A 53,322-nucleotide genomic window follows, 5' to 3' on the forward strand; every position below is an offset into this window, starting at 1 on the left:
CCCCATGCCGCTATCTTCTGTATAAAGGCTGTAGCCACCAACATCAATCATCTCTCCAGTTTTGATAAAAGTGCTAGAGTCGATATATTGAGAGTAGGTTTGATAAATAAAACCACTCGACACAAGGATTACCATACCGATACATAAATAAATGAAAAAAAACCTCATTCGTAAAGTCCTTTTAGCTCATGATGTTAGCTTTAATTGATTGCAGTCTGTCCTATACCTGATGGAAATTCAATCTATTATGTACAGAATTTTGTTCGCTGAATATGCATAGTCTATAGCGCTTTTTCTTTTACTTTCTGATGTCCGCTATTGACCGATGGCAGAGATCCGGCGTCACAAAACTGACCGTCTGCTCTTTGTCTGAAGCTGCCTTTGAAATAACGAATAGGAAAGTATGATATTTTTTTCTGTAAACCTACACGTTGCTCAGTGATTAAAAAAATCATTTAGATAAAGAGGTGCGGCAACCATTGCTATACATGAATAAATGTAAACCTGCTAATAAGGTCAGTGATCCCAAACGTAATACCGTGGTATTATTTGTAACGTGTTAAAAAAATGAAGTTGACTATGTTTGAACCAAAACGATTAGCAAGACTTAAATGGGCATGTCGAAGAGGTATGCTAGAGCTTGATGTACTTTTACTTCCTTTTGTGGAACAAGCGTTTGATTCATTAGACTATGAACAGCAAGAAACGTTTGAACGCTTGCTCACCAGTGACGATCCTGATTTGTTTGCATGGATAATGGGTCATCAGAAGTGTGACGATCCTGCGCTTGCTGATATGGTGGCTACCGTAGTCAACCGTGTCAAAGTATAGAATAGAAATAGCGACGAACGCCCACAGAAAACGTTACGCAATGTTAGGTTTCGTGGGCGTCATTCTTCTCAGTTTAGCGGTGTTACCAGAGCAACTCTGGTTAATAATTTCCCCGTGGCATGCATTTCCCCTCATCGCGTTTGTTTTAGGCAGTTTTTATTACGCATATGGTTACAAAACTTTTCGCCATAATGATGTATTTACCTTAACCTCAAATGCTAAACTGCGCCCCCTCATTGTTTGCGGCAAAGATATTGATGCTCCCGACATGCAAATCCATGGAAGTTCGTTAATGTTTCCTTGGGGAATAGCGCTGAATGTAGCGTGCGTAAAGCATCATTTATGGTCAAGAAGGTCTATGCATTATCGCTGGGTGTTAAAGAGTGAATGCACCAATGCTGACTACCGGCGGCTATGCAGAGCGGTTATTTTTGCTCAGAAACAGATTTAATAAAGGAAAAGATAGAATGTTGCGCGAGTACGCCAAAGCATTAACAAAACGTGTTGATACGCGAGCACTGATGCAGTTTAAACCTCCCACGTTACCTTCTCGAATCTATACAAAAACACTGTGTATTGATAACGCACATTACGGTAAATACTGTGAGGAAGTAAAGTGGGGACGCGTTGACACGCTGCACCCGCTTTATCTTCAAATGCTGTCGTTGCCGCTGCAGATGCAGTGCCTTCTTGATAAGAAAAGCCCGTTTCCACTGTTAGGTCTGATACATGCCGCAAACAATATTATCATTCATGATGATATTGATATCAGTGAGCCTCTAGAGTGCCGCGTGAAGTTTTCCGACGTAAGACCGCATAGTAAAGGGTGGGATGTCGATATCGAGCTTACTGCTTTGCAAGGTGGGAGTTGTGTTTACACGGCTGTTAGTACTTACCTTGTAAAGGTAAAAGCAGTGCACGTTGCACCGCGCGCTCCTGTGATCAGTAATGAATTCGTCTGTGACGGAAGTGACAGTGCACTCATCGATACGCTAAGTATAACTAACGATACAGGACGAAAGTACGCCAAAATCTCAGGCGATTACAATCCCATTCATTTGTATGGACTTACGGCCAAATTATTTGGTTTTAAGAAGCCAATCGCACATGGTATGTGGACGCTGGCAAACGCAGTGTCAAGCTTAGCGAATGCCACGGATAAGTCATTCTATCGTATTGACTGTCGTTTTAAACGGCCCGTTTTTCTACCCGCTAATGTTGATGTGATAACCGAGTGCTTCACCGAGGAAAACGTAAAACTTTCCATTGTCGGTCAGAAAAACAAAGAGCCGCATGTCGAGTGTTCCATCAGTTTTTAATATAAACACACATTAAAGGCTGCATTATCTTTAGATAACGCAGCCCTAAATAGAATAGCGGTTAAATGAGACTGCCTGCGACAACCCGATTACGTTGCTCTTCTGGTGTCAGTATTGTTGGGCCGGCATTTTCAAGCTGATTAGGATGGTCAAGATTGAAATGTAAGCCCCGACTTTCCTTACGTTGCATGGCACACCGAACAATCAGTTCAGCAACGGTTACAAGGTTTCTCAATTCAAGCAAATTATTACTCACTCGGAAATGAGCATAGTATTCGGCAATTTCTTGCTCGAGCAAGTTTATCCTTCGCATAGCTCGCTCTAGACGCTTATCGGTTCTAACAATGCCAACGTAATCCCACATAAATAAACGCAATTCGTGCCAATTATGCTGAATAATAACTTCTTCATCAGAGTTAGATACTTGGCTTTCATCCCAAGGCGGAATTGGCTCTTCTAACGCGATGTTATTTAAGTTGGCAACAATATCATCCGCCGCCGCCCCAGCGAAAACAATACACTCTAACAGTGAATTAGATGCCATCCGGTTTGCACCGTGCAGGCCGGTGTAGGCGACTTCACCGATGGCATAGACATTATGTAAGTCTGTTTTTGCGTTAAAGTCTGTCATTACACCGCCGCAGCTGTAATGCGCTGCGGGAACTACAGGGATAGGCTCACGGGTAATATCAATACCTAGCGAACGACACTTTCTGTAGATATTAGGAAAGTGCTTAACAATAAAGTCTGCAGGTTTGTGGCTGATATCTAAATACATGCAATCGGCGCCCAGGCGCTTCATTTCGAAATCGATAGCGCGCGCAACAACATCTCGTGGTGCCAGATCGCCACGTTCGTCAAATTTATGCATGAACCGGGTGCCATCAGCATGGCACAGGTTTGCACCCTCGCCACGAAGCGCTTCGGTTATCAGAAAGTTTCTTGCCTGTGGATGGTACAGACAAGTAGGGTGGAACTGATTGAATTCCATATTCGCCACACGACATCCCGCGCGCCAAGCCATGGCAATACCATCTCCACTGGAAACATCAGGGTTAGACGTATATTGGTATACTTTACTGCCGCCGCCGGTGGCAAGCGCAATGAAGGGGGCACGAATAACTTCTACATGCTCTTGCTGCCTATTCCAGACATATGCTCCCACACAGTGGCCTTCCTTTTCTTTTGAAGCAATAAGGTCAATGGCGTTATAGCGCTCAAATACGTGGATGTTAGGGTGTGATGACACTGCATCATTCAGTGTGATTTGAAGCGCTTCACCGGTGGCATCTGCCGCATGCAGAATACGTCTGTGGCTGTGTCCACCCTCTCGGGTGAGATGGAAACGCTCTTCTCCACTTTCGGTTTTTTCAGTGTCGAACGGAACGCCGTAGCCGATTAGCCAATTTAATGCTGCTTTGGCTCGCTCGGTGGTAAACCGTACTGCTGGCTCATCACACAATCCGCCGCCGGCATTCAATGTATCTTTTACATGTGCATCTATCGAATCTTGTTCATCGAACACTGCCGCAATGCCGCCCTGCGCGTATCGCGTAGAACCTTCATTTCTATCGCTTTTGCTAAGTACAATAACTTGGCAGTGATCGGCGAGCTTTAACGCAAGGCTTAACCCTGCTGCGCCACTGCCTACAATGAGAACATCACAACGATGTTCTATTGCGTTAGATGTTGAAGTAAGTGAAGATGAAACAGATTTCATGTATTTTACACAAATTAATATAAACAATCGTTCGGCAAGTCTAAAGGATGGGGGGTAAAACACAATGATTCAAAAGTGTTACGCCTCGCTTTTTTAATATTTTTAATACTTGAATAGAACTTTTTGTTTTAGAACACGTCTATATCTGTGCTTGTTAGAGCTTATGGGTATGTGAAGTAGGGAGTACAAGCTCGAATGAGCGAGCAGATTACCGACCAACAATTGGTTGAAAAAGTACAGCACGGCGACAAGAATGCGTTCAACTTACTGGTAACACGTTATCAGCATAAAGTGATGCACTTGGTCTCGCGTTATGTGAAAAATACGGGTGATGTCGCGGATGTTACTCAAGACGCTTTTATAAAAGCATATCGGGCGTTACCGAATTTTAGAGGCGATAGTGCATTTTACACATGGCTGTATCGCATCGCTGTGAATAGTGCGAAGAATTATCTCGTTGCTCAGGGGCGTAAACCGCCAGCAAGTGATGTAGATGCTGAGGACGCAGACTACTACGAAGGAAGTGATGCATTACGAGAGCAAACTACGCCAGAGCGTAGTTTGTTGTCAGACGAAATTGAAGAAACGTTATTTAAAGTAGTAGAAAAGTTACCTGACGACTTGCGTATGGCCATTACCCTGCGTGAGATTGAGGGGCTAAGTTACGAAGAGATTGCAAATGTAATGTCTTGCCCTGTGGGTACGGTTAGGTCTCGTATTTTCAGAGCGCGAGAGGCGATTGATAAGGTTATTCAGCCTTTGTTAGAAAATTAATTTCAAATACGATGAACTTTCTTAGTATTGAGATGACTAACAGCTGTGTTAAGGTATAAAAATGATCGTTGAAGATCAGGAATCAAATTTTATGACGCAACAGCAAGAAAAAATGTCCGCATTCATGGATGGTGAATTAGACGGCGACGCAATCATTGATGCGATCAAAAAGGATGAGGAACTTCAAGCTAAATGGCAGCGCTACCATGTGGTTCGCAGTGCAATGCGAAAAGAAGCAAGCGTAGCGCCTCAGCTTGATATTACAGCCCGTGTTGCTGCTGCGCTTGATAATGAGCCTGCCATTGTGGCGCCTAAGCGCTCACGCTGGCGTGCTCTCCCAGGTGTTAGCAATGTTATTCCATTTGCTAAGCAGGGCGGACAGTTTGCGATGGCAGCCTCTGTCGCGGTGGCGGTTATTCTTGGTGTGCAGCACTTCAATCAGCCGGTTCCTTCAGAGCCCTTTTCGACATTTTCTACAGGAAATCCGCAGGGTGGTCTAGCACCGGTTAGCCTTGAGCAAACACGTACGCTTCCTCGTAATGATATGAACGAAGTGTTGGAGAAAAAGCGCAAGATAAATGCGCTTATTGCAGACCATGAGCAACAAGTTAAATTGAAGCAGGTTGACGGTTCTGAACAAGATAAAAAAGAGGCTGCTGAGAACGAGCGCCCCTAAATAAGTGGATTTTGATGAAAGTTATCACTGTTAAAAACGTACCAGCCATCGCGCTGGTACGTTTGTTTTTACCCTCACTAAAACGCATGCGTAATGTGAAAAGTTGCGCATGCGCAATGTTGTTTGCTTTATGCTCAACAGCCAGTATAGCCCAAGACGTTGACGCAGGGTCGCCTGAATTATCAACGCCGGCGGTGACTGGTGTTACGGGAATGTCAGCAGAATCTGCATCACCTGATGCTTCAGTCACTAGTGAGCCGCCGCCGAGTGAGGTGATGTCGACATCACAATGGCTTGCTCGCCTCAGTAATGTAGTACGAACAACCAATTTTGAACTCAGTTTTGTGCAAAGTAGAGCAGGCAGTGAAACAACTCCCTTTTTGTGGCGTCATGGCATTTTAGAAGACGGTACACAAGTTGAACAATTGAATTTACAAAACGGCCCTGGAAGAGAGCAAATAAGGGTAAACGATGTTGTGAGCGTGTTTGAGCCCGACGTTTCTCCTTACAGCTTTCGCTCTCAGTTTGTTAACGGGCCTATTCCTAGTGAATTACTATACTCGCCTGAAAATTTGAAGGCGGCTTATGAATTTATATCGGTAGGACGTGCACGTATTGCGGGAAGGCCAGCACAGCAAATTAGGATCATTAGCCGGGATAATACCCGCTTTAGCTACCAACTGTGGCTTGATGAAGCAACCGGCATGCTGCTTAAGCTTAATATGTTAGACGTAAAAGGCGTCGTGTTAGAGCAAATCCAGGTTACGTCATTGAATGTGACACCCGAGCCAAACGAGTACTTTTCACGTATTAACAATGCACTGTTACCCGGGCCCATGGTGCTTACCCGAAAGCAAGCAAGGGAACACCAATGGGATGTTGGTTACTTGCCGGTGGGAATGAAAGAAGTCAGGCATGATACGCGTAGGCTGGCGCTTACAGGTCAGGTCGTTGAGTACAAGATGTTCAGCGACGGCTTAGTTGATATTTCGGTGTACGTTCAACGAGCTCAGGATGCGGTGGGCGAGGACATGGTATTACGTAACGATTTGAGTACGTTTTTAACGCTTACTGACGGCAAAGCGCAAGTAACCGTGGTGGGGGAAATTCCTTTGCAAACGGCAAATGCAATTGCAACATCGTTAAAGGCACTAGAACAGACAAATGATTAAAGAGACTGCAACGGTTGTGGCAATTGATGGAGACACCATTGTTGTTGAGGCGGCCATAAAATCTACATGCAACAGCTGTCAGTCACAAAGTGACTGTGGGACAGGCGTTATTTCTCGTGCGCTAGCGCCAAAAACGCAACAGTTAGCGCTCACTTCTCCCATGCCGGTTCGTATTGGTCAGCAAGTAACAGTAGGTATTCCTGAAGAGGGTATACTTACAGCATCAGCCTGGCTTTATTTACTTCCTCTTGTGGTTTTTATACTAGGGTTTTCGGTATCCAGCTATGTAATGCCATTATTATCGTTGACGCATGAACTTTGGGCGGTGCTTCCGTCCTCGCTGCTTACGCTAATTGCCTATCGCACCATTGCCTCAAGACTAGCCACACTGGATAAGAGTAAGTTTCAGCCCGTACTTTTAATCGGGCCAACTGCACCTTAGCGCAAGATAAAGACTATGAGATAAACGGAGTACCTATCAGCGCAGTAACGCTGATTTTACCGTTAATCTTATTATTTAATGGTGTAGTCGAAGATAACCCGCTAGGTAATTCGCTTTTCCTTTAAGAAATGGGTAAAATCCGCACGCGCCACGCAAACCTAAAAGTTGGTTTGTCAGTATTTTTTGGTTTAATGAATTTTTCTGCAGGTAATTCCCAGCATTATGCAACAATCGCACATTCGTAACTTCAGTATAATCGCCCACATCGACCACGGTAAATCAACGTTGTCTGACCGCTTAATCCAGCATTGTGGAGGGCTATCCGATCGCGAAATGGCCGAGCAAGTTCTTGACTCAATGGACTTAGAGAAAGAACGTGGAATTACCATTAAAGCGCAAAGCGTGACGTTACACTACAACGCACAAGATGGCGAAACGTATCAGCTTAACTTTATCGATACGCCAGGACACGTTGACTTCACTTACGAAGTATCTCGCTCGCTAGCGGCCTGTGAAGGAGCATTGTTAGTGGTCGACGCAGGGCAAGGTGTAGAAGCGCAAACGCTAGCGAACTGCTATACAGCCATTGAAATGGATATGGAAGTCGTTCCTATATTGAACAAAATCGATTTACCGCAAGCCGACCCAGATCGCGTTGCGGAAGAAATTGAAGACATCGTTGGTATCGACGCAATAGACGCCGTTCGCTGCTCAGCAAAAACGGGTATTGGCATTGACGAAGTTCTCGAAGTTATCGTGAACAAAATTCCCCCTCCAGGCGGAGACAGAGAAGCACCATTAAAAGCGCTTATTATCGACTCTTGGTTTGATAACTACCAGGGTGTTGTGTCGTTAGTTCGTATCATGGAAGGGCAGCTTTCAAAGAAAGACAAAATTCAGATTATGTCCAACGGGCAAACACACCAAGTAGATAAAATTGGGGTGTTCACACCGAAAGCGCTAGATACAGGCGTGCTTCGCGCAGGTGAAGTGGGCTTTATCATTGCTGGTATTAAAGATATTCAGGGCGCACCTGTGGGCGATACAATAACGCTTGCAAGAGACCCTGCTACCGACATGTTACCTGGCTTTAAAAAGGTTAAACCTCAAGTTTATGCCGGTATCTTCCCAATAAGTTCAGACGACTATGAAGATTTCCGAGATGCTCTGGCAAAACTAAGCCTTAACGATGCGTCATTGTTTTATGAACCAGAGAGCTCTGCAGCCCTTGGTTTTGGTTTCCGCATTGGCTTCCTCGGTATGCTTCACATGGAGATAATCCAAGAGCGGTTAGAACGTGAATATGATCTAGGGCTCATTACTACTGCTCCAACGGTAATATATGAAGTAGAAACGACGAAAGGCGAAGTCATGACCGTCGATAGTCCGGCAAAATTGCCGCCGGTCAACGATATTGCCGAAATGCGCGAGCCCTTGGTAGAAGCAAATATATTGGTACCACAAGAGTTCCTAGGTAACGTTATTACGCTGTGTGTTGAGAAACGCGGTATGCAAACCAACATGACCTACCATGGTAAGCAAGTAGCGGTAACCTACGAATTACCTATGGCGGAAGTAGTACTTGATTTCTTCGATAGACTTAAATCAACAAGTCGTGGCTTCGCATCGTTAGATTACAACTTCAAGCGTTTCCAAGCGTCAGACATGGTTCGTGTTGATATTCTTATTAATGGTGAACGTGTTGATGCACTAGCAGTCATTACGCATAGAGAGAACTCGCAAAGCCGCGGTAGAGAATTGGTCGAAAAGCTTCGCGAACTCATTCCTCGTCAAATGTTCGATATCGCAATTCAAGCTGCTATCGGCAACCATATTGTAGCAAGAAGTACCGTTAAGCAATTACGTAAAAACGTTATTGCAAAATGCTACGGTGGTGACGTGAGCCGTAAGAAAAAGCTACTTCAAAAGCAAAAAGAAGGGAAGAAGCGAATGAAACAAGTGGGTAACGTTGAATTGCCTCAAGACGCATTCCTCGCAATATTGAAGGTAGGTAAGTAATGGCGAACTACTTCTCACTGATTTTAGTAGCGCTTACGCTTGTCACGGGCTTAGTTTGGCTGTTTGATAGTCTATTTTTTGCGAAGAAACGCAAAGCAAGATTGCAGGCTGAAGTCGACGCGTCGGGTGCATCGTATGGCGAAGATCCGCAGTTACCTTATTTGGTTGATACGTCTCAGCAGATATTTCCTGTTATTGCGTTTGTATTAGTATTGCGCTCTTTTATTTATGAGCCATTTCAAATACCTTCGGGCTCAATGATGCCAACATTATTAGTCGGTGACTTTATACTCGTTGAGAAGTTCTCTTACGGTATTAAAGACCCCGTTTTTAGAAGTAAGTTGGTAGAAACCGGTGCACCAGAGCGCGGTGATGTTGTGGTGTTTAAATACCCAGAAGATACGTCTGTTGATTACATCAAGCGCGTGATAGGCATGCCAGGCGATACCGTTGTTTATCAAAATAAACAGGTTTACATTAAACCAAAATGTGCTGATGCCACTAAAAATTGTGGCAAATTGAAAGCCGTTCCTCTTACTTTTAAAGAGCGTGGCGAGTTTGTTCAAGACATGGCAAAGCTGATGCGTTACACCGAAGATTTGGACGGAAAACAGCACGATATTCTTCGTCATCCAATGCGAGAGATTTCTCCGGCCAACTTTTACACCCAACCGGGCACAAGAAGTAATGAGTGGATTGTGCCTGAAGGCCAATATTTCGTACTGGGCGATAACCGTGACAATAGTAGAGACAGCCGCTTTTGGGGCTTTGTACCTGATGAAAACCTAGTGGGTAAGGCGGTTGCTATATGGATATCGTTTGAATTCGAACGTAACGCTTCTGATATGCTTCCAACATGGATACCTACTGGAGTTCGCTTTGAGCGTGCAGGTGGCATTCGTTAATGCTAGGTATCGACAAATATCGTCGCCTTTATAAGGCGATAGGTTATACATTTTCTAATACAGAGTTGCTTGAGCAGGCGCTCACGCATAGAAGTGCGGCTAAGCAACACAATGAACGTCTTGAGTTTTTGGGCGATGCTATCTTAGGCATGATCGTAGGCGAAACCCTCTATAAACGCTTTCCACAGGAACCTGAGGGTAAGTTAACTCGCATGCGTTCAACATTAGTAAAGGGTGACACCTTGGCTGAGTTGGCACGAGAAACAAGCATGGGAGAATTGCTAAAACTTGGGCCGGGTGAGTTGAAAAGTGGTGGCCATAGGCGAAGCTCAATACTCGCAGACGTGGTTGAAGCAGTATTAGGTGCAATTTACTTAGATTCAGGCATGGACGCGGTGCGCGGCGTTATTGATAGGCTTTGGGCCTCTCGGATTGAGAAGCTTGACCCTAATGCGCATCCTAAAGACAGTAAAACCCGACTGCAGGAATTTCTTCAAGGCAAAAAGCTTCCGCTCCCCACCTATGAAGTCATTGCCATCAGCGGAAAAGACCACGCTCAAACCTTTGAAGTAAGTTGTACGGTGGACAACTTATCAGTACCTGTCAATGCGACAGGGAATAGCCGCAGAAAAGCGGAACAAGAAGCCGCACGCCTTACTCTGGAGAAGCTTGAAGATAATGGAAGCAAATAATTTAACGCGCTGTGGCCTAATCGCCATAGTGGGCAGACCGAATGTTGGCAAATCAACATTACTTAACCGATTACTAGGCCAAAAGGTATCCATTACCTCTCGTAAACCTCAAACCACGCGACACCGTATTCTTGGAATAGATACAGAAGGCGATTACCAAGCGATATATGTCGATACGCCAGGGCTACACCAAGACGAAAAGCGCGCAATAAATCGTTATATGAATCGTGCAGCATCAAGTTCACTCGGAGAAGTAGGGCTAGTGCTATTCGTTGTTGAGGGTGATCGTTGGAATAGCGACGATGAAATGGTGTTGTCTAAGGTAAAAAATTCAGGCCTGCCTTGCTACCTTATCGTTAATAAAATGGATAAGGTAGAAAATAAAGAAGGGTTTATTGACCATCTTAAGACGTTGGCGGAAAAACACCAATTCGAACATGTTATCCCCATCAGCGCTAAGCAGGGCAAAATGGTCGACGATATTCGAAGCCTTGTGGCAGCGTCGTTGCCGGAAAATCCATTTTTCTTTCCTGAAGAGTACGTTACAGACCGTTCAAGTCGCTTTATGGCGGCTGAAATTATCCGGGAAAAGCTAATGCGATTTACCGGAGATGAACTTCCTTACTCGACTACCGTAGAAATAGAGCAATTTAAGCTCGCGGAAAACGGTATATACCGTATCAGCGGGTTAATTTTGGTAGAAAGAGAAACCCAAAAGCGCATGATCATTGGTAAAGGTGGCAAACACCTAAAAACCATTGGTGAGCAGGCGCGAAGAGATATGGAAAACTTGTTTGACAACAAAGTGTTTCTTGAGCTTTGGGTTAAGGTTAAGCAGGGGTGGGCTGATGATGAAAGAGCACTGCGTTCGCTAGGATATGGTGACGAGAATAGCTTTTAGTCATTGCTACGTTTAGTGTTTTGTTTAAGAGGTAGATATGGCCATTTCAGATTTACGCAGGCAATATTCTAAAGGCTCGTTAGACGCTGATGCGCTAACAGATACGCCTTTCGATTTGTTCAACGCATGGTTAAAAGACGCTATTGATGCCGATATTCCTGACCCCACAGCAATGACGGTTGCCACGGTTGATGCCACAGGCCAACCATCGCAACGCATAGTTCTGTTAAAAGAAGTTAACGATGGTGGCTTTGTGTTCTTTACGAACCTTGGTAGTCGTAAAGCGAAAGAGTTAAGCGAAAACCCTAAAGTAAGCTGTCATTTTCCATGGTTCTTTATGGAGAGACAGGTGCGGGTGTGTGGGGTTGCTGAAAAGCTATCATTAAAAGAAAATGCGCAGTATTTTTTCTCCCGTCCAAAAGATAGTCAGCTTGCAGCATTTGCATCGAAACAAAGCCAGCCAATAAACAGCAAAGCGTTATTGCTTACTCAATTTCAGCAAATGAAAGACAAATTCGCTAACAAAGCATTACCAACCCCTGATTTTTGGGGCGGTTTTCGTATTGTTCCACACCAGATAGAATTTTGGCAGGGAGGCGAAGACAGACTACATGATAGGTTTGAATATAACCTTCAAGATAACGGTACGTGGTCAACACAGCGCCTTATGCCTTAGCGCTGATGTGTGTTTCGGCCAAATGAAACCTAGCAGCGTTTACACAACAAAGAGTAATAAACGGTGATAGATAGCCACTGTCACCTAGATTTGCCCGCATTTGAGTCTGATTGGCAAGCGGTGGTGTCTCGCGCTGCACGGTCAGGCGTTACGCGTCTTCTTATTCCAGGCACCACTAGCGCTTCTTTTAAGCAGCAGTTTGCTATTCAATCACAATGCAGTGATACGCTTCCAATTGATGTGGCGCTAGGGCTGCACCCTTATTTTCTTAATATCGAAACTACGCCGCTTAGCGCGCAACTATCAATTCTCGAGCAGTATGTGGCCAGCCATCGACACCAGATTGTCGCTCTTGGGGAAATAGGTCTCGATGGTCATATTTCGTTAGACTTTACGCTTCAATTGCGCGCGTTTGAACAACAGTTATTGATGGCTATGCAGTTTTCGCTACCCGTAATTTTACATCATAGAAAAAGCCATCATCATATTTTCTCTTCGCTCAAAAAAGTAGGGTATGCAGGCCATGGTGTTATTCATGCATTCTCTGGCAGCATAGAGGTGGCAATGCAGTATATTGAGAGGGGATTTTATATTGGTGTTGGCGGAACCATTACTTACGAAAGGGCGCATAAAACGAGAGAGACGGTACGTTATCTTTACAAGCACCACCCTTGTTCATTACTACTAGAAACAGATTCACCGGATATGCCGATGATGGGGCGACAGGGGAAGCGCAACGAACCCGCGAACATCAGCGACGTTGTGGATGTACTCGCTCACTTGGTGGGGAGTAGTAAAGCGGCGATTATTGACACTACGAACGAAAACTACCATCACTGCTTTTTGCGGTAAAGTGCTTACTGTCCGGTTTTACTTTTTATCCAAGGCCGAAACTTATAAAAGCCTCGAGTAAGGTAAATTCCTATAATCAGCGCTAACGTAACAAATAACCCAAGCAATACAAATTGTTTTTTTCGAAGTCCATTGGGTTTTGCAATGAGGGTTGCGGTATCAATATAGGTATGTAAATACCCAATGTGCTCACCATCGCTATAAATATTATTGACATGTGTTGTCGGAGGAAGCGAGAGGCTTTTTGTTAGTGTGGCGATACTGCTTACACGAGGAAGGGGGGCAAGGTACTTACCCTTAATGTCAAATACTGCCATCCCAATAATCGCGGGGTCGTCGGTAGCAATAGTTAACATGCTCTCTAACGCTGCTCTATTTTCATTCTTCACGCTTTCGGCAATAAGTTCAGCGTATTGCTTAGAAATACTATTTCGAGGTTCAAGGGTATGGTTCTTTACCCACAGTTGATTGTATTGTTGAATAAAAACAAATATGCCAATACACAATACTAGTCCTAGGCTCATCATAACGGTATGGACGAGACGTTTTATCGCAGTGTAAAACGAATGTGATTCCAGTATGCTGTCTTTAGGTTTTTGCGTAGTTGTAGGCATTCATGCTCTCGCTGTGTGACGTTAAAGGCATTAAAGTAAATGCGTTAAATTTTAACGGTTATGTTTCAAGATGCGCTTCAATTATGTAGCATACTAGCAAACATTGCTTAGAGTTATTTTACGTGACTACCTTTTTTCAACATCTTCATGCCAATGAGTATCACTCAAGCGAGGCGTTGTACTCGACGTTAGCAACACACAAAGCCTTACCCGCACACCAAGACCACGTTCTTACCATTGTTGGGCAGGCACTTACTCCTTTTTTAGTATCTAATGTAATAAAGGCATTAACGAGCGTATTTGTTGCTAAGCATATCGCACCGCATGCACTACACCAAGCGTTTGGTGACGATGTTGTTGTGTTGCATGGCGACTGTTTAGAAAGCGATGACGCCCTCGTGAAGTCTCAATTAGACCATATTGCTGCGACTTACCATGTTGATGTAGGGCTGCAAACATCTCAACCTATTTTGGCCGACGGCGGGCTTCTTGTTATGGACATGGACAGCACGGTTATCGCTATTGAGTGTATTGATGAAATTGCTAAATTGGCGGGTGTTGGTGAAGAGGTTGCAGAGGTCACGGCTCGTGCTATGCGCGGAGAAATTGCCTTCAATGAAAGTTTGCACCATCGTGTTGCGTGTTTACAAGGTGTGCCGGTGGCTCATTTAGAATCCATCCGTAACAGCATTCCTATTATGCCGGGGATTCAACGTCTGCTAAGTGTGCTTAAACAGCACAACTGGAAGTTGGCTATTGCATCGGGTGGCTTCACGTACTTTGCCGACCACCTAAAACAACGCCTAGGGCTAGACTTTGCCATATCTAATACACTTGTTGAAGATAACGGTAAGCTAGTAGGTAAAGTAGCAGGTGAAGTGGTAAACGCTGAGGTGAAGGCGCGCACCGTTAAAGAACTTGCTGAGAAATGGAATATTGATACGTCTCAAACTGTTGCAATGGGCGATGGCGCGAACGATCTTGTTATGATGGCCGAGTCTGGCTTGGGTGTGGCGTGTCACGGTAAGCCTGTTGTGAACAAACAAGCAGATGTTGCGATACGCTTTGGCGGTCTACATGCCATGCTGTATTTCTTAAAATAGCAATTCGTTACTGCGCTATACGTTACATTACGCCGAGCACTATGCCTGAGTTGTACAGTCTTTTAGACTGAATACGCCTCTATTAGTTAACGAGGCGTACTGGCTTTTGCTCTTGCTTGTTCGCTGCAATGGTATCGACGTCAAACCCATAGCGAACTAAGACCTCATCGGTAACGTCGACGAGGTGAGCACACGCCGCAATACTCCAAAGTTGTTTCTCAAGTTCTCTCGCTCTGTGCACTGCGTACATACTCACGTAACTAATCTCTGTTTGCAGCATGGATAAGTCTGGTTTTCCGGTAGTGGTCACCATTACATGAACCGCAATAAATTGTCCCCGCGTGATGGCTTCGGTGATAAAGCTTTTGCGTTTAACATCGTCTTCAAATTTATCCGAGTAGCGCGGCAGTATGGCAAATCGAGGGTCTTTTTTCGACGCATCAAAAGAAATAAATAATTCTTCACGTATGGGCATGTTTTCAAGTTTGACTTGTTTAATACCGCTTTGCATGAAGGGAACATCTAACTTCCGATCTCTGAATAAAAACTCAAGGTTTACTTCGCGTTCTTTGGCTAAGAAGCTTACTAGCGACAACATGCGATTGTCTTGCTTTCCCGTCATACATGCTTTTGGTGTGTAGCGCACGCCTTCTTTGCTTAACAAGAATGATATTGAGGTAGCGTTTCTTGCATTTATGCAGCGAAGTGCTTGTCCCATACCCGGGATAGGCTCATCGCCATCATCCGCTTCAAGATTTTTCTTGTTCTTCTTGATTAGCTCTTCAAAAAAGGTACGCGCGCTCTTGCCTTCATCACCTGGCATCGCTTTAAGGTGTAATATATTTTTATCAACGTTGTGATAAACCACCTGATACGTTAAGTTCATCACATCAAAGCTATTGGTTTTTTCTTGCAAGCGCGGGAAAGCAACCTTAACAGCGCCCTCAAGTTCTCCGTGATACTCTTTATTCAATTCAACGCGCAAGCCTAACCCGTGAATAGATATATCCTCACTGACACCGTTGTGAAGCGTGTCATCATCTGCCAGTTGCAGTTGAATTTGCGAACGCAAACGATAGCGAGTCTCTAGGCGCTGTTCTTCATACTTGAAACGGCAAAGCTCTATTGTTGAGGCGGCGCGATTACGAGGGTGGCCGAATATGCGCATGTGGGTGAGGTTGCTACGATTAAATTTAACATTGTTATAAGTTTGTTGACCGATGACCGATGTTACATCAGTGACATGCGCAACAAAATTAAGGTCGTTGAGCTTCGCCATTAAACGCGCTGCTGGAGGCGTGTTTTGCTTTTTGACCTTATTGCCGACAGAATCGGGAATAGAAAGCGGCGTGTGCGCTTGTTCTGGGTACATGTCAGTGAGCGTCAATTTAAACACGCGCCAACTTGCTTTTTTGGAGCCAAAACCAAAAAATACGTTCTTTAACACATCTTTCTTCATCAACTCGTCGTACGAGGCTGAATAAAAATAAACTTTTTCATCTTGTAGATGGGTAAAACTATAAACAAATATTTCGCGCTGGCTTTGCGAACGGTTTAACAAGGCAGTAAGGCGAGGCTGTGTTAGCAAAAAACTAAGTCGCAATGCGTCGGTTTCGTCTTGCCAGTAACTGATGATTTCTCTATTAACTTCATTGACCATGGCAAAGCGTGCAGTGAAAACGCCTTCTGTCTCACTAAAAAAAACGGGCAGTGTTGGGCTTCGTGGTGAAAAATACTGCTCGCAGATTTTGCTAGTAATCGCCTCAATCGTGTTGTTCATATTCACTTTATAGCGGCGTTTGTTTCCATGGATGAAGCTTTCGAGAAATTTATCAAAAGCGGCATTTGGCTTATTCATATCTCGTTGAAGCGCCAAATACACCACATCGTTTTTGTGTGTTATTTTTACTAATTTATAAGAAATGCCGTGGTTTTTATCCATAGCAAATTCATCTTCAAGGCCTCGAAAAAACACCTCGAATACATCGTCTTTTTTTAAATGAGTGTCTTTGGTTAATTTGACCTGAAGGCCTTCAAGCGAAATGTCTACACTCAGTCCGCGAGTCGACTGATCATATTTATCAATTAATTCGACCGCCACCGCGAAATTCATGCGCTCGGTATTGCGCTGTCTGTAGTCAAGTAAGTTAACCGTGGGAACTTTAAACTGTTCTAAAACAACAGACGACTTCTTGCTGCTGCTTTGCCGTTGCTCTTGCAAATTTTGCGAGTCTTGCTTCTCTTGGATAACCCGAAAGTTATTCTCGGTGTTTTGAACTGCTTCGTACACACCGAATGTGTAGGCTTTGAAGATGCGTATTTGTTCTTCAAACACTTCAACGGCCACATCGTCCATGTAGTGCGTTCGGCCTTCGTGGGTGTACTCTCGACATTTGCCTGATACGTTACCTCTAAGATCGATAGTACGCAGGCATGGCTTAGCAAGACGCTTCACCTCCATTTTAATGAGAAAGCGTTTTTCTTTTGGAACGTCGCCCGCAAGCTGAAGAAGTACCTGATTAAATTCAGGCTCATTCACCATGGGTTTTAGCTGATCGATAACATCAGCGTATTGCTCTAAATCCTGACTCATCTAAATGCGCAAAGTAGTGTTTCGTTATATTGTAGACAGTTTATCGGCAAGTGCATGAAATTGATTAATATTTGATTATTTACTGAACAAAAGACATGTATTTACTTATATTATTAATCTGATATTGCCAACAACGTTAATGACCGTAATGTATAGTGGTAGAATACGCTTTTTATCAACCGGATAAAACCAAAATATGGCGAAAAGAAAAACCGCATATGTCTGCTCAGACTGTGGTGCAGAATTTCCTCGATGGCAAGGCCAATGCTCTGAATGTAAGGCGTGGAATACCATCAGCGAGTTCGTGATAAGCTCGCCCAAATCAGCAGTGAAAACCGCTCATAGCGGGTATGCGGGTCAAACCGTAGCTAAAATAGAAACGCTAAATACGATAGATTTAGAAGCACTTCCGCGCTTTAGCTCTACGTTTAAAGAGCTCGATAGGGTGCTTGGAGGGGGCATTGTGCCGGGGGCAGCTATGCTGATTGGCGGGTCGCCAGGTGCAGGTAAAAGTACCTTGTTACTTCAGGTAATGTGCCAAATGGCACAAACAGAAAGTGCGCTGTACGTTACGGGGGAAGAGTCGTTGCAGCAGGTTGCTATGCGTGCCAAGCGACTTAATTTACCCGATGACAAGCTTATGATGCTTGCCGAAACGAATGTCGAAACTATTTGTGACCTTGCATTAACCAAAAAGCCTCGAATTATGGTGATTGACTCTATACAGGTTATGCACGTTGCTGACGTTGCCTCGGCGCCTGGTAGCGTGTCGCAAGTAAGAGAAAGCGCAGCGTACCTAACACGTTTTGCAAAGCAACATCATATTGCCATGTTTATCGTAGGGCATGTCACAAAAGAAGGGAATCTAGCAGGCCCGAAAGTACTCGAACACTGTATTGATAGTTCAATGATGTTAGAAGGTGACAGTGACGGTCGATATCGAACACTGCGAAGCCATAAAAATCGTTTTGGCGCAGTAAATGAACTTGGCGTGTTCGCAATGACTGAGCGTGGATTAAAAGAAGTCAATAATCCATCTGCCATATTCCTAAGCCGTGGTGAAAATGAAACACCAGGGTCTAGCGTTATGGTGATTTGGGAAGGGACGCGCCCGCTACTTGTCGAAATTCAAGCATTGGTAGATTACTCGCAAATGTCGAATCCAAGGCGTATTGCCGTGGGGCTTGATCAAAACCGATTGTCGATGCTGCTGGCGGTGTTACACCGTCATGGTAATGTGCAAATGAACGACCAAGATGTGTTTGTGAATGTAGTCGGTGGGGTACGAGTATCAGAAACCAGTGTTGATTTAGCATTGCTCATGGCCATGATATCGAGTTTTAGAAACCGCCCGTTACCACGGGATTTGATTGTATTTGGAGAAGTCGGTCTGGCCGGAGAAATTAGGCCAGTGCCAAATGGAAACGAACGCATTACAGAAGCGGCAAAGCATGGCTTTACGCGTGCTATTGTGCCAAAAGCGAATGCGCCGAAGCAATCGATTAAGGGTATGACGGTTGTGCCGGTCGCTCAGCTTTCTGACGCATTGGATGCGCTAGAGTAAACCGCATCTATAAGTGCATTAAGCTCTTTATCATTTAAGTCAGCGTCGTTGCTGTTCAACATGATAAGGCGTCTTAATGCACTAATACTTTCTACGCTCATTGTTGAGACCTTACACCCTAGATTAATCATATCTTCACGGCTATCCGTTTGGCGATACAGTTGTTCGATATACATGACAATCGGCGGGCTATCTTCATTTACTTTAAACTCTGCCACATAGGCGTCGTGGCTATCGAAGGGAAGAGAATCAAGCGATTGCTCATTAGCGCTCAGTTTTATGCCCTGCAATGACACGTCGGTTATAATGACATCGACCTGCTTATCGCCATGCGATAAAGTTCCATGGACGCGCAGCGGCACGCGGCTAAATTTTCGCTTATCTGACATGATAGGCCCTATTTACTGCTTAATGTATTTATTGAGTATTAGCGAATATGCAACGCTAATCAATAATTGGTTTTGTTCAGGTGTATGCCACCATGTTTTAATCGTAAAAAAAAGACCCCGAAGGGTCTTTTACGTAATGGTTATTTAGACATACGTTTGTATTTCAAACGGTGAGGCTCAACGACATCTTGCCCATATTCCGCTTTTAACCATGCTTCGTAATCAGCATAGTTACCTTCAAAGAAGTTGATCTTGCCTTCATCACGGTAATCCATAATGTGAGTCGCGACACGGTCAAGGAACCAACGGTCATGCGAGATAACCATGGCACATCCAGGGAATTCTAGCAGCGCGTTTTCTAGCGCACGTAGCGTTTCAACGTCCAAGTCGTTGGTTGGTTCATCGAGTAATAGCACGTTACCGCCCGCTTTGAGCAATTTCGCTAAATGAACACGGTTGCGCTCACCTCCAGATAAGTCACCCACGAATTTTTGCTGGCTGTTTCCTTTAAAATTGAAACGGCTGCAATAAGCACGGCTATTTATTTCAAAGTTACCAATTCGAATAATATCTTGGTCGTCGGAAATCTCTTTCCACACCGTGTTTTTTTCATCCATGTGGTCGCGGAACTGATCAACACTGGCAATCTGAACGGATTCCCCGATACTGATAGCGCCTGAATCAGGTTGCTCAGCACCTGTCAACATTCTAAACAGGGTTGATTTACCCGCGCCGTTTGGCCCAACGATCCCTACGATTGCGCCTTTTGGCACTTTAAATGAAAGGTCGTCAATGAGTAAACGGTCGCCATACGACTTCTTGAGGTTTTCTACTTCAATGACTTTATCACCCAGTCTTTCGCCTGGTGGAATAAAGAGTTCGTTCGTCTCATTACGTTTTTGATAGTCACTGGTAGACATTTCTTCAAAGCGAGTCATACGCGCTTTGCTTTTTGCGTGTCTTCCTTTAGGGTTTGAGCGTACCCACTCGAGCTCTTGTTTCATACTTTTTTGGCGAGCAGTTTCAGCGCGTTCTTCTTGCTGTAAGCGATTCTCTTTTTGCTCGAGCCAAGAAGAGTAATTGCCTTCCCATGGAATACCTTCACCGCGGTCAAGCTCCAAAATCCAACCCGCAACGTTGTCGAGGAAATATCTATCATGGGTAATGGCTACTACAGTGCCTTCATAATCGTGTAGGAAGCGCTCTAGCCACGCAACAGATTCTGCATCCAAGTGGTTAGTTGGTTCGTCTAGTAGCAGCATTTCAGGCTTTTCTAGCAACAGGCGGCAAAGTGCTACGCGGCGGCGTTCCCCACCTGATAGCTTACTAACGTCAGCATCCCAAGGGGGAAGGCGTAGTGCGTCAGCTGCACGTTCTAGCGCATTTTCTAGGTTGTGCCCGTCTTTCGCTTGAATGATTGCTTCTAATTCGCCTTGCTCTTTCGCTAACGCGTCGAAGTCTGCGTCTGGGTCGGCATACGCGGCATAAACCTCATCAATGCGCGTCAACGCATGTTTAACGTCAGCTACTGCTTCTTCTATGTTTCCGCGAACATCTTTGGTCTCATCAAGCTGAGGCTCTTGCGATAAGTAACCAATTTTTAACCCGGGTTGGGGGCGTGCTTCACCTTCAATATCGGTGTCGATTCCCGCCATAATACGTAATAAGGTAGACTTACCCGCACCATTAAGCCCGAGTACGCCTATTTTTGCGCCTGGAAAAAAGCTTAGTGAGATATTTTTAAGAATTTGGCGGCTCGGGGGAACGATTTTGCCCACCCGATGCATACTGTAAACGTATTGAGACATTCTGTGTCCTCGCTGACAAGCGGTATAAAAACAAAGCGGTATTGTACTCGCATCACTATAGCCTGTGCTAGTCCGTTACGCTATACCAGTGAATAACTGATGGCTTTTTCGCCACTTAGGGTGAAAAGTGCGAATATTGCATCGGTAGACGCTTGGAAATAAGGTAAACTTCATGCAATCGACGGATATTATATTTACAGGTGTTTTTTGGTATGACTGCATTAAACAAACGCACATACACGCTTTCAGAGCTGGCTGATCACGTTGGAGGCGAGGTAAAAGGCGACGGCAGCATTACGTTATCGGCCGTTGGCACGCTTTCACAGTCGGCTGCGCATCAAATTTCATTTTTAACCAACCCCAAGTACAAAACTCAGCTTAAAGATACGTCGGCTGGCGCAGTAATCATTCACCCAAAATTAAAGGATGAAGCAATGGGCCCTGCGTTAGTCACGGATAACCCTCACGCTGCATTTGCCCGAATATCTCAGCTGTTCGATACCACGCCTGTTGTCGCAAGTGGTATCGCGGATTCTGCTGTAATTGCCCCATCGGCGCGTTTGGGGAGCGATATTGCATTAGGCCACAATGTTATCATTGAAGATAACGTTGTCTTGGGCGATCGGGTAACAATTGGTGCTAATACCGTTATTCGTCGCGGTACAAAAATTGGCGAAGGGAGCGTTATACACCCCAACGTTACTATTTATAATGATGTTGTTATCGGCAAAAGAGTCATGGTGCAGAGCCAAACGGTCATCGGTTCTGCAGGTTTTGGTTACGCAAACGATAAGGGAGTGTGGTTGCCTATTCCACAAACCGGTACCGTGCGTATTGGTGACGACAGCCAAATTGGTGCTAATACTAGCATTGACCGTGGCGCGATGGACGATACTATTCTTGGTACGAACGTGATTATCGACAACCAAGTACAAATTGGACACAACTGTATTATCGGCGATCATTCTTGTATTTGTGGTTCAACCGGCATTGCAGGAAGCTGTAATATTGGTAAACATGTTGTCGTTGCAGGTGGGGTTGGTATTAATGGTCATATTTCTATCTGTGATAATGTACAGATAACGGGGTATACCATGGTCGTACAAGATATTACCGAGCCAGGCGTTTATTCTTCAGGGCAACCTGCACAAACAAATTTAGCGTGGCGCAAAAATACGGTACGCCTACAAAAAATTGGCAGTTTATTTGACCGAGTGAAGGCCCTAGAGAAACAGGTCTGATCTCGCTGAAGGGTAGGTGTTACGTTAAACCTACGTCATTTGTCTAAATTTGGTGATAAAGCGGTATACAAGCAGTCGAAAATGGCTAGAATATGGCCTCAAATTATCGATGCGACATTGTGCTATACAGCGCCCATATTTACCGCAGTTAAGGAGCCCCCATGTTACCTCGCGAAATGAACATAGCAGACTTTGATCCTGAATTAGCCGATGCGATGGCTAAAGAGGTTGAGCGTCAAGAACATCATATTGAGCTTATTGCGTCTGAAAACTACTGTAGCCCTCGTGTTATGGAAGCTCAGGGTTCACAACTTACGAATAAATATGCCGAAGGTTATCCTGGCAAGCGCTATTATGGTGGTTGTGAGCATGTTGACGTAGTAGAACAGTTAGCCATTGACCGTGCAAAAGAATTATTCGGTGCGGATTATGCGAACGTGCAGCCACACGCTGGTTCACAGGCAAATACTGCTGTGTTTATGGCGCTTTTAGACGCTGGCGATACCGTACTAGGTATGAGTTTGTCAGAAGGTGGTCATTTAACTCATGGTTCACATGTAAACTTCTCTGGTAAGACGTATAACGCGGTGCAATACGGGTTAAATAACGAGACCGGCGAAATTGATTACGAGCAAGTTGAAGCGCTAGCAAAAGAGCACAAGCCGAAAATGATTATCGGTGGGTTCTCTGCATACTCAGGTATCGTTGATTGGGCTCGCTTCCGTGAGATCGCTGACAGTGTTGGTGCCTATCTTCTTGTCGATATGGCGCACGTTGCAGGGCTAGTAGCTGCTGGCGTATATCCGAACCCGTTACCACACGCTCATGTTGTCACGACCACAACGCATAAAACGCTCGCTGGCCCTCGAAGCGGTTTGATTTTATCTTCATGTGGTGATGAGACGCTTTATAAGAAGTTTAACAGCTCTGTATTCCCAGGTAATCAAGGTGGCCCGTTATGCCATGTTATCGCGGCAAAAGCGGTTGCATTCAAAGAAGCGCTACAGCCAGAGTTTAAAGAATACCAAAAACAGGTTGTTGCTAACGCAAAAGCGATGGTGTCAGTAATGCAAGAGCGCGGGTACAACATTGTTTCTGGCGGTACAGATAACCACCTGTTTTTACTCGACCTTATCGATAAAGATATTACAGGTAAAGACGCCGATGCAGCGCTAGGTTCTGCAAACATCACCGTGAACAAAAATTCGGTACCTAATGACCCACGTTCACCGTTTGTGACTAGCGGTTTGCGCATTGGTAGCCCAGCAATTACGCGTCGTGGTTTCAAAGAAGCCGAAGCGAAGCAGGTGGCTACATGGATAAGTGATATACTTGACAATATGGGCGATGACGCTGTTATCGAACGTGTTAAGGGTGAAGTAGTTGCACTATGTAAGCAGTTTCCTGTTTACGGTTAATCGCACGCTTTGCGAAATGTTGCATGTGCGTCTACGCTCGCTTTAAAAACAGCATAGATGCACACGCGATGAGTAAGGAAGTTTTATGTTTTGCCCCTTTTGCTCTGCACAAGAAACGAAAGTGATAGACTCTCGCTTAGTGGCTGAGGGGCATCAAGTTCGTCGGCGTAGAGAGTGTATTAATTGTAACGAACGTTTTACTACATTTGAAAGCGCTGAGCTTGTTATGCCACGTGTGATTAAGCGTGATGGTTCACGAGAGCCATTCAATGAAGATAAGCTTAGAGCGGGTTTGCAGCGCGCATTAGAAAAACGGCCAGTAAGCACCGAAAAGATTGAGCAATGTATTTTGTCACTGAAGTCTCAGCTACGCGCCACAGGCGAAAGAGAAGTCAGCAGTGAGTTGCTTGGCAACCTTATTATGAAAGCACTAAAAGAGCTGGATAAGGTAGCCTACGTTAGGTTTGCGTCGGTTTATCGTTCGTTTGAAGATATTCGAGAGTTTGGCGAAGAGATTGCCAGACTGGGAGATTAACCACAGGACTTTTAGTGGACCACTCTATTAAAGACGTTGATCACTACTGGATGGCGAAAGCCATTCAACTCGCCGACAAAGGGCGTTTTACCACATCACCGAACCCTCGCGTCGGCTGTATTATTGTCGATGAAAATAATCAGGTCGTTGGTCAAGGTTTCCACAAAGAAGCCGGTACCCCCCACGCTGAAGTCCATGCACTTCGTCACGCAAAGCATCTTGCAAAAGATGCAACCGCCTATGTTACGCTTGAACCATGTAGTCATTTTGGCAAAACGCCACCGTGTGCAGACGCACTCATAGATGCGAAAGTAAGCCGCGTTGTTGTGGGAATGACCGATCCTAATCCTCAAGTAAGTGGGCGCGGCATTCAAAAACTGCGTGACGCAGGCATTGAGGTTATTTCTGGTGTATTGGCAGAACAAGCGGCAGCCCTGAACAAAGGTTTCATAAAGCGCATGCTAAGCGGAAAGCCTTATGTGCGTGTGAAGTTAGGCATAAGCCTCGACGGTAAAATTGCGCTTGGCAATGGAAACAGTCAATGGATAACAGGTCCAATGGCACGAAAAGACGTACAACAATATCGAGCGCAAAGTTGTGCGGTATTGACTGGCTCCGGCACAGTTATCGCGGATAACCCGAGCTTGCTGGTAAGACCTAATGAGGCACAACTTCGTGAGTACCCCGTTGACACATTGCGCCAACCGGTAAGAGTGATCGTGGATAGTCAACGGCAAGTTGGAAAGCATCACCAATGCTTTAACGATGGGTTTACCACTTACGTGGCATGTTGTCCTGATAAGTTGAGTGAGGCGGACGCATTAGCTAGCCCAGATAGCACAGGCGACAGCATCATCATCGTAGAAGAACGGGATGGTCGAATAAATCTATCTCGTTTATTAGAAAAACTCGGTGAGATGCAGTTTAACGAAATCTGGGTAGAGGCAGGGCCTGGGCTTGCTGGGGCGCTACTTGCTAACGAAGAGGTCGACGAACTTATCTGTTATCAAGCCCCCAAATTACTGGGTGATAAAGGTGTCAGTATGGTGAATTTGCCGACATTTACATCGCTCGACGAAACTATTTCTCTATCACTTGTTGAAAACCGGCAGGTGGGTAACGATATTAAGCTTATCTATAAGCCTTTAAATGGCTAAACGCCAAAAAGGAAGTGTATGTTCACTGGTATTATTCAAGCGCTTGGTAGTATTCAAAAATTAGATAACCGTGGCAATGACATTCGTTTAACGGTTAACTCACCCGCGCTAGACATGTCTGATGTGGCATTAGGCGACAGTATTGCGACCAATGGCGTTTGCTTAACGGTTACCGATATGGGAGCCGACTTTTACTGTGCGGATGTGTCTGCAGAAACTATCAAGTTAACTGGCTTTGCCCATTACGGCGTTGGTTCTGTTGTTAATCTAGAGAAGGCAATGCGCCCAACGGATCGTTTTGGCGGGCATATTGTTTCTGGCCACGTTGACGGTGTTGGGCACGTAAGCCAAATTATTAAGCACACAGACTATGTCGAAATTTGGGTCAAAGCGCCGGATGATATTGCCAAGTATATTGCGCACAAAGGCAGTATCACAGTGGATGGCGTTAGTTTAACCGTAAATAAGGTTAACGGTGCAGAGTTTATGTTGTGGATCATTCCGCATACACTAAAAGAAACAGTATTGGGTACCTATAAAGTAGGTACCGCTGTGAATTTAGAAGTTGATGTCATCGCGCGGTATTTAGAGCGATTAATGCTTGGAGAAAAAGCCGCTTATTCTGAAAAGAAAGATATCGACTTGGCATTTCTTGCCGAGAACGGATTTTTAAAAAAATAACCCTACAAGAAGTATAAATTATGGCATTTAACACCACACAAGAGATCATTGAAGATATTCGTCAAGGTAAAATGGTCATCCTAATGGACGATGAAGACCGTGAAAATGAGGGCGACCTTATTATGGCGGCACAGCACGTGACCCCTGAAGCGATTAACTTTATGGTGACACATGCCAGAGGCCTCGTTTGTTTGCCGATGACACAAGAGCGCTGTCGACGTCTGAATCTCCCCCTAATGGTTGATAAGAATGAAGCGCAGTTTTCTACAAACTTTACGGTGTCTATCGAAGCGGCAACGGGCGTAACCACTGGGATTTCAGCGAGCGATCGCGCGACGACGATAAAAGCGGCAGTAGCCACAGACGCTAAAGCCACTGATATCGTTCAACCTGGTCACATTTTTCCTCTTATTGCCAAAGAAGGTGGCGTGTTAAATCGAGCAGGGCATACCGAGGCTGGTGTCGATTTGCCGCGCCTTGCGGGATTAGAGCCTGCTGGCGTTATTGTTGAAATTCTTAATGAAGATGGCACCATGGCGCGCCGTCCTGAGCTTGAAAAATTTGCCGAAAAACACGACCTAAAAATTGGGACAATTGCAGATCTTATCGAGTATCGTAATCTCAACGAAACCACTATTGAAAAAGTGGCGGTATGCACACTGCCAACCGAATACGGTGAATTTCAACTTCATACCTTCAAAGACAGTATTGATAATCAACTTCATTATGCGTTGCAAAAGGGTGAGGTAAACGAAGCCGCTCCTACACTAGTTAGGGTGCATTTGCACAATACATTCAGTGATCTTTTAGGCTCTACCCGCGGTATCAACCGCTCAATGACGTTAGCGCAAGGTATGCAAAAGATCGCTGATGAGGGCGGAGTGCTTGTGTTGTTGGGTAAAGATGAGCAAATTGAGAATCAAGTTCGTCGTTTCTCAGCTGAAGATAGGGGCGAACGCCCAGCAGGCGCAGATTGGCAAGGCTCTTCGCGCACGGTTGGCGTTGGAAGCCAAATTTTAGCGTCATTAGGTGTTCATCAAATGCGTTTGTTAAGTAAGCCTATCAAGTACCACGCTCTGTCTGGTTATGGGTTGGAAGTCGTTGAATACGTTCACGATTAATGTTTTATCATGAAGAGGTGTAAACACCTCTTTTTTATATCTTGCTCTTTACAACGAGATTAAGACGAAAGAGCAGGTAAACAATCGATTTAGTTTGCGCGCAGTTGTGATATACTTCGCGCCGTTTTTTCTGAAGGAATGAAACCATGCAGGTTATTGAAGGTAATATCAGAGCAACGGGTAAAAAGTTTGCTATCGTTGTGTCTCGCTTTAACAGTTTTGTCGTTGAAAGCTTGCTTGAAGGTGCGCTTGATACATTAGACCGTCACGGTGAAGTAAGTGACGATGATATTACAGTTGTTCGCGTGCCAGGCGCTTACGAGCTTCCTGTAGTGGCCAAAAAACTCGCAGAGAAAAAATCATTTGACGCTATTATTGCACTAGGTGCGGTAATCCGTGGTGGCACTCCGCACTTTGATTTTGTTGCAGGTGAGTGTAATAAAGGCCTTGCACAAGTATCATTAGAGCATGGTATACCACTATCGTTTGGCGTAATTACAACAGATTCAATTGAACAAGCAATCGAACGTTCGGGAACTAAAGCCGGTAATAAAGGCGCTGAAGCTGCACTTGGTGCACTTGAAATGGTTAACGTAATCGATGCTGTTGAAAAGCTTTAAGGTAAACATTAAGTGAAAGTTTCAGCTCGTCGTAAAGCCCGTGAACTTGCCCTGCAGGGTGTATATTCATGGCAAATGAGTCATAACGATATTCAGCAGGTTGAACTGGCCCTTGCGACCAGTAATGACATGCAGAAGGTTGATATGGCTTATTTTCAGGCGCTGCTTCGTGGTGTTGCAAAAAATGCAAGCCAGTTAGACGCGACAATCAAGCCCTATTTAGGTCGCTTGCCTGAAGAGTTAGACCCTATAGAGAAAGCGATTTTGCGTATAGCAACGCTGGAACTGACTGAAAGAATGGACGTACCCTATCGTGTAATCATTAATGAATCTATTGAACTTGCTAAAGCCTTTGGTGCTGAAGAAAGTCATAAGTTTATTAATGGTTCATTAGACAAAGCAGTTCGTACTTTACGTAAGAACGAGCGCGACTAACCGATAAATTGTGACAATGGATGTCACAATTAGGTTTAATGAGTTACCGTGAAAGAATTTGATCTTATCGGCCGATATTTCTCTGATAGCGGCCATAAACGCAAAGATGTTGTTATTGGTATTGGCGATGATTGCGCTGTTACCACCGTTCCAGAAAATCAACAGCTAGCCGTGACCACTGATACGTTAGTGGCGGGCGTACATTTCCTTAAAGATGCGCCGGCGAAGTCTATTGCCTATAAAACCGTTGCTGTAAATCTAAGTGATTTAGCAGCGATGGGGGCTGAGCCTGCATGGATTAGTTTGTCGTTATCACTGCCTGAAGCAAATGAGCAATGGCTTACCGATTTCGTAGAAGGGCTTCATGAGATTACGCAGTATTATTCTGTGCAGCTTATTGGAGGCGACACGGTAAAAGGGCCTATGGCGATGACCATCACGGCGCAGGGGTTCATTCCACCTGGGTCGGAGCTAACCCGCAGTAACGCTAAACCTGGTGATTGGGTATATGTGACTGGCTCGTTGGGCGATGCAGGTGCTGGTCTGGATATTCTTCAGAACACCCTTAAGGTGAGTGGCGAAGCGAGAGATGTACTTATTAATCGTCATTACTTTCCAACGCCGCGTGTTGCAGTAGGCACAGCACTTAGACGTTTGGCGACATCGTGCATTGATATTTCAGACGGTCTACTGTCTGACCTTGGCCACATTCTAAAGGCCTCTGGCTGCGGTGTAAACATTCACGTAGACAGATTGCCTTTGTCACGCGCACTTACGCAAGCGGTGTCGGCTGAAGAGGCAATAGAATACGCGCTATCTGCTGGCGATGACTACGAACTTCTTTTTACCGCCAGTGAAGAGCAAAAAGGTAGTTTAGAAACATCGCTTACCAGCACCAACGTTAAAGCGACCTGTATTGGGCAGCTTACCGGGCAGTCTGGTGTTTTGAAATTATTGAAAGCCAACGAAAAGTACGTACCCAAAACCGCTAAGGGTTATGAACACACGTTTTAAAAAGTAGGAAGCTATGCAGCCAGAATTTCGCACACGTGTCAGTATGAAAAATCCAGTACATTTTCTGGCGCTAGGGTTCGGTAGTGGGTTAATTCCAGTTATGCCAGGCACGTTTGGCTCGCTCGCTGCAATACCGCTTCTCGCGTTGCTATCATCAGCGACAATGCCTCTGTTCATAGCGATTACCCTGTTATGTTCACTTGTTGGTGTCTACTTGTGTGGTAAAACCGCGAGAGACATGCAGGTGCATGACCATGGCGCTATTGTGTGGGACGAAGTTGCAGGGATGTTGGTCACGTTTCTTTTTATTCCAATCAACCTACCGACACTTGTAGTCGGTTTCATCCTTTTTAGGGTGTTCGATATTCTTAAACCTTGGCCAATTGGTCTCATTGATAAGCGACTCCACGGTGGCACCGGCATAATGCTTGATGACATTCTCGCAGGTGCGATGGCATGTGGATGTATGCATTTGCTCTTTACCTTTTGGCCTGCGGTATTTAGCCTCTTTTAGTATTGAGCCAGTAAACTTAAACAAAAAGCCCGCATCTGAATGCGGGCTTTTTGTTACTAGCGATGTGCTAAGCGTTATTTCATCAATTAGATAGCGCTTGGTTGACGGTATCAATGATACCGTCGGCGTCAAGGCCATGCACTTTGTACATTTCGGTTTGTGTGCCCTGTAAAATGAAGCTATCGGGTAGCCCAAGCATTTTCATCTTAATGGCAATGCCACTTTGCATTAAGTGTTCGGCTACAGCGCTACCGGCCCCGCCCATTATACATCCATCTTCAAGCGTAATAAGCATGTCGTGATTTGCAGCGGCTTGTTCCACGGCTTGAGTATCTAATGGTTTTACAAACCGCATATCAATAACGGTTGCATCGAGGTTCTCTGCCGCTTCCAGTGCATATGGAAGTAACGTACCAAAATTGAGGATGGCAACACGTTTGTCAGCCTTTTCGCTTGCACAGCGACACGTACGCGATTGGCCTAATGGAATGGCCGTCATGTCTTCGTCGGGCTGTACATGCATGCCAGCACCTCTGGGGTATCTAACCGCTGCCGGTTTTTGTGCTATGTGACCGGTGTAGAGCATTTGACGACACTCGTTCTCATCGCTTGGTGCCATAACTATCATATTTGGAATGCAGCGTAAAAACGCAATGTCGAACGCGCCTTGATGCGTCGGGCCATCGGCGCCCACAATACCGGCTCTATCAATGGCGAAAAGTACAGGAAGGTCTTGTAGCGCGACATCATGAATAAGTTGGTCGTATGCACGTTGCAAGAAGGTAGAGTAGATAGCGACAACGGCATTGAACCCTTCTTTTGCTAACCCTGCCGCAAAGGTAACGGCGTGTTGTTCTGCGATGGCTACATCAAAATATTGGTCAGGATATTGTTGCGAAAACTTAACCATACCCGATCCTTCGCGCATAGCAGGGGTTACTGCCATTAACTTGTTATCTTTTTCTGCCATATCGCACAGCCAATCGCCAAAGATTGCTGAGAACGTGGGGGCTGTTGGCTTGGCTTTTGGTAAAGCATTATCCGCAGGGTTAAACTTAGGGACAGCGTGAAATTTTATCGGATCTTCTTCTGCAACGGCATAGCCTTTACCTTTTTTCGTAACGACATGCAGTAACTGAGGCCCTTTGAAGTTGCGCATATTTCTAAGAGTATCGACGACAGCATTAACATCATGGCCGTCAATAGGGCCAATGTAGTTAAATCCTAGCTCTTCGAAAATTGTGCCGGGGACCACCATGCCTTTAATATGCTCTTCGGCACGACTGGCAAATTCTTTGATTGGCGGCACGTTACTTAACAGCTTTTTACCCCCGTCGCGAATTGAATTGAAGAAGTTACCGGTGAGTAGACGTGCTAAATGGCTATTAAGCGCCCCTACATTTTCTGAGATTGACATTTCGTTGTCGTTTAATACAACCACCATGTCTTTATTGATATCACCTGCATGGTTCATTGCTTCAAATGCCATGCCGGCGGTCATGGCGCCATCGCCAATAACGGCAACTACTTTTCGTCCCGCGCCTTCTTTGTCTGCGGCGACAGCCATGCCGAGGGCCGCACTAATTGACGTTGACGAGTGGCCTACGGCAAAAGTGTCGTATTCACTCTCGGGCGGCCAAGGGAAGGGGTGCAATCCGTCTTTCTGACGTATGGTAGACATACGCTGTGCGCGCCCTGTCAATATCTTATGGGGATAGGCTTGATGGCCTACATCCCATAGCAATCTGTCAAACGGTGTTTTATAAATGTAATGTAACGCCACCGTCAGTTCTACGGTGCCAAGCCCTGAAGCAAAATGTCCACTGGTTTGGCTTACGCTGTTAAGTAAGTACTCACGAAGTTCATCCGCTAAAGTGCGCAGTTTCTCTTGAGGTAACTGTCGTAATTGTTCCGGCGTTTGCGCATTGGCAAGCGTAGGGTAATGTTGGAGATCTAAACTCATTTATTAATTATCTTTTTCAACATGATGGTGGAGCTAGTGGTTACGTTTCACTAACAGCTCACTAAAAGCGACTAAACTGTCGGTATTGTAGGGCAAACAGGCAAGCGCTTGAAGCGCATTTTGGTGCAATTTTGATAACACGTGTTTAGCACCATCCATACCTAGGGCAGCCGGGAATGTATTTTTGCCAAGTTCTTCATCCGAACCGGCCGGCTTTCCAAGTTGTTCGCTATTACCTTCAACGTCCAGAATGTCATCTTGAACCTGAAATGCAAGCCCCATGTCGTCAGCGAAGGCGAGCAAGTGGGCTTTGTCGTCTTCCTCTAACCCATCGCACACGACCGTTATCATTTCAACGCAAGCGCGTAATAATGCGCCGGTTTTAAGATTGTGAAGTTCTTTTAATTGCTCGATATCAATTGTCTGACCGGTACTGGACAAATCAATTGCTTGTCCGCCGCACATGCCTTGGTAGCCAGCGGCTTTGGCTAATACTGATATTAGTGCAACCCGCTGCGATGACGCATAAGCGCTTAGCTCTGCATCTGCTAATGAAGAAAAGGCAAGTGATTGTAATGCGTCACCGGCTAAAATAGCGGTGGCTTCATCAAACGCAATATGGCATGTAGGTTTGCCGCGGCGCAGGTCATCGTCGTCCATCGCTGGAAGGTCATCGTGTGCGAGCGAGTAAGCATGAATGCATTCGATGGCATTACTGATTGCTATTTGGTCTTTTTTAGGGACATCAAGAATGTTGCCTACAAGTTGTACAAGCAAAGGTCGCATTCGCTTACCGCCGGCTAACAACGCGTGTTGCATAGCGGCCTTTAGCCGAGGCGCATGGTTTGGAAGTGTCTCTAGCAAAGACAATAAAGATGCATCAGTGTTGTGCTTTATCTGCTGATGCAGTGCAGTAAAATTCATACTTTACCTAAAGGTTAATAATTCAGTTTAAGTCTGGTTACTTTCGGGAAGTGCAGTCAGTGTTTCTTCGCCATTTTCACTAAGTAAAATTTTTACTTTTTGTTCTGCCTGTTCTAAACACGCCTGCCCCTGTCTAGAGAGTGCCACTCCTCGCTCAAATTTAGCGAGCGCTTCGTTAAGTGGTAGGTCGCCACCTTCCATATCACTTACAATATCCTCTAATTCACTAAGGGTCTCTTCGAATGAAGGAGAATCTTTTTGGTCGGTCATAATAGCGCCTATTTGTAGGAAGTCACAGGTACGCGCACATTAACTGAGGGGCGTGAAAGGGTCAAATGGTTTGTCTTTATGGCCTTCATTAGACCACCATCCTGAGGGATAAAGGCTATAATTTTATCTTTACAGGCTTATTTTTACGCTATACGTGTCGTGTGCGGGCTGCTACAACGTAATCCGTTGGATGGTTATCATAAAAATATGCTAATTTATCCGTAACTTGTTATAGAAATTCTATCGTTTGCCGATAGAATTAACGAAGAGTAATAACACCTACCGCGCAATATGGGGAAGAGTAAGTGGATTTAGCAACCGTCATAGGTATGTTGGGCGCCATCGGTTTCGTGGTTATGGCCATGTTGATGGGCGGCAGTATGAGTATGTTTATCGACGTACCTTCTACGCTAATTGTATTTGGTGGAACCTTGTTCGTCGTATTATCCCAGTTTACGTTAGGCCAGTTCTTTAACGCGGGGAAAGTGGCAGGCAAAGCCTTCATGTTCAAAATCGACACCCCTGAAGAACTTATTGAAAAAATTGTCGAAATGGCAGACGCTGCGCGAAAAGGGGGCTTTTTAGCGCTGGAAGAAGCAGAAATTAGTAACCCTTTTATGCAAAAGGGAGTCGATATGTTGGTCGATGGCCACGATATTGAAGTGGTGAGAGAAACCATGGCCAAAGATATTTCGATGACTACCGACAGGCACGACTTCGGGATCTCTATTTTTAAGGGTATGGGCGATGTTGCGCCCGCAATGGGAATGATAGGTACGTTGATTGGTTTGGTTGCCATGTTGTCGAACATGGACGACCCGAAAGCCATCGGGCCAGCGATGGCCGTTGCACTACTTACAACATTGTATGGAGCGTTTCTTGCGAACGTTATTTGTCTCCCCATGGCAGTTAAGTTGGCTAATCGTGCTGCTGAAGAAAAGCTTAACCAAAGCTTAGTGCTAGACGGAATAGTGGGTATTGCGGATGGCCAAAACCCTCGTGTTATCGAAGGTATTTTGAAAAACTACCTTGCAGCCAGTAAGCGCGGCACTGCAGAGGAAGAATAATGGCACAAGAAGAATGCCCTAAGTGTCCCCCTGAAGGCCTTCCTGCATGGATGGGGACCTTTGCGGATCTAATGTCCCTACTTATGTGCTTTTTCGTACTCTTGTTAGCATTCTCTGAAATGGATGTACTGAAGTTTAAGCAAATAGCAGGTTCAATGAAATTTGCTTTTGGGGTACAAAACAAAATAGAAGTAAAAGATATACCTAAGGGTACCAGTGTTATCGCCATGGAGTTTAGACCCGGTAAGCCGGACCCTACACCTATCGAGACCATTCAACAACAAACCATTGAAATGACGCAGCAGATGCTAGAGTTTCAAGCCGGTGATGAAGACTCTGCTGGCGGCCGTCAAAAACAGCGCGGCGAGCAACGCGGTGGTCAAGCACAGCAAACGGCAACCGACCAGTCTTCCTCTGCGTCACAAAGTAGCGACCAGACGCAAACCGCTGAGATGATGAAAAAAGTTGCTCAGCAATTACAAAAGCAAATCTTAGATGGCTCTATTGAAATGGAGTCGCTAGGTCAGCAGATTACTATTCGTATTCGAGAGAACGGTTCATTTTCCGCAGGCTCTGCATTTTTACAACCGCAGTTTCAGCCTATATTGAGAAAAATAGGAACCTTGTTGGCTGATGTGCCCGGCGAAATAGAAATATCGGGTCATAGCGATGGCCAACATATCGCTAATGAGCTGTATCGGTCGAACTGGGATCTGTCTTCTCAACGCGCGGTTGCCGTGGCAGAGGCGATGAGAACAGCGCCTGGCTTTGATGAGAGCCGAATGTCAGTGGTAGGTAAGGCAGATACTAACCCTATTGTTGAAAACGCTGTATTGCCTGAAGACCGCGCACGAAACCGTCGTGTAGAGATTAATATTAATCAGGGTAAACCGATGCTGTCGAAACCCATCTCGGTTGTGGATGAGTAAAGCGTCGATGGGTATCGCCATTAGAGCGACATCATACTGGATAGAATAAAAAAGCGGCACAGGCCGCTTTTTTAAATTTAGAATAGGACATCAGTAGTGTTAACGCGCTAGTTCATCTCTGTGGTGTGGTTTGGACAACACGAGTTGGACGGTGCTAATGGTTCTTTCAAGAAACCCTCCCTCGCAATATTTTAAGTAGTATGTCCACATGCGAACGAACCTTTCATCATACCCATCTTTTAACAACGCATCTTTTGCGTCGATAAATGCCTCATACCAATGATTAAGCGTTTTGGCATAATCCAACCCGATATCATGAAGGTCTCTTATCATTAAGTTGCTGTAGCGCTTAAGGTGCGAATTCAGCTGATATTGTGAGGGAAGAAAGCCACCTGGGAAAATATATTTTTGAATAAAATCGACACTGCTTGCATAGCTGTCATATCGACGGTCATCGATAGTGATTGATTGCAACAGCATTAATCCATCATCTTTTAGTAACGAAGAACATTTGTCGAAGAAGTTTCCAAGGTACTCCTTACCCACGGCTTCAATCATTTCAATCGAGACAAGTTTGTCATACTTGCCCTCTAACAGGCGATAGTCGCGTTTTAGCAGTGTAATCTTGTCGCTGAGGTTCTCTTTTGCTATCCATTCTTGGGCCCAAGCGTGCTGCTCTTCGGAAATGGTGGTCGTAGTCACCTTACAGCCGTAGTGTTTGGCGGCATATACTGCTAGACCACCCCAACCGGTACCAATCTCCAACAAATGATCGGATTCATTCAGCATTAACTTGTCGCAAATAGTCTTTAACTTATGGTTCTGTGCTTCATGTAGCGAGCTATTTACATCAGGATAAATAGCCGATGAATACATCATGGTATTATCAAGGAAACGGGTGTAGAGCTTGTTACCTAAATCGTAATGCGCTTCGATGTTTTTCTTGGCTTGCGCCGCGGTATTGCGACGGGCAAAATGCTGCACTTTCATAATGGGCATGGTTAGCCATTTGAATTTGTTTTCCCACTCGTCAAGGGTTGGAAGGTTGCGAGCAAAAACCTGCACAACAGAGGTGACATCGTCGCTTGTCCAATAGCCATCCATATATGCCTCACCAGCACCAACGCTTCCACCAAGTAATAGAGGCTTATAGGCTTTAGGGCTAAGGATGTTGACGGTCGCGCGAAGGCTATCATTCTTGTTGCCAAACTGAGCAATAGTGCTACCGTTTTCCTGAATGGTTAACGAACCTAAGGGCAGACTTTGAAGACACTGCAAGAATATCTTTCTACATGTTTTATCTATAAAAGACGCGTCTGAAGTCGAAGTAAGTACAGATTCACCAAAAGACATATTATTATTGTTCCTGACTCTTTTCTGGATGTGAATAAAGGGGCGTTCGCTTTATAAAAAGCTTCAACGCTTGCCAATAAATACCAATCACGGTTTTAATTGTCATACTAGGTATACGTTTAATTGCTTTAGATAGATTCGCATTATCTAACGGTACTCGTGATAAATTTATTCCCGCGCTAAACTCTTTGTCCTGGCGCACGCAGTCCATCACTAACGAAAGTGTGGTACTTGGCTGGGTAATTCGCCACTTGTATTGCATATCCATAGGGTTAAAGGGCGATACATGAAACGCTTTTTGAGTGTCTGCTTGCGTGTTTAAATCGACCAAGTAATAGTGGCGCTCGTTCCATGGTGTATTACTCACTTCAGCAAGCATATGGGTAAACGTTCCACTGGCGCCTTTGAGGTAGTAAAAATTTACCGGGCTGAAATAAATTCCCCATGTTCGTAGCTGACCGAGCATAAACACATCGCCTTCAAGCTCCGTTTCGCTCAACGTGTTCATTTTCTCACGTACCGCGTCTTCTAAAGGCATCGTAGCCGGGCCTAAGTAATCACTGCGCTTAAATTGAGCGGGGCCCCATTTATCTAACGTAAAGCGATTTACTTGGGACGCAATTGTATTTATGTCGTTAAGTTGTAGCCAGAACAAGTTAATGTCGTAGCTAAACTTGTGTTGGGTTGGCAAAAAGCGTTCATGATACACCTTGCCTTGATAAATGGCGCTGTCTGTCACAGCGCAGCTCCAAATCGTTTACATACATCAAGCGCGCTTCTTACGCCGTCTTCATGGAACCCGTTGTACCAATATGCCCCACAGAAATGCAGATGATCGACGCCACATATTTCTAGGCGACGTTGTTGTGCGTTAACCATGGGCGCACTGTATTGTGGGTGGGAGTAGTTGTACTCACCTAATATCGATGCTTTATCGATTTCAGCAGTGTTATTTAAGGTTACACAGTATTCCGTTTTTGCGGTAAGGCACTGAAGAATGTTCATGTCGTAAGTGACAGAAGCAGGTCGTGATTCTTCTGTCGCGTCTTCTTTTAAACGATAGTTCCAACTTGCCCACGCAAGGCGGCGGTCAGGCAACTGGCCGATATCTTTGTGCATTACTACGTCATTAGGTGTGTAGGGGATGGCGCCAAGAATGTCTTGCTGGGTATCCGTTGGGGTTTTCAGCATGGCCAGCGCTTGGTCGCTGTGACAAGCGAATATGACTTCATCGAACGTGTTCTGTGCGCCAGTGGAGTCGGTAATAACCCACTGTTCACCGGCCCGTTCAACGTGTTTTACGCCACAACTCGTTCTAATATTTTCTCGAAAGCCTTGAATCATTGGATCGATATAAGTACTAGAGCCACCTTTAATAGTGTACCACTGGGGCCTATCGGTGATATTTAACAACCCATGATTATTGAAAAATTGTAGAAAGAAGGTGAGTGGGAATTGGCGTGTTTGTGCAAGACTCGCGGACCATATCGCAGCACACATGGGCAAAATGTAGTACTTAGAAAAGTCTTCACTAAGCGATAATTCCTCAATAACGTCTTGCAATGTCAACCCCGAGGTATCTCTATTTTCAGCCACCATTGCTTTACAGGCTTTGTTAAATTTCAGAATATCACGAACAATTCGCCAAAATTTAGGGCGTAAAATATTTCTTCTTTGCGCAAATAGGCTGTTTAGATTGTTGCCATTGTATTCAAGGTTCGCTTTTTTGCTGGTGACAGAAAAACTCATTTCAGTGGGTTGATACGCCACACCTAGCTTTTTCATTAATGCGATAAAATTAGGATAAGTCCAATCGTTAAAAACAATGAAGCCTGTGTCTATTCGGTGCGTCTCACCGCCATCCTCGATTGTTTTCGTCGCCGTATGGCCGCCGATATAGTCATTTTCTTCAAAAACAGTGATATCATTTTCACTGTGTAATAAATGTCCGCACGTTAAACCCGAAATGCCGGTTCCAATAATTGCTATTTTCTTTGTCATTATTATTACTTCTCGTTTCGCATACCCAACGACAATTTCTTTTTAAGGCCGTCTGTTAACGTATTCATGCATCGTAAGATATACCCAAACATTCTCGGGAAATAAATGCTGCTTTTACCGCTCTCAATACCTTTTAACATTGCCTCAGCTGCTTCGTCAGCTGTTATCTTCATCGGCATGTCAAAATCATTTTTATCAGTCAGTGGTGTTTCCACAAACCCTGGCGATACCGCTTGAACCTTTACACCTTTATCATGTAAATCTACTTCCAAGCTTTTGGTGAAGTAATGTACCGCAGCCTTGCTCGCGCCATAGGCCTGTGAACGAGTAAATGGCATTAGCCTAGCCATACTGTCTACTATCACGAGGGAATCGCCTTTTTTAAGGTTGGGTAACACCGCTTCAACACAATGCACGACACCGAAAAAATTTGGCTCGAAGACACGTCGGAACATGTCCGACTCGAAGTGTTCTACGTCGACATATTCACACGTTCCCGCATTAAAAACGTAATAATCTGCGTTTACCTCTTTAAGTGCATCTCGCGCACTTTCTAGAGAAGAAACATCAAAGCGAAGAGGTTCGATATTTTCTATTTTGCTTAACTCATTTAATGCGTCTTCGTTTCTACCGCATGCAATAACACGATAGTTGTTTTTTGCCGCATGTAATGCAAGTGCTTTACCGATACCTGATGTGGCACCTGTGATTAATAGAGATTTCATGATGACATACTCTTTTTTATCTTTTTGATAACAAAGCCAAGGACGGGGATGTGCTCGTAGACCATTTCGCCAAGGTCATAATAGTCTTTATGGTAAGTAATAATATCATTCTCTACTTTGAGCTGCGTCGTGCCATCGAGAGTGATGACTTTTCGTCCTTTCTTCAACGTGAGCGTCATTGTCCAGTTCGCCACATGAGTGAAGGAAGTCTCGGAAGAAGAACTATGCACATTTGAGCACGCTACGATCGTTGCAATGTCGAATGAACAGCTCTGCGCTTGGGTAAGCAGATTGGAAAAGTAATGCTGCACGTCTGCCAACCCTTTGTGCGTGGTAATAGGGTCGATAAAAACGACATCCCTACCATAGATAGTGGCTAAGTCATCCGACGATACCTTGCATAGATCCGTGTAAATTTTACAAAAACGCTCGATTACATTCATAGAACTTTGATTTTTAACCAATCCTTGCTCCTCAAGATGCATTAAATTCCTGTCAATTGCTAGCGAAGCTGCGTTTTATTACCCGCGAGTCACAACCCGTTGTTGTAAATTCTACACGCTAGACTCCGCGCCAACTAACGTGTTGTACGCATACAAGGTTTTACCTATTGCTGCGTAATGTGGATCAAACAGCAAGACGGTTAATTTAATGTAGTGTGAAAATTTTTCCGATTCGATCCAATTTACTCACACCAGCGTAATGTAAATTGTCTATGAGGATTGTTATTGTATGAGCGAAAACCGTTTTTCTTTATTTCCACTTTCAGCCCATTTGCTTCCCGAAGGTAGGATGGCGCTACGCATTTTTGAGCCAAGATATGTGCGCATGGTGAAAGAGGCATGTGCCGCGGATAAAGGGTTTGTCATGTGTATGCTGAACGCGAGAGGTGACAAGGAAAAGAACGAACATATCTTGAAGTATGGCACGTTCGCCAAAGTCATCGACTTTGATATGCTCGACGATGGGCTGCTTGGCATAAAGGTTGCTGGTATTAATATTGTTGAAGTGTCTTCAATCGAGACAGAGCGAGATGGCTTAAGAACAGGTATATGTAAAACTGTAGCGCCGAACCGTTGTGACATTTCTCCGAAACAGATAATGCCTATGGACGAAAGATTAAAAGAGATTTTTGACCGTTATGGTGAACTTAAGTCGCTCTATGAGGCGCCTAAGTTTGACGACCCAGAGTGGGTACTTAATCGCTGGTTAGAATTATTGCCAGTCGACGGTGAACAAAAGCAACAATTTATAGCGAACAACGACAGTAAAATGCTACTTAATTATCTGTCAGCCTTAATTCCGTGAGGCAGACGACAGTGACAGTATCGTTTTATTACAAAATCGTAATCTAATTCGCTTAATTCTAGCAATCTCTTTTTACTGTAACGTCGTAGAATAAACTTAAATAACGGAAGAGCGGACGAAACCTATGTTAGTTGGAATTCCTTTGGAACAAAGTAATAGCACAGTGAAGCCTAAAGAGTGCGCCACTGAAATGTCAGATTACATTGTGCTAGTTGCTGAAAACCGCTGTAAACGATCGTTTTCCCGAGTGTTTAATTATTTTGCACCGCGATTGCGTTCATACGCGTTAAAGCAAATGGGAAACGAAGCACTAGCGATGGAGCTTGTTCAAGATACGATGTCAAACGTATGGCAGAAAGCGCATCTATTCAATTCAGAGAAGGGGTCGCCTTCTACGTGGATTTTCACAATAGCGCGCAACATCCGCTTTGATATGCTTCGTAAGCTGCAAAACCGAAAAGAAGATGTTTGTTCAGACGATTTATGGCCTGTTCTATGCGAGCAGACTGCAGACGTCAACGAAACGTCTTTGGACGACCAGGTTACGTTAGAACAAATCGGTCATCTTTTTGATGCGCTACCGCTTAAACAAAAAGCGGTGATTGAGGCGATATATATTGACGGCAAATCGCAGCAAGAAGTTGCTGATCAGCTAGCCATTCCTCTAGGAACGGTTAAGTCAAGAACGCGTCTTGCCCTTCAACGTTTAAAAGGCATGCTAAACGACAATGATTAAGTTTCACCCAAGCTCTCAGCAAATTTCAGAATTTGTAGAAGGCACGCTACCTCCAGCTGTATCTCTTCTGGTCTCGGCGCACAGTGATATGTGTCCGTCTTGCCAGAAAAGAATTGAGACAGAAACTGAGTTGTTGGCGAACAGTATATTAGAAAGCAGTGATGTCGATGATAGCCAGTCTCAAGAAATGCATGACACAATGTCATTCGACTCTATGCTGTCCTTCATCACACAAATGCCATCGTCAAACGAAGGCGACATTGTGGTAGCCAAGAAGGCTTCGCGAAAAAGCGTTGCGATAGAACTCGACGGTAGAAAATTCGAATTACCGAGAACGCTTCACCGTTACACCGATAAAACGGGAAATTGGTCGAGCTTAGTTGGAAAACTGTGGCAAGCCCCGGTAGAAGTAGGCAACAAAGGCGTTGCGAATTTTATTTTCATGGGGCAGGGCGGAAGTGTACCTGAGCATACTCATCGAGGTAACGAGTATACGTTGGTTATTGACGGTGAATTCAGTGACGGCCTAAATAATTATGATACGGGTGATTTCATCTATATGGATGGTAACCACACTCATACGCCTCGCGCCGATAAAAGCGAAGGCTGTTTGGTGTTTAGTATCGTAGATCAGCCACTTCACTTTACGTCAGGCTTGGCACGGTTATTAAACCCATTTAGCCACTTATTTTTCAAATAAAAAAAGCGCACATTGTGCGCTTTTTTGTTCTCAGCTCATCTTACTTTAGCTAATGAAATCACTGCTTGGATAGTTTAATTTCAATGTTTTCATTGCATTATCTTTCAAGTCATTCAAACCAAGTTGTTCATAACTAGATACCATGATTTCTAGCGCTTGCTGCACCTGCGTGGTGTCTGGGAAGTGTTCAATAACATATCTGCCGCGATTCGCTGCTGCGACGTAAGCCTGTCTTCTCATATAAAAGCGCGCTATGGCAATTTCGTAACGAGCCAAACGGTCTTTAATGTGAAGCATTCGCTTCTTGGCATCGGCGGCATATTTACTGTCAGGGTATTGCTGTATTAAACGTCTGAAATCTTCAAATGCTTCTCGTGACTGAGAGGGATCGCGGTCAGTTCTGTCTATGTTCATTAACTCTTGGAATAAGTTGCTGTCCGTTTCCATGTTAGTTAGCCCACGCATGTAATAGGCGTAGTCTACATCGGAGTGATTAGGGTTGAGGCGAACAAACCTATCTATTGTTGCGAGTGTTTCCGATGTTTTACCCGATTTATAGTAACTATAAATCAGGTCAAGCTGCACTTGGTGGGAAAGGGGTCCAAACGGATACCGAGAATCAAGCGCGCTGAGAGTTTGTGCCGCAGCACTAAAATTGCCAACTTCCATACTCTGTTTTGCTCTGTCGTATAGTTGTTGTGCACCCATATTGGCCAATACGGCTTTCTCTTCTTTAGAGTCAGAAGAGCTACAACCTGATACAGATACCATGGCTCCAAACAATACAGGGGCCAACAAACGAAGTGATTTCATAATAATTCTTTTTCCTGCTAAACAGTTTTATTGCTCTGCTGTCTACGCTTTGGTGCTTTCATTCGACACGATTAGACTATTCTAACGTACTACTTATAAGAAAAACTATACAAAATAGTAAACAACGCAGTGTACAGCGAGAAAGCTTGTTATAATACCCTTTTTACATGCAATCTTTGGTGTTATGACGCAACCGAGCAACACAATACATTTAGAAGCTTCAACGGAAGCTTCGCATTTTGGTTTACGGTTAGATCAGGTTTTGGCTGATTTGTTCCCTGAATATTCACGTTCTAAGTTAAAAACGTGGATCCAAGAGGGCAATGTCGCCATAAACGGTGAAACTGTGACTATTCCTCGCCACAAAATGCAGATGGATGAGCATATAACGGTAAATGCCGAAATGGAGATTCAAGTAACGAGCGAGGCGCAAGATATCGCGCTTAATATCGTTTACGAAGATGATCATATTCTTATCATTAATAAGCCTGCCGATTTGGTCGTGCACCCAGGTGCAGGCAATCCAAATGGCACGTTACTTAACGCGCTGCTTAACCATGTACCAGAAATCGACAAGGTGCCCCGCGCAGGGATTGTGCACCGGTTAGATAAAGACACGACTGGCCTAATGGTCGTGGCTAAAACGGTTCCGGCTCAAACCTATCTGGTTGACCAACTTCAACGCCGTGAAATGAGCCGAGAGTATGAAGCGATAGCGTTGGGCACGATGGTAGCGGGTGGTATTGTTGATGAACCAATAGGTCGTCACGCGACAAAGCGCACTCACATGGCGGTAAGAGAAAATGGCAAACCAGCGATTACCCATTTTCGCGTGATTGAAAAGTTTCGCGCTTATACCCATTTGCGATTGAAGCTAGAAACCGGCCGTACGCATCAAATCCGTGTTCACATGGCGCATATCAAGCACCCTTTGCTTGGCGACCAAGTCTATAGCGGTCGTCCACGCTTACCAAAAGGGGCGTCAGACGAGTTCGTATCAACGCTAAGGCAATTTCAGCGACAGGCGCTTCACGCTGCACAGCTTTCATTATTTCACCCCGAGACTGAAGAGTGGATGACATGGAAAGCGCCATTACCTGAAGACATGCAAAATCTTCTCGTGGCCGTAAGACAAGATACAAAGGATAACCCGCCAGACTTGCTATGAGTACCATACCTCATTTCATCAAACCTTGTTGGTCTGTACCGCCTAATATTGTTGCCTATACGACAACAAGGTTAGGCGGTTTTAGCCAGGCGAACTATCAAGGTCTAAATGTTGGAATGCACGTTGGTGATAACACCGATACAGTAAGTAAAAACAGAGCGCTTTTGCCTAATAGCAGCAAGCTAGTCTGGCTCAATCAAGTGCATGGTAATGAAATAGTGCAGCTTGATAGCACGCTGCAATCGCAAGCTCCTCCCGATGCTGACGGGGCTTTTAGTTGCTCGGCGGATTATCACTGTGCGGTCATGACCGCAGACTGTCTACCTATATTACTGTGTGACGCGAAAGGGACTCAGGTCGCTGCCGTGCATGCAGGTTGGAAAGGGCTAGAATTACGTATACTAGAAAACGCAATAACGCGTTTTCGTGCTCCCTTGCGTGAAATTTCAGCTTGGATAGGCCCGGCTATTTGTAAAAGGTGTTATGAGGTCGACAACACGCTTATGACAAAATTTGACCAATATCCAAGTGCAATAACGCCAAGTGAAAACGTAAATAAATATCTGCTCGACCTTCCACATATTGCAAAGTTACAGCTAAACGAAATAGGCGTAAGTAACGTTACGTTAAGCCAGCTTTGCACGTATTGTGACAATGACACGTTTTATTCTCACCGTTACGCCACCCATAAATGCCTTACGCCAACAGGTAGGATCGTCAGCGTGATTGGTTTGCGCTAAATCAAACAATTTATACTCTTTTTGTTCTCGCACTTGAATAGCCATCATTAAGCGCCCATAAATGAAGCATAGGTCATTTGATACTTTCAGGATGTAACCATGCGATTAGACAGATTTACTAGCAAATTTCAGCTTGCAATCTCCGATGCACAATCACTGGCACTTGGTCGTGATCACCAATATATCGAACCTGTTCATTTGTTGACCGCCATGCTCAATCAGCAAGGTGGCTCGCTTCGTCCATTGTTAGATCAAGCTCATGTCAATGTGAACGCACTGCGCTCGGCACTAAGTGAAGCCGTAGACCGCCTTCCCCGAATAGATGGGATTGGCGGGGACGTACAGCTAAGCAAAGACAGCATTATATTGCTCAATTTGTGTGACAAAATTGCTCAACAACGAAAAGACGATTACATCACATCTGAAATATTTGTTTTGGCAGCGCTGCAAGACAAAGGGCGTTTAGGCGATGTGCTACGCCAGTTAAATGTTAAAAAAGAAACGATTGAACAAGCCATTGATAATATGCGAGGCGGACAGACTGTAACCGATCCTAACGCAGAAGACGTCAGACAAGCGTTAGAAAAGTTTACAACAGATTTAACCGAACGTGCCGAGCAAGGGAAATTAGACCCTGTTATTGGGCGTGACGATGAAATAAGACGCACCGTACAAGTATTGCAACGTAGAACTAAGAACAACCCGGTTCTAATTGGTGAGCCTGGAGTGGGTAAAACCGCTATTGTTGAAGGGCTTGCTCAGCGTATTATCAACGGTGAAGTACCAGAAGGGCTTAAGAATAAACGCGTGCTATCGCTTGATATGGGCGCGTTGGTCGCGGGCGCCAAATATCGCGGAGAGTTTGAAGAACGCCTAAAAGCGGTATTGAACGAGCTGGCTAAAGAAGAAGGCCGGGTTATTCTATTTGTTGACGAATTGCATACCATGGTTGGCGCCGGTAAAGGCGAAGGGGCAATGGATGCTGGTAATATGCTTAAACCTGCCCTTGCTAGAGGGGAGCTACATTGTGTCGGTGCGACAACGTTAGATGAATACCGTCAGTACATAGAGAAAGACGCTGCACTTGAACGTCGTTTCCAAAAGGTGTTGGTTGAGGAGCCAAGTGTCGAAGACACCATTGCTATTCTCCGGGGCCTTAAGGAGCGGTATGAACTTCATCACTCTGTGGATATTACCGACCCAGCGATTGTTGCTGCTGCGACCCTATCTCATCGCTATATTAGCGACAGACAGCTTCCCGACAAAGCCATTGATTTAATCGATGAGGCCGCGTCTAGTATTCGCATGCAAATCGATTCAAAACCAGAAGACATGGACAGACTCGAGCGAAGAGTTATCCAGCTAAAGCTTGAAGAACAGGCGTTAGCGAAGGAAACTGATGATGCAAGTCATAAACGCCTGGAAATGATCGAGCTAGAGCGCGAGCAAGCTGAAAGTAAATATGCTGAGCTTGAAACGGTGTGGCTAGCCGAAAAAGATGCGATGCAAGGCACCCAAACCATTAAGTCTGAGCTTGAGCAAGCAAAGCTTGATTTAGAAATTGCTCGTAGGGCTTCCGATTTGAACCGTATGTCTGAATTGCAATACGGGCGTATACCTGAGTTAGAAGCCAAGCTAGAGCAGGCTGCTGAAAAGGAAACGGTTGAAACCAACTTAGTTAAAAACAAAGTAACAGACAGCGAAATTGCAGACGTATTATCTCGTTGGACTGGTATTCCAGTAGCGCGAATGCTTGAGGGCGAGCGCGAAAAATTACTTAGAATGGAAGATGTGCTTCATAAACGTGTTGTCGGGCAACAAGAAGCGGTTAACGCGGTATCGAATGCTATTAGACGGTCAAGAGCGGGACTTGCCGATCCTAACCGACCCATAGGTTCATTCCTGTTTTTAGGCCCGACCGGGGTGGGTAAAACCGAGTTATGTAAAGCATTGGCGGGTTTCATGTTCGATACCGAAGATGCCATGATTCGAATAGATATGTCTGAGTTTATGGAAAAGCATTCTGTTGCACGTTTAGTTGGGGCTCCTCCTGGTTATGTGGGTTATGAAGAAGGTGGCTATCTTACTGAGGCGGTGCGCAGAAAACCCTATTCGGTTATTTTACTTGATGAGGTTGAAAAGGCACATCCCGACGTATTCAACATACTTCTTCAAGTGCTTGATGACGGCCGTTTAACTGACGGGCAGGGCCGTACAGTTGATTTTAAAAATACCGTTGTGATCATGACGTCTAACTTGGGCTCTGACATCATTCAAGACAAACATGGTGAAAGCCAGTACGAAGAGATGAAAGAGATGGTCATGAATGTTGTTGGTCAACACTTTAGACCTGAGTTTATCAACCGTGTGGACGATATCGTGGTGTTCCATCCGTTAGGTAAAGAGCAAATTAAGTCTATTGCAAAAATTCAATTGGCAACATTACGGGCGCGTCTGGTAGATAAGGGCTACAAGCTTACGCTTTCAGCTGCCGCAATGGATAAAATTGCCGAAGCAGGCTTCGATCCGGTGTTTGGTGCAAGACCGCTTAAGCGTGCCATCCAGGTTCAGATAGAAAACCCATTGGCACAGAAGCTGTTAGCGGGCGACTTACTGCCTGAGTCTACTATTCGAATTGACGTAGACAACGAACAACTATATATCGTTAATCAGTAATATTTTCTTGCACTCGTGCTAAATAAAAAAGGCGCCTTTACCCGGTAAAGACGCCTTTTTCGTATAGGTATCGCTGTCAGAGACCGTCTAACAACGCCTGTGCTTTAGGACGCATAAAGAACGGGCGCTCAACATTGACCGCGAACGTGAGTTCAGCTTTGGCTTCCTCTACTCTGCCGAGTTTAGAAAGCGTGTAGCCAAGGTGGTATCGAATGTTCGGATCTTGCGCATCACGAGAAAATGCGTCGCGTAGCATTTTAAGGCTTCCTTCGTAGTCTTCTTGTTGTGCTTTTATCCATCCAAACGTATCAAGTATACGCGATGCATTTGGCTGTATTTGATAAGCGCGTTCAGCATACTTGTATGCTTCAACCAACGATGTATCAATGTGCATAATCGCCAGCCGGTTTAACGCTTCTGCTGGATTAAGCAAGTCAGGTTCGTTTATCAACGATTGATATAGCGTAATCGATTCGTCAAACTCCCTTATAAAAAAGAGGTATTGCGCTAATAAATTTTTAGCCAGGAGATTATCTTCATTTTGTTGTATCAAAGAGCGCGCTGTATCTAAGAAAGTATCAACGAACTCTTCATTCAAGGCATAGTTATAAAGCGCGATAAAAGCTTGAGCAAACCGTGGCTCAATCTCGAGTGATTTTTTGAATGCATCAACAGCGTTTACATCCGCTGACTTACTCGCAAACACCCTACCGGTTAAAAACCAATACAACGGCGTTTCTTGTTGCGACTTAGGTAACGTTCTAATGACACGCTCTGCCGCGGGGACTTTTTCGAAATCAAGTAACAAGCTAGCGTAACGAAACGCCACAAACGGTGCCTCATTTGAGGTTTCATAGGCTTGTTGCATTGCATCAAGGGCAGCATCTGATTTATCTACTCTGCGCAGTAAATCACTGTAAGTCATAAGTTTGCTTGGCTCAGTCTTAATAAAGTTACTGGCAACGCTTAACACTTTTTCAGCATCGTCTTGTTTATTAGCGTTAATCAACAAAGCGGCTTTACGTAATAAATAGTCGCCATTATCGAACTCGTCTTTTAGCAATAAATCAAGATGATACAGTGCGCTTTTACTATCACCTTGCTGTTGATATAACGCCGATACGCGCTCTCTTGCGGTCTTGTTTTTCGGGTTTAGCGTAAGCACGTCTAAATAGATTTGTTTTGCGCTATCTACATCGCCTTGTTTGGTAAGGTTGAAAGCTTTTAGCATCAAGGTTTCATTATGCTGTGGCGACAACGCAAGTAATTCTTCTACTAGTACCGAAGAGCGGGCATCATTCCCCAGCCGGCTTTCCGTAGCGGCTAAGTTAAACTTCGCAGGGAATAACGTAGGGTTAATCGCGAGTGCTTGTTCTATATTTACCTTCGCTTCTTCAAGTTTGCCCTGACGGATTAATATACCCGCTTTAAGGTTGAACACTTCAGCCTCTTCAGGAAATATCACTGCCAATTTATCTGCGCCGGCAATCGCTTTATCGAAACGCCCTCCCTGAAGGTTCATCAAGGCGTAGGTAAATAGAAAACCTGCGTTGTCTTCATAGTTAGGCAAGTTTGCTTCGAGAATAGACAATGCTTCGTCTTGTTTGCCACGTGCAGCCATTAACTTAATTTTAAACAGTTGAAGTTTGCCCGTGTCGGGGTACTTTTCCTCTAATACTTGCAGTAATCGTTCGGCTTTGAATGCTTTATTTTCTCTAATAAACAGGTCGCCAAGCATTAACGCTGAATCTACGTCTTCCATTAAAGCGTCTTGATATCGCTCTAGTAGTAGCAGCGCTTGTTTATCTTGTTGCGTCGCCATGTAAACCTGCGAAAGCATCAGAACCGCTTGCAGGTCATCAGGCTGCTGCTGAACATAGGTATTGAAATCTTTTGCCGCACTTTCCATGTTGTTGTTAAAGAAATTAGTGAGGCCACTGATATATAACAGCATAGGCTGCGAGGTGATCAAGTCTGGATCAAGCTGCGCCATGAAGTCGTTTAATTCTTTGAGCTTCTCGTTATCCAGCGCTTTCTCACCGTCTCGACTCGATAGCCAGCTGTCTAACAAAATGGCCAGCGGATCGTTAGGGGTGTCTTCAATAATTTCATCAACAAACAGTTTCGCCGTGTCGTAATCTTTTGCCTCAAGATAAAGGTCGACTAAGTTTCTCAGCGCTATTGGGTCGTCACGATTAAAACTAAGGGCTTTTTGTAGGTGTGCGGTTGCGCCTTCTTTGTCACCGTTTCGATAAGCAAGCTGCCCCTTTAAACGCCATGTAATGGCATTTTCTGGCTCAATTGACATTGCCTTATCGATTAAGGCTGACGCGTTATGCAACTCTTCATTTTGTAAGGCAATAGATGCAAGGCCGTTAATAGCTGGAACAAACTGGGGCCACCTGGCCACAATGGCGTTGTAGTCTTTTAACGCGCATGCCTCATCTTCAAGGCGGATACAGGCAGTGGCTCTAATTAATAGCCATTCTCGCTCGGCATTGCCAGAAAGCTTATCAGCATCTGAAAACGCGATAATATCTTCATATTGATTAAGGAAAAGCCATGTATTTCCTAATGGCTCAGCTAACAAGTTTACATCTGCACCCATTTCGAGAGCTTCTGTAAACTCTAACTCTGCGGCGGTCAAATAACCGTTAATTAGAAGGATTTCACCCATTAAAAGCTTTGCTGCCAGGTTTTCTGGGTCTTTTTGTAAACTGTTTTTAAGGTGGATATAAGCTTCGTCGTATGTATTATTCTTAAAGGCCGTGAGGGCTTTCTCATAATCTTCAGATGTGGTTGCTGCGCTATTAAAAGCAACCAGCGATGACAGTGCAGCAAAAAAGAATGTGCGTTTTAAAAAGCGTTTTTTAGGGGTGACAGCGTCCATAATTACCTTAAGGGTTTCTAGCAATAGCTTACAATAAGCATAAAAAAAGGTGGCCAAAGCCACCTTCTAAAGATACGTGTTTTCTAACTGTTTTTAAACAATTAAACGCTACGTTTACGTCTCCACGCTAACATACCAAGGCCTAAGCCCATAAGCGCAAGCATACCTGGCTCACTGACTTCGGTTGAAGGTGTAGTTTTGCTGATAGAGATGTCTAATGTTGAAAGTTTGAGGCCCACGCCATCGCCTGATGTGCTACCTACACTATCAAAAATGCTGTTGTAAGCACCCACTAACCAGTATTTTGCCTTACCAGTGATATTTGTGAAGCTAGATTCGTAGAGACCATTGCTGCCTTTCGAACCAACACCAAAATGACCAAGCGTTCCAGAAATTATATCGCCTTTTACATTCTGCCATGTAGCGCTTGTGCCAGAAAAGAAAGAATTAATGTTATCTATACCAGCTACCGTGACTTCTTTGTTGCCGTTATCACCGTGCATCCAACTAAATCCGGCACCCTTTAGGGTAACTGCTTCGCTGAATGTGAAAAGGAACATATCGAAGTCACCGCCGCCAGAAAAGTTATCTGCTGAGTGGCTATCGCCGCTTACATCATTTTCTATCCCGTAACCGTATTTTCTATTTTGGCTCGTACATCCTGTCTTAGTAATATCGCAGTTGTACCAGCCGTCTATAACGCCCGAACCTAGAATGTTATCGTTAGCCCCTTCGTTATCAGACCAGCCAGAAAAGCCCATCGAAATTGAGACTCCATCGATATCAACAGTCGTACCTTGTAAGATAGGCGTTGAAGTATGCGATATGTTATCGTTTTTCAACGACACAGTTGCTTCATGTAAACTTGTATCGGCAAAGGCATTAGTTGCCGCGATTAGAGCGATGCTTGAAACAATAGACTTAACTACATTCATTAATACGGTACCAGAAGTAAGGATTGTAAATATTACATACCTCTTAGCATTTACCGTGCCACTATTTACAGTGTTGATTCTAAAGAGTTTTTTGGTTTTTTGTTTCTCATTTCCAGCACGGTGTAAAAAAAACTGACAGGTCTTACCTGTCAGTTTTAGTCTTTGGTCTATATTTATAGGTTATGGCGTTTTCGTCGCCACATCACAAGCAGTCCTGATGCTAAAAGCAACCCAGCCGCGCCTGGTTCGCTTACTGCTGTGGTTTCTGGGGGAGGGGAATTATCATCAATCGAAAACCCAATACTGGTAAGTTTAAAGGCGTCATTGTGAGAAGAGCCGCCTATGTTGCCAAATACCGTATTATAAGCACCAATTAACCAATACTTAGCTGAATCGTTAATAGCAAATTCCGATTTGTATTTAAGGTGCTCGTCTGTGGTATCACACTTTTCAATGTCATAAGACGCCGATATAGCATTTCCCACAATATCGCTCCACGTACTAGAACCCGAAGACAGTGCGCCTATATCATTAAGTGCTGCAACCGATACTTGCGAATCACTTTGATCGTAGACCCATGAGAAATTGGCGCCAGTCAATGACACGGCCTCATCAAACGAAAACAGAACAAAGTCGAAATCTTGCCAGTTACCGCTTTTTGTATTGATGTTGTCTATGGCATGGTCAGGTGAATTACTGGCAGATTCCCAGTCGCTGTTGGTTACACCATAGCCATAGTAGTTTGAGATTTTGTAAGTACTAGCACCAACGACGATGTCGTCATTATTACCGTAAGTATCCGCCCATCCGCTGATAGAAATGTTCACGCCGCCTATGGATACATCTGACAACGATGCATTAGTGCCTTCATAGGTACCGTTATCAACTAGGTTGTAGACATTTTCGCCAAGAGGCGAGTTGCACTCTGCAGCGGTAGTCTGCGTGGTCCCTCCGCAATGTGAGTAGTTGTTATGGTAATAGCTACCTGCCACTGTGACATTTGCTGCAAACAGCCCTGTCGCCATTAACGACATTTTTAATATCGAACTTAATCGCATTTCAATCTTCCAAAAATAAATTGATAGGGACAAGTTCTCTCTGCGCGTTGCACGAGGAACTTCAACATGGTTCATTGAGGATATAGGCAACGCAGACATTGTTCGGTATGTGATCGCATACCTTGTTATCTTTCGTATACAAGAAGGTGAGTTTCGGTACTCCTATGCGTAGCGCCCTATATATGAAATAATTAACAAAGAACTAGGCTAATTAATGAGAACATATGTCTGAACAAAAGCGAAAAGGGATTTACTTACTTCCCAATCTTCTAACTACTGCTGGGTTATTCTCAGGCTTCTTTGCAGTTGTTTCTTCAATGAACGGAAAGTTTGAAGCTGCGGCAGTTGCAATATTTGTTGCGATGATATTTGACGGCTTAGATGGTCGTGTTGCTCGAATGACCAACACGCAAAGCGATTTCGGTGCTGAATATGATTCTATGGCAGACATGGTGTCGTTTGGCATGGCCCCCGCTTTAGTCGCCTATAACTGGGGGTTAACCGAACTAGGCAAGTTTGGATGGCTCGCTGCGTTTGTATATGTTGCTGGAGCCGCGCTTCGATTAGCAAGGTTCAATACGCAAGTAGGTATTGCCGATAAGCGTTTTTTCCAAGGCTTAGCGAGTCCAGCTGCAGCTGCGGTTGTGGCGGGCTTTGTTTGGGTAGGTGTTGAATATGAAGCCAATGGTAACGATTATGGTTTCTTAGTAGCAGCGGTGACCGGTATCGCAGGGCTTCTTATGGTAAGTAACTTTAAATACAATTCATTTAAAGAAGTGAACTGGAGCGGTAAGGTACCTTTTGTTGCATTGCTACTTATATTGCTGGTGTTTGTTATCGTAGCGACTGAGCCCGCCCTTGTACTGTTTATAGTATTTGCACTTTATGCATTGGCAGGGCCAATCAACACATTTAGAACGGTAGATAAAGTAACGCTCGATGATGTTGTTGGTGATCACGAAGAAGATGCAGACTTCTCTACTGAAAAAGAGCAGGAAAAGTAGCGTTTGATGAAGAAATACCGTTTTTAACGGCAATAAAACGCAAGATTGAACAAAAAGCGACCGAACGGTCGCTTTTTTCATTTTTATCTTCAATTTACTGTTGACCATGCGAAGGAAATAAGTAGAATGCGCGCCTCCTTAGACAGGAAGCGAAAGCCAACTGAAGTTAAGGTGTTCAGCAAAAAGTTTAAACGAAATAGTTTAAATAAAATGTTGACAAAAAAATGATGCGCTGTACTATACGCATCCGCTTCGAGAGAGGCACCGCTAAGGCGG

Annotated in this window: 52 protein-coding genes; 34 read left to right on the forward strand and 18 right to left on the reverse strand. The window is 44.7% G+C overall.

What is annotated here, in order from left to right; genetic code table 11:
- The first annotated feature begins 579 nt into the window (after positions 1–579).
- From AC27EZ_RS17510 to AC27EZ_RS17520, 3 genes are read left to right on the forward strand one after another with little or no spacing between them, the layout of a single operon-like run.
- A complete protein-coding gene (locus tag AC27EZ_RS17510; RefSeq protein WP_421131940.1) occupies positions 580–831 on the forward strand; it encodes an FAD assembly factor SdhE in 252 nt (83 codons plus the stop codon).
- On the forward strand, positions 818–1,282 hold the full coding sequence (locus AC27EZ_RS17515) for a protein YgfX (RefSeq protein ID WP_487136560.1): 465 nt from the start codon (positions 818–820) through the stop codon (positions 1,280–1,282). Before AC27EZ_RS17510 ends, AC27EZ_RS17515 begins: the two co-directional genes overlap by 14 nt.
- 16 nt (positions 1,283–1,298) lie before the next feature.
- Positions 1,299–2,150: a MaoC/PaaZ C-terminal domain-containing protein gene (locus AC27EZ_RS17520; protein ID WP_487136561.1), complete on the forward strand. Its 852-nt coding sequence runs from the start codon at positions 1,299–1,301 to the stop codon at positions 2,148–2,150.
- Positions 2,151–2,211: 61 nt separating this feature from the next.
- On the opposite strand, the gene nadB is transcribed toward AC27EZ_RS17520, so the two are convergent.
- Complete coding sequence (gene nadB / locus AC27EZ_RS17525) at positions 2,212–3,870, reverse strand: L-aspartate oxidase (protein ID WP_487136562.1); 1,659 nt, start codon at positions 3,868–3,870, stop codon at positions 2,212–2,214.
- A 195-nt stretch (positions 3,871–4,065) separates the two neighbouring features.
- On the opposite strand from nadB, the gene rpoE reads away from it, so the two are divergent.
- The 10 genes from rpoE to AC27EZ_RS17575 all read left to right on the forward strand — a co-directional run bounded on the left by rpoE (position 4,066) and on the right by AC27EZ_RS17575 (position 12,979).
- Positions 4,066–4,644, forward strand: a complete 579-nt coding sequence (rpoE, locus tag AC27EZ_RS17530) for an RNA polymerase sigma factor RpoE (RefSeq protein ID WP_421131936.1) — start codon at positions 4,066–4,068, stop codon at positions 4,642–4,644.
- A gap of 91 nt (positions 4,645–4,735) precedes the next feature.
- Complete coding sequence (locus AC27EZ_RS17535) at positions 4,736–5,320, forward strand: sigma-E factor negative regulatory protein (RefSeq protein ID WP_487136604.1); 585 nt, start codon at positions 4,736–4,738, stop codon at positions 5,318–5,320.
- A gap of 14 nt (positions 5,321–5,334) precedes the next feature.
- On the forward strand, positions 5,335–6,492 hold the full coding sequence (locus AC27EZ_RS17540) for a MucB/RseB C-terminal domain-containing protein (RefSeq protein WP_487136563.1): 1,158 nt from the start codon (positions 5,335–5,337) through the stop codon (positions 6,490–6,492).
- Positions 6,485–6,934 carry a SoxR reducing system RseC family protein gene (locus AC27EZ_RS17545; RefSeq protein WP_487136564.1) on the forward strand — a complete coding sequence of 150 codons (450 nt, stop codon included), beginning with the start codon at positions 6,485–6,487 and terminating at the stop codon, positions 6,932–6,934. Before AC27EZ_RS17540 ends, AC27EZ_RS17545 begins: the two co-directional genes overlap by 8 nt.
- 222 nt (positions 6,935–7,156) lie before the next feature.
- Entirely contained in the window at positions 7,157–8,953 is a 1,797-nt protein-coding gene (gene lepA / locus AC27EZ_RS17550) for a translation elongation factor 4 (RefSeq protein ID WP_487136565.1), read from the forward strand.
- Positions 8,953–9,858: a signal peptidase I gene (gene lepB / locus AC27EZ_RS17555; RefSeq protein WP_487136566.1), complete on the forward strand. Its 906-nt coding sequence runs from the start codon at positions 8,953–8,955 to the stop codon at positions 9,856–9,858. Before lepA ends, lepB begins: the two co-directional genes overlap by 1 nt.
- The gene (gene rnc / locus AC27EZ_RS17560) at positions 9,858–10,550 is read left to right on the forward strand and encodes a ribonuclease III (RefSeq protein WP_487136567.1); all 693 of its coding nucleotides are present in this window, start codon (positions 9,858–9,860) and stop codon (positions 10,548–10,550) included. The genes lepB and rnc overlap by 1 nt, the downstream gene beginning before the upstream one ends.
- Positions 10,537–11,451, forward strand: a complete 915-nt coding sequence (era, locus tag AC27EZ_RS17565) for a GTPase Era (protein WP_487136568.1) — start codon at positions 10,537–10,539, stop codon at positions 11,449–11,451. The genes rnc and era overlap by 14 nt, the downstream gene beginning before the upstream one ends.
- Before the next feature lie 37 nt (positions 11,452–11,488).
- Positions 11,489–12,127 (forward strand): pyridoxamine 5'-phosphate oxidase, encoded by a 639-nt coding sequence (gene pdxH / locus AC27EZ_RS17570; RefSeq protein WP_487136569.1) that lies wholly within the window; start codon positions 11,489–11,491, stop codon positions 12,125–12,127.
- A 63-nt stretch (positions 12,128–12,190) separates the two neighbouring features.
- Entirely contained in the window at positions 12,191–12,979 is a 789-nt protein-coding gene (locus AC27EZ_RS17575; RefSeq protein ID WP_487136570.1) for a TatD family hydrolase, read from the forward strand.
- Positions 12,980–12,984: 5 nt separating this feature from the next.
- Here the strand turns inward: AC27EZ_RS17575 and AC27EZ_RS17580 are convergent, their stop codons facing one another.
- Positions 12,985–13,593, reverse strand: coding sequence for a hypothetical protein (locus AC27EZ_RS17580; protein WP_487136571.1), 609 nt, complete (start codon positions 13,591–13,593; stop codon positions 12,985–12,987).
- Between the two features lie 122 nt (positions 13,594–13,715).
- Between AC27EZ_RS17580 and serB the strand changes: the two genes are divergently transcribed.
- Entirely contained in the window at positions 13,716–14,696 is a 981-nt protein-coding gene (gene serB, locus AC27EZ_RS17585) for a phosphoserine phosphatase SerB (RefSeq protein WP_487136572.1), read from the forward strand.
- Positions 14,697–14,778: 82 nt separating this feature from the next.
- On the opposite strand, the gene AC27EZ_RS17590 is transcribed toward serB, so the two are convergent.
- Entirely contained in the window at positions 14,779–17,289 is a 2,511-nt protein-coding gene (locus AC27EZ_RS17590; RefSeq protein WP_487136573.1) for a PilZ domain-containing protein, read from the reverse strand.
- 196 nt (positions 17,290–17,485) lie between these two features.
- On the opposite strand from AC27EZ_RS17590, the gene radA reads away from it, so the two are divergent.
- A complete protein-coding gene (gene radA, locus AC27EZ_RS17595) occupies positions 17,486–18,853 on the forward strand; it encodes a DNA repair protein RadA (protein ID WP_487136574.1) in 1,368 nt (455 codons plus the stop codon).
- On the opposite strand, the gene AC27EZ_RS17600 is transcribed toward radA, so the two are convergent.
- Positions 18,820–19,242, reverse strand: coding sequence for a PilZ domain-containing protein (locus tag AC27EZ_RS17600; RefSeq protein WP_487136575.1), 423 nt, complete (start codon positions 19,240–19,242; stop codon positions 18,820–18,822). The two genes, radA and AC27EZ_RS17600, sit on opposite strands and share 34 nt — an antisense overlap.
- Before the next feature lie 140 nt (positions 19,243–19,382).
- A complete protein-coding gene (ettA, locus tag AC27EZ_RS17605) occupies positions 19,383–21,050 on the reverse strand; it encodes an energy-dependent translational throttle protein EttA (RefSeq protein ID WP_487136576.1) in 1,668 nt (555 codons plus the stop codon).
- 212 nt (positions 21,051–21,262) lie between these two features.
- Between ettA and lpxD the strand changes: the two genes are divergently transcribed.
- The 10 genes from lpxD (at position 21,263) to AC27EZ_RS17655 (ending at position 29,786) form a co-directional block, all read left to right on the forward strand.
- A complete protein-coding gene (gene lpxD, locus AC27EZ_RS17610) occupies positions 21,263–22,291 on the forward strand; it encodes a UDP-3-O-(3-hydroxymyristoyl)glucosamine N-acyltransferase (protein WP_487136577.1) in 1,029 nt (342 codons plus the stop codon).
- 161 nt (positions 22,292–22,452) lie between these two features.
- Positions 22,453–23,709 (forward strand): serine hydroxymethyltransferase, encoded by a 1,257-nt coding sequence (glyA, locus tag AC27EZ_RS17615; RefSeq protein WP_487136578.1) that lies wholly within the window; start codon positions 22,453–22,455, stop codon positions 23,707–23,709.
- 85 nt (positions 23,710–23,794) lie between these two features.
- On the forward strand, positions 23,795–24,244 hold the full coding sequence (nrdR, locus tag AC27EZ_RS17620; protein ID WP_487136579.1) for a transcriptional regulator NrdR: 450 nt from the start codon (positions 23,795–23,797) through the stop codon (positions 24,242–24,244).
- A 14-nt stretch (positions 24,245–24,258) separates the two neighbouring features.
- Positions 24,259–25,401 carry a bifunctional diaminohydroxyphosphoribosylaminopyrimidine deaminase/5-amino-6-(5-phosphoribosylamino)uracil reductase RibD gene (ribD, locus tag AC27EZ_RS17625; protein WP_487136580.1) on the forward strand — a complete coding sequence of 381 codons (1,143 nt, stop codon included), beginning with the start codon at positions 24,259–24,261 and terminating at the stop codon, positions 25,399–25,401.
- Positions 25,402–25,419: 18 nt separating this feature from the next.
- A complete protein-coding gene (locus AC27EZ_RS17630) occupies positions 25,420–26,082 on the forward strand; it encodes a riboflavin synthase (RefSeq protein WP_487136581.1) in 663 nt (220 codons plus the stop codon).
- Positions 26,083–26,102: 20 nt separating this feature from the next.
- Positions 26,103–27,203: a bifunctional 3,4-dihydroxy-2-butanone-4-phosphate synthase/GTP cyclohydrolase II gene (gene ribBA / locus AC27EZ_RS17635; protein ID WP_487136582.1), complete on the forward strand. Its 1,101-nt coding sequence runs from the start codon at positions 26,103–26,105 to the stop codon at positions 27,201–27,203.
- 146 nt (positions 27,204–27,349) lie between these two features.
- Positions 27,350–27,823 carry a 6,7-dimethyl-8-ribityllumazine synthase gene (gene ribH / locus AC27EZ_RS17640; protein WP_487136583.1) on the forward strand — a complete coding sequence of 158 codons (474 nt, stop codon included), beginning with the start codon at positions 27,350–27,352 and terminating at the stop codon, positions 27,821–27,823.
- A gap of 12 nt (positions 27,824–27,835) precedes the next feature.
- Complete coding sequence (nusB, locus tag AC27EZ_RS17645; protein ID WP_421131914.1) at positions 27,836–28,258, forward strand: transcription antitermination factor NusB; 423 nt, start codon at positions 27,836–27,838, stop codon at positions 28,256–28,258.
- A 48-nt stretch (positions 28,259–28,306) separates the two neighbouring features.
- Entirely contained in the window at positions 28,307–29,272 is a 966-nt protein-coding gene (thiL, locus tag AC27EZ_RS17650; protein ID WP_487136584.1) for a thiamine-phosphate kinase, read from the forward strand.
- Positions 29,273–29,285: 13 nt separating this feature from the next.
- Positions 29,286–29,786 carry a phosphatidylglycerophosphatase A family protein gene (locus tag AC27EZ_RS17655; RefSeq protein WP_487136585.1) on the forward strand — a complete coding sequence of 167 codons (501 nt, stop codon included), beginning with the start codon at positions 29,286–29,288 and terminating at the stop codon, positions 29,784–29,786.
- Between the two features lie 82 nt (positions 29,787–29,868).
- Here AC27EZ_RS17655 and dxs read toward each other — a convergent pair whose 3' ends face one another.
- Genes dxs through xseB form a run of 3 tightly spaced genes read right to left on the reverse strand, consistent with a single transcriptional unit; the run spans position 29,869 to position 32,943 of the window.
- Positions 29,869–31,749 carry a 1-deoxy-D-xylulose-5-phosphate synthase gene (gene dxs, locus AC27EZ_RS17660; RefSeq protein WP_487136586.1) on the reverse strand — a complete coding sequence of 627 codons (1,881 nt, stop codon included), beginning with the start codon at positions 31,747–31,749 and terminating at the stop codon, positions 29,869–29,871.
- Positions 31,750–31,782: 33 nt separating this feature from the next.
- Positions 31,783–32,673 carry a farnesyl diphosphate synthase gene (locus tag AC27EZ_RS17665; protein WP_487136587.1) on the reverse strand — a complete coding sequence of 297 codons (891 nt, stop codon included), beginning with the start codon at positions 32,671–32,673 and terminating at the stop codon, positions 31,783–31,785.
- A 27-nt stretch (positions 32,674–32,700) separates the two neighbouring features.
- Positions 32,701–32,943, reverse strand: coding sequence for an exodeoxyribonuclease VII small subunit (xseB, locus tag AC27EZ_RS17670; protein WP_487136588.1), 243 nt, complete (start codon positions 32,941–32,943; stop codon positions 32,701–32,703).
- 305 nt (positions 32,944–33,248) lie between these two features.
- On the opposite strand from xseB, the gene pomA reads away from it, so the two are divergent.
- Together pomA and AC27EZ_RS17680 are read left to right on the forward strand one after the other, a co-directional pair.
- Complete coding sequence (pomA, locus tag AC27EZ_RS17675; RefSeq protein WP_421131908.1) at positions 33,249–34,010, forward strand: flagellar motor protein PomA; 762 nt, start codon at positions 33,249–33,251, stop codon at positions 34,008–34,010.
- Positions 34,010–34,939: a flagellar motor protein MotB gene (locus AC27EZ_RS17680; protein ID WP_487136589.1), complete on the forward strand. Its 930-nt coding sequence runs from the start codon at positions 34,010–34,012 to the stop codon at positions 34,937–34,939. Before pomA ends, AC27EZ_RS17680 begins: the two co-directional genes overlap by 1 nt.
- A 99-nt stretch (positions 34,940–35,038) precedes the next feature.
- On the opposite strand, the gene AC27EZ_RS17685 is transcribed toward AC27EZ_RS17680, so the two are convergent.
- Genes AC27EZ_RS17685 through AC27EZ_RS17705 form a run of 5 tightly spaced genes read right to left on the reverse strand, consistent with a single transcriptional unit; the run spans position 35,039 to position 39,461 of the window.
- Complete coding sequence (locus AC27EZ_RS17685; protein ID WP_487136590.1) at positions 35,039–36,292, reverse strand: class I SAM-dependent methyltransferase; 1,254 nt, start codon at positions 36,290–36,292, stop codon at positions 35,039–35,041.
- A 4-nt stretch (positions 36,293–36,296) separates the two neighbouring features.
- On the reverse strand, positions 36,297–37,031 hold the full coding sequence (locus tag AC27EZ_RS17690; RefSeq protein WP_487136591.1) for a DUF1365 domain-containing protein: 735 nt from the start codon (positions 37,029–37,031) through the stop codon (positions 36,297–36,299).
- Positions 37,028–38,293, reverse strand: a complete 1,266-nt coding sequence (locus AC27EZ_RS17695; protein ID WP_487136592.1) for an NAD(P)/FAD-dependent oxidoreductase — start codon at positions 38,291–38,293, stop codon at positions 37,028–37,030. The genes AC27EZ_RS17690 and AC27EZ_RS17695 overlap by 4 nt, the downstream gene beginning before the upstream one ends.
- Before the next feature lie 5 nt (positions 38,294–38,298).
- A complete protein-coding gene (locus AC27EZ_RS17700) occupies positions 38,299–39,018 on the reverse strand; it encodes an SDR family NAD(P)-dependent oxidoreductase (RefSeq protein WP_487136593.1) in 720 nt (239 codons plus the stop codon).
- Positions 39,015–39,461 carry a nuclear transport factor 2 family protein gene (locus AC27EZ_RS17705; protein WP_487136605.1) on the reverse strand — a complete coding sequence of 149 codons (447 nt, stop codon included), beginning with the start codon at positions 39,459–39,461 and terminating at the stop codon, positions 39,015–39,017. Before AC27EZ_RS17705 ends, AC27EZ_RS17700 begins: the two co-directional genes overlap by 4 nt.
- A gap of 289 nt (positions 39,462–39,750) precedes the next feature.
- Here AC27EZ_RS17705 and AC27EZ_RS17710 point away from each other — a divergent pair, with 289 nt between their 5' ends.
- The 3 genes from AC27EZ_RS17710 to AC27EZ_RS17720 all read left to right on the forward strand — a co-directional run bounded on the left by AC27EZ_RS17710 (position 39,751) and on the right by AC27EZ_RS17720 (position 41,762).
- A complete protein-coding gene (locus AC27EZ_RS17710) occupies positions 39,751–40,326 on the forward strand; it encodes an LON peptidase substrate-binding domain-containing protein (RefSeq protein WP_487136594.1) in 576 nt (191 codons plus the stop codon).
- Between the two features lie 124 nt (positions 40,327–40,450).
- Positions 40,451–41,062, forward strand: a complete 612-nt coding sequence (locus AC27EZ_RS17715; RefSeq protein WP_421131900.1) for a sigma-70 family RNA polymerase sigma factor — start codon at positions 40,451–40,453, stop codon at positions 41,060–41,062.
- On the forward strand, positions 41,055–41,762 hold the full coding sequence (locus AC27EZ_RS17720; protein ID WP_487136595.1) for a ChrR family anti-sigma-E factor: 708 nt from the start codon (positions 41,055–41,057) through the stop codon (positions 41,760–41,762). Before AC27EZ_RS17715 ends, AC27EZ_RS17720 begins: the two co-directional genes overlap by 8 nt.
- Before the next feature lie 45 nt (positions 41,763–41,807).
- Here the strand turns inward: AC27EZ_RS17720 and AC27EZ_RS17725 are convergent, their stop codons facing one another.
- On the reverse strand, positions 41,808–42,575 hold the full coding sequence (locus AC27EZ_RS17725) for an outer membrane protein assembly factor BamD (RefSeq protein WP_487136596.1): 768 nt from the start codon (positions 42,573–42,575) through the stop codon (positions 41,808–41,810).
- A gap of 184 nt (positions 42,576–42,759) precedes the next feature.
- On the opposite strand from AC27EZ_RS17725, the gene rluD reads away from it, so the two are divergent.
- From rluD to clpB, 3 genes are all read left to right on the forward strand, one after another.
- Positions 42,760–43,743: a 23S rRNA pseudouridine(1911/1915/1917) synthase RluD gene (rluD, locus tag AC27EZ_RS17730; protein ID WP_487136597.1), complete on the forward strand. Its 984-nt coding sequence runs from the start codon at positions 42,760–42,762 to the stop codon at positions 43,741–43,743.
- Complete coding sequence (pgeF, locus tag AC27EZ_RS17735; RefSeq protein WP_487136598.1) at positions 43,740–44,483, forward strand: peptidoglycan editing factor PgeF; 744 nt, start codon at positions 43,740–43,742, stop codon at positions 44,481–44,483. Before rluD ends, pgeF begins: the two co-directional genes overlap by 4 nt.
- 99 nt (positions 44,484–44,582) lie before the next feature.
- Entirely contained in the window at positions 44,583–47,159 is a 2,577-nt protein-coding gene (clpB, locus tag AC27EZ_RS17740; RefSeq protein WP_487136599.1) for an ATP-dependent chaperone ClpB, read from the forward strand.
- Positions 47,160–47,235: 76 nt separating this feature from the next.
- Here clpB and prsT read toward each other — a convergent pair whose 3' ends face one another.
- The 3 genes from prsT to xdp1 (AC27EZ_RS17755) form a co-directional block, all read right to left on the reverse strand.
- The gene (gene prsT, locus AC27EZ_RS17745) at positions 47,236–50,049 is read right to left on the reverse strand and encodes an XrtA/PEP-CTERM system TPR-repeat protein PrsT (RefSeq protein WP_487136600.1); all 2,814 of its coding nucleotides are present in this window, start codon (positions 50,047–50,049) and stop codon (positions 47,236–47,238) included.
- 101 nt (positions 50,050–50,150) lie between these two features.
- Positions 50,151–50,984, reverse strand: coding sequence for an exosortase-dependent surface protein XDP1 (gene xdp1, locus AC27EZ_RS17750; protein ID WP_487136601.1), 834 nt, complete (start codon positions 50,982–50,984; stop codon positions 50,151–50,153).
- A gap of 173 nt (positions 50,985–51,157) precedes the next feature.
- The gene (gene xdp1, locus AC27EZ_RS17755; RefSeq protein WP_487136606.1) at positions 51,158–52,042 is read right to left on the reverse strand and encodes an exosortase-dependent surface protein XDP1; all 885 of its coding nucleotides are present in this window, start codon (positions 52,040–52,042) and stop codon (positions 51,158–51,160) included.
- Between the two features lie 224 nt (positions 52,043–52,266).
- Between xdp1 (AC27EZ_RS17755) and pssA the strand changes: the two genes are divergently transcribed.
- Positions 52,267–53,046 carry a CDP-diacylglycerol--serine O-phosphatidyltransferase gene (pssA, locus tag AC27EZ_RS17760; protein ID WP_487136602.1) on the forward strand — a complete coding sequence of 260 codons (780 nt, stop codon included), beginning with the start codon at positions 52,267–52,269 and terminating at the stop codon, positions 53,044–53,046.
- Between the two features lie 89 nt (positions 53,047–53,135).
- Here the strand turns inward: pssA and AC27EZ_RS17765 are convergent.
- Positions 53,136–53,322, reverse strand: a 187-nt coding sequence (locus AC27EZ_RS17765; protein ID WP_487136603.1) for a hypothetical protein, incomplete at its 5' end; no start/stop codon positions are given.

It is taken from the genome of Alteromonas sp. 4NH20-0056, assembly GCF_057539655.1.

Coding starts and splice junctions, on each gene's coding strand:
- AC27EZ_RS17510 (WP_421131940.1), top strand. CDS start 580: ATGTTTGAACCAAAACGATTAGCAAGACTTAAATGGGCATGTCGAAGA.
- AC27EZ_RS17520 (WP_487136561.1), top strand. CDS start 1,299: ATGTTGCGCGAGTACGCCAAAGCATTAACAAAACGTGTTGATACGCGA.
- nadB (WP_487136562.1), bottom strand. CDS start 3,870: ATGAAATCTGTTTCATCTTCACTTACTTCAACATCTAACGCAATAGAA.
- rpoE (WP_421131936.1), top strand. CDS start 4,066: ATGAGCGAGCAGATTACCGACCAACAATTGGTTGAAAAAGTACAGCAC.
- AC27EZ_RS17535 (WP_487136604.1), top strand. CDS start 4,736: ATGACGCAACAGCAAGAAAAAATGTCCGCATTCATGGATGGTGAATTA.
- AC27EZ_RS17540 (WP_487136563.1), top strand. CDS start 5,335: ATGAAAGTTATCACTGTTAAAAACGTACCAGCCATCGCGCTGGTACGT.
- AC27EZ_RS17545 (WP_487136564.1), top strand. CDS start 6,485: ATGATTAAAGAGACTGCAACGGTTGTGGCAATTGATGGAGACACCATT.
- lepA (WP_487136565.1), top strand. CDS start 7,157: ATGCAACAATCGCACATTCGTAACTTCAGTATAATCGCCCACATCGAC.
- lepB (WP_487136566.1), top strand. CDS start 8,953: ATGGCGAACTACTTCTCACTGATTTTAGTAGCGCTTACGCTTGTCACG.
- rnc (WP_487136567.1), top strand. CDS start 9,858: ATGCTAGGTATCGACAAATATCGTCGCCTTTATAAGGCGATAGGTTAT.
- era (WP_487136568.1), top strand. CDS start 10,537: ATGGAAGCAAATAATTTAACGCGCTGTGGCCTAATCGCCATAGTGGGC.
- pdxH (WP_487136569.1), top strand. CDS start 11,489: ATGGCCATTTCAGATTTACGCAGGCAATATTCTAAAGGCTCGTTAGAC.
- AC27EZ_RS17580 (WP_487136571.1), bottom strand. CDS start 13,593: ATGCCTACAACTACGCAAAAACCTAAAGACAGCATACTGGAATCACAT.
- AC27EZ_RS17590 (WP_487136573.1), bottom strand. CDS start 17,289: ATGAGTCAGGATTTAGAGCAATACGCTGATGTTATCGATCAGCTAAAA.
- radA (WP_487136574.1), top strand. CDS start 17,486: ATGGCGAAAAGAAAAACCGCATATGTCTGCTCAGACTGTGGTGCAGAA.
- AC27EZ_RS17600 (WP_487136575.1), bottom strand. CDS start 19,242: ATGTCAGATAAGCGAAAATTTAGCCGCGTGCCGCTGCGCGTCCATGGA.
- ettA (WP_487136576.1), bottom strand. CDS start 21,050: ATGTCTCAATACGTTTACAGTATGCATCGGGTGGGCAAAATCGTTCCC.
- lpxD (WP_487136577.1), top strand. CDS start 21,263: ATGACTGCATTAAACAAACGCACATACACGCTTTCAGAGCTGGCTGAT.
- glyA (WP_487136578.1), top strand. CDS start 22,453: ATGTTACCTCGCGAAATGAACATAGCAGACTTTGATCCTGAATTAGCC.
- nrdR (WP_487136579.1), top strand. CDS start 23,795: ATGTTTTGCCCCTTTTGCTCTGCACAAGAAACGAAAGTGATAGACTCT.
- AC27EZ_RS17630 (WP_487136581.1), top strand. CDS start 25,420: ATGTTCACTGGTATTATTCAAGCGCTTGGTAGTATTCAAAAATTAGAT.
- ribBA (WP_487136582.1), top strand. CDS start 26,103: ATGGCATTTAACACCACACAAGAGATCATTGAAGATATTCGTCAAGGT.
- ribH (WP_487136583.1), top strand. CDS start 27,350: ATGCAGGTTATTGAAGGTAATATCAGAGCAACGGGTAAAAAGTTTGCT.
- AC27EZ_RS17655 (WP_487136585.1), top strand. CDS start 29,286: ATGCAGCCAGAATTTCGCACACGTGTCAGTATGAAAAATCCAGTACAT.
- dxs (WP_487136586.1), bottom strand. CDS start 31,749: ATGAGTTTAGATCTCCAACATTACCCTACGCTTGCCAATGCGCAAACG.
- AC27EZ_RS17665 (WP_487136587.1), bottom strand. CDS start 32,673: ATGAATTTTACTGCACTGCATCAGCAGATAAAGCACAACACTGATGCA.
- xseB (WP_487136588.1), bottom strand. CDS start 32,943: ATGACCGACCAAAAAGATTCTCCTTCATTCGAAGAGACCCTTAGTGAA.
- AC27EZ_RS17680 (WP_487136589.1), top strand. CDS start 34,010: ATGGCACAAGAAGAATGCCCTAAGTGTCCCCCTGAAGGCCTTCCTGCA.
- AC27EZ_RS17685 (WP_487136590.1), bottom strand. CDS start 36,292: ATGTCTTTTGGTGAATCTGTACTTACTTCGACTTCAGACGCGTCTTTT.
- AC27EZ_RS17695 (WP_487136592.1), bottom strand. CDS start 38,293: ATGACAAAGAAAATAGCAATTATTGGAACCGGCATTTCGGGTTTAACG.
- AC27EZ_RS17700 (WP_487136593.1), bottom strand. CDS start 39,018: ATGAAATCTCTATTAATCACAGGTGCCACATCAGGTATCGGTAAAGCA.
- AC27EZ_RS17705 (WP_487136605.1), bottom strand. CDS start 39,461: ATGAATGTAATCGAGCGTTTTTGTAAAATTTACACGGATCTATGCAAG.
- AC27EZ_RS17710 (WP_487136594.1), top strand. CDS start 39,751: ATGAGCGAAAACCGTTTTTCTTTATTTCCACTTTCAGCCCATTTGCTT.
- AC27EZ_RS17715 (WP_421131900.1), top strand. CDS start 40,451: ATGTTAGTTGGAATTCCTTTGGAACAAAGTAATAGCACAGTGAAGCCT.
- AC27EZ_RS17720 (WP_487136595.1), top strand. CDS start 41,055: ATGATTAAGTTTCACCCAAGCTCTCAGCAAATTTCAGAATTTGTAGAA.
- AC27EZ_RS17725 (WP_487136596.1), bottom strand. CDS start 42,575: ATGAAATCACTTCGTTTGTTGGCCCCTGTATTGTTTGGAGCCATGGTA.
- rluD (WP_487136597.1), top strand. CDS start 42,760: ATGACGCAACCGAGCAACACAATACATTTAGAAGCTTCAACGGAAGCT.
- pgeF (WP_487136598.1), top strand. CDS start 43,740: ATGAGTACCATACCTCATTTCATCAAACCTTGTTGGTCTGTACCGCCT.
- clpB (WP_487136599.1), top strand. CDS start 44,583: ATGCGATTAGACAGATTTACTAGCAAATTTCAGCTTGCAATCTCCGAT.
- prsT (WP_487136600.1), bottom strand. CDS start 50,049: ATGGACGCTGTCACCCCTAAAAAACGCTTTTTAAAACGCACATTCTTT.
- xdp1 (WP_487136601.1), bottom strand. CDS start 50,984: ATGAATGTAGTTAAGTCTATTGTTTCAAGCATCGCTCTAATCGCGGCA.
- xdp1 (WP_487136606.1), bottom strand. CDS start 52,042: ATGCGATTAAGTTCGATATTAAAAATGTCGTTAATGGCGACAGGGCTG.
- pssA (WP_487136602.1), top strand. CDS start 52,267: ATGTCTGAACAAAAGCGAAAAGGGATTTACTTACTTCCCAATCTTCTA.